Origin of the sequence: Phaeodactylibacter sp. (assembly GCF_022763345.1) — a bacterium.
Lineage (GTDB): Bacteria > Bacteroidota > Bacteroidia > Chitinophagales > Saprospiraceae > Phaeodactylibacter.
In genome coordinates, this window is record NZ_JALEGS010000068.1 from 115002 (window position 1) to 172672 (window position 57671).

General features: G+C 53.1%; 44 protein-coding genes, 1 tRNA gene and 2 pseudogenes (2 of these 47 cut by a window edge). 18 read left to right on the plus strand and 29 right to left on the minus strand.

Features of this window, described 5'->3' with window-relative positions; all coding sequences use genetic code 11:
* The 5 genes from MRY86_RS19000 to MRY86_RS19020 form a co-directional block, all read right to left on the minus strand.
* Window positions 1–40 carry the 5' end (the start) of an FAD-dependent protein gene (locus MRY86_RS19000; RefSeq protein ID WP_293568808.1) on the minus strand. Its footprint begins 1529 nt before the window's first position, so only the first 40 of its 1569 coding nucleotides appear in the window; its start codon is at window positions 38–40; the stop codon falls past the left edge of the window.
* Complete coding sequence (locus MRY86_RS19005; protein WP_293568810.1) at window positions 33–599, minus strand: hypothetical protein; 567 nt, start codon at window positions 597–599, stop codon at window positions 33–35. Before MRY86_RS19005 ends, MRY86_RS19000 begins: the two co-directional genes overlap by 8 nt.
* 128 nt (window positions 600–727) lie before the next feature.
* Window positions 728–1171 (minus strand): hypothetical protein, encoded by a 444-nt coding sequence (locus MRY86_RS19010; RefSeq protein ID WP_293568812.1) that lies wholly within the window; start codon window positions 1169–1171, stop codon window positions 728–730.
* Window positions 1172–1353: 182 nt separating this feature from the next.
* Window positions 1354–2169 (minus strand): 3-deoxy-8-phosphooctulonate synthase, encoded by an 816-nt coding sequence (gene kdsA, locus MRY86_RS19015; RefSeq protein ID WP_293568814.1) that lies wholly within the window; start codon window positions 2167–2169, stop codon window positions 1354–1356.
* 88 nt (window positions 2170–2257) lie between these two features.
* Entirely contained in the window at window positions 2258–2833 is a 576-nt protein-coding gene (locus MRY86_RS19020) for an outer membrane beta-barrel protein (protein WP_293568816.1), read from the minus strand.
* Window positions 2834–3251: 418 nt separating this feature from the next.
* On the opposite strand from MRY86_RS19020, the gene MRY86_RS19025 reads away from it, so the two are divergent.
* On the plus strand, window positions 3252–4481 hold the full coding sequence (locus tag MRY86_RS19025) for a metallophosphoesterase (RefSeq protein WP_293568818.1): 1230 nt from the start codon (window positions 3252–3254) through the stop codon (window positions 4479–4481).
* A gap of 3 nt (window positions 4482–4484) precedes the next feature.
* Here MRY86_RS19025 and MRY86_RS19030 read toward each other — a convergent pair whose 3' ends face one another.
* Window positions 4485–5309: a universal stress protein gene (locus MRY86_RS19030; protein ID WP_293568820.1), complete on the minus strand. Its 825-nt coding sequence runs from the start codon at window positions 5307–5309 to the stop codon at window positions 4485–4487.
* A 106-nt stretch (window positions 5310–5415) separates the two neighbouring features.
* On the minus strand, window positions 5416–5877 hold the full coding sequence (locus MRY86_RS19035) for a CBS domain-containing protein (protein WP_293568822.1): 462 nt from the start codon (window positions 5875–5877) through the stop codon (window positions 5416–5418).
* Between the two features lie 220 nt (window positions 5878–6097).
* Here MRY86_RS19035 and MRY86_RS19040 point away from each other — a divergent pair, with 220 nt between their 5' ends.
* Window positions 6098–7738, plus strand: coding sequence for an adenylate/guanylate cyclase domain-containing protein (locus MRY86_RS19040; RefSeq protein WP_293568824.1), 1641 nt, complete (start codon window positions 6098–6100; stop codon window positions 7736–7738).
* Between the two features lie 178 nt (window positions 7739–7916).
* Window positions 7917–9284 carry a DUF5723 family protein gene (locus tag MRY86_RS19045; RefSeq protein WP_293568826.1) on the plus strand — a complete coding sequence of 456 codons (1368 nt, stop codon included), beginning with the start codon at window positions 7917–7919 and terminating at the stop codon, window positions 9282–9284.
* Here MRY86_RS19045 and MRY86_RS19050 read toward each other — a convergent pair.
* Window positions 9271–9651: a hypothetical protein gene (locus MRY86_RS19050; RefSeq protein ID WP_293568827.1), complete on the minus strand. Its 381-nt coding sequence runs from the start codon at window positions 9649–9651 to the stop codon at window positions 9271–9273. The two genes, MRY86_RS19045 and MRY86_RS19050, sit on opposite strands and share 14 nt — an antisense overlap.
* A 110-nt stretch (window positions 9652–9761) precedes the next feature.
* Here MRY86_RS19050 and MRY86_RS19055 point away from each other — a divergent pair.
* Window positions 9762–9835: transfer RNA gene (locus tag MRY86_RS19055), tRNA-Met, on the plus strand.
* Window positions 9836–9966: 131 nt separating this feature from the next.
* Window positions 9967–10020, plus strand: a pseudogene (locus tag MRY86_RS27235) (hypothetical protein); the annotation flags it as partial.
* Between the two features lie 29 nt (window positions 10021–10049).
* Here the strand turns inward: MRY86_RS27235 and MRY86_RS19060 are convergent.
* A complete protein-coding gene (locus MRY86_RS19060; RefSeq protein ID WP_293571823.1) occupies window positions 10050–10196 on the minus strand; it encodes a hypothetical protein in 147 nt (48 codons plus the stop codon).
* 85 nt (window positions 10197–10281) lie between these two features.
* A complete protein-coding gene (locus MRY86_RS19065) occupies window positions 10282–11427 on the minus strand; it encodes a lytic transglycosylase domain-containing protein (RefSeq protein WP_293568829.1) in 1146 nt (381 codons plus the stop codon).
* Window positions 11428–11991: 564 nt separating this feature from the next.
* On the opposite strand from MRY86_RS19065, the gene MRY86_RS19070 reads away from it, so the two are divergent.
* Together MRY86_RS19070 and MRY86_RS19075 are read left to right on the plus strand one after the other, a co-directional pair.
* A complete protein-coding gene (locus MRY86_RS19070) occupies window positions 11992–12234 on the plus strand; it encodes a MoaD/ThiS family protein (RefSeq protein ID WP_293568831.1) in 243 nt (80 codons plus the stop codon).
* A gap of 205 nt (window positions 12235–12439) precedes the next feature.
* Window positions 12440–15232, plus strand: coding sequence for a tetratricopeptide repeat protein (locus MRY86_RS19075; protein WP_293568833.1), 2793 nt, complete (start codon window positions 12440–12442; stop codon window positions 15230–15232).
* Window positions 15233–15235: 3 nt separating this feature from the next.
* Here MRY86_RS19075 and MRY86_RS19080 read toward each other — a convergent pair whose 3' ends face one another.
* Together MRY86_RS19080 and MRY86_RS19085 are read right to left on the minus strand one after the other, a co-directional pair.
* A complete protein-coding gene (locus MRY86_RS19080; RefSeq protein WP_293568835.1) occupies window positions 15236–16117 on the minus strand; it encodes an SDR family NAD(P)-dependent oxidoreductase in 882 nt (293 codons plus the stop codon).
* Between the two features lie 350 nt (window positions 16118–16467).
* On the minus strand, window positions 16468–17331 hold the full coding sequence (locus MRY86_RS19085; protein WP_293568837.1) for a glucosaminidase domain-containing protein: 864 nt from the start codon (window positions 17329–17331) through the stop codon (window positions 16468–16470).
* A gap of 262 nt (window positions 17332–17593) precedes the next feature.
* Here MRY86_RS19085 and MRY86_RS19090 point away from each other — a divergent pair, with 262 nt between their 5' ends.
* From MRY86_RS19090 to MRY86_RS19100, 3 genes are read left to right on the plus strand one after another with little or no spacing between them, the layout of a single operon-like run.
* Complete coding sequence (locus MRY86_RS19090; protein WP_293568839.1) at window positions 17594–18094, plus strand: OmpH family outer membrane protein; 501 nt, start codon at window positions 17594–17596, stop codon at window positions 18092–18094.
* A gap of 10 nt (window positions 18095–18104) precedes the next feature.
* The gene (locus tag MRY86_RS19095; protein ID WP_293568841.1) at window positions 18105–18320 is read left to right on the plus strand and encodes a hypothetical protein; all 216 of its coding nucleotides are present in this window, start codon (window positions 18105–18107) and stop codon (window positions 18318–18320) included.
* 48 nt (window positions 18321–18368) lie between these two features.
* Window positions 18369–18980 (plus strand): Uma2 family endonuclease, encoded by a 612-nt coding sequence (locus MRY86_RS19100; protein ID WP_293568843.1) that lies wholly within the window; start codon window positions 18369–18371, stop codon window positions 18978–18980.
* A 246-nt stretch (window positions 18981–19226) separates the two neighbouring features.
* Here the strand turns inward: MRY86_RS19100 and MRY86_RS19105 are convergent, their stop codons facing one another.
* The gene (locus MRY86_RS19105) at window positions 19227–20603 is read right to left on the minus strand and encodes an RtcB family protein (protein ID WP_293568845.1); all 1377 of its coding nucleotides are present in this window, start codon (window positions 20601–20603) and stop codon (window positions 19227–19229) included.
* Window positions 20604–20828: 225 nt separating this feature from the next.
* On the opposite strand from MRY86_RS19105, the gene MRY86_RS19110 reads away from it, so the two are divergent.
* On the plus strand, window positions 20829–21560 hold the full coding sequence (locus tag MRY86_RS19110; protein ID WP_293568847.1) for a porin family protein: 732 nt from the start codon (window positions 20829–20831) through the stop codon (window positions 21558–21560).
* A gap of 5 nt (window positions 21561–21565) precedes the next feature.
* On the opposite strand, the gene MRY86_RS19115 is transcribed toward MRY86_RS19110, so the two are convergent.
* Complete coding sequence (locus MRY86_RS19115; RefSeq protein WP_293568849.1) at window positions 21566–22408, minus strand: hypothetical protein; 843 nt, start codon at window positions 22406–22408, stop codon at window positions 21566–21568.
* 4 nt (window positions 22409–22412) lie between these two features.
* Window positions 22413–22979, minus strand: coding sequence for a sigma-70 family RNA polymerase sigma factor (locus MRY86_RS19120; RefSeq protein WP_282775209.1), 567 nt, complete (start codon window positions 22977–22979; stop codon window positions 22413–22415).
* A gap of 198 nt (window positions 22980–23177) precedes the next feature.
* Between MRY86_RS19120 and MRY86_RS19125 the strand changes: the two genes are divergently transcribed.
* Entirely contained in the window at window positions 23178–25334 is a 2157-nt protein-coding gene (locus tag MRY86_RS19125; protein WP_293568853.1) for a caspase family protein, read from the plus strand.
* A gap of 34 nt (window positions 25335–25368) precedes the next feature.
* On the opposite strand, the gene MRY86_RS19130 is transcribed toward MRY86_RS19125, so the two are convergent.
* From MRY86_RS19130 to MRY86_RS19165, 8 genes are all read right to left on the minus strand, one after another.
* Window positions 25369–26379, minus strand: a complete 1011-nt coding sequence (locus MRY86_RS19130) for a pirin family protein (RefSeq protein ID WP_293571824.1) — start codon at window positions 26377–26379, stop codon at window positions 25369–25371.
* Between the two features lie 52 nt (window positions 26380–26431).
* The gene (locus MRY86_RS19135; RefSeq protein ID WP_293566977.1) at window positions 26432–29884 is read right to left on the minus strand and encodes a caspase family protein; all 3453 of its coding nucleotides are present in this window, start codon (window positions 29882–29884) and stop codon (window positions 26432–26434) included.
* Between the two features lie 11 nt (window positions 29885–29895).
* On the minus strand, window positions 29896–30840 hold the full coding sequence (locus MRY86_RS19140) for a hypothetical protein (protein ID WP_293566976.1): 945 nt from the start codon (window positions 30838–30840) through the stop codon (window positions 29896–29898).
* Between the two features lie 28 nt (window positions 30841–30868).
* Window positions 30869–32506, minus strand: coding sequence for a hypothetical protein (locus MRY86_RS19145; RefSeq protein ID WP_293566975.1), 1638 nt, complete (start codon window positions 32504–32506; stop codon window positions 30869–30871).
* Window positions 32503–33462, minus strand: coding sequence for a hypothetical protein (locus MRY86_RS19150; protein WP_293566974.1), 960 nt, complete (start codon window positions 33460–33462; stop codon window positions 32503–32505). Before MRY86_RS19150 ends, MRY86_RS19145 begins: the two co-directional genes overlap by 4 nt.
* 77 nt (window positions 33463–33539) lie before the next feature.
* Complete coding sequence (locus MRY86_RS19155; RefSeq protein WP_293566973.1) at window positions 33540–34784, minus strand: CHASE2 domain-containing protein; 1245 nt, start codon at window positions 34782–34784, stop codon at window positions 33540–33542.
* A gap of 4 nt (window positions 34785–34788) precedes the next feature.
* Complete coding sequence (locus MRY86_RS19160) at window positions 34789–36444, minus strand: hypothetical protein (RefSeq protein ID WP_293566972.1); 1656 nt, start codon at window positions 36442–36444, stop codon at window positions 34789–34791.
* Between the two features lie 71 nt (window positions 36445–36515).
* Window positions 36516–36977: a hypothetical protein gene (locus MRY86_RS19165; RefSeq protein WP_293566971.1), complete on the minus strand. Its 462-nt coding sequence runs from the start codon at window positions 36975–36977 to the stop codon at window positions 36516–36518.
* A 168-nt stretch (window positions 36978–37145) separates the two neighbouring features.
* Between MRY86_RS19165 and MRY86_RS19170 the strand changes: the two genes are divergently transcribed.
* Both MRY86_RS19170 and MRY86_RS19175 read left to right on the plus strand, forming a co-directional pair.
* The gene (locus MRY86_RS19170) at window positions 37146–38672 is read left to right on the plus strand and encodes a hypothetical protein (RefSeq protein WP_293566970.1); all 1527 of its coding nucleotides are present in this window, start codon (window positions 37146–37148) and stop codon (window positions 38670–38672) included.
* A gap of 44 nt (window positions 38673–38716) precedes the next feature.
* Window positions 38717–40126 carry a DASH family cryptochrome gene (locus tag MRY86_RS19175; protein WP_293566969.1) on the plus strand — a complete coding sequence of 470 codons (1410 nt, stop codon included), beginning with the start codon at window positions 38717–38719 and terminating at the stop codon, window positions 40124–40126.
* 2 nt (window positions 40127–40128) lie between these two features.
* On the opposite strand, the gene MRY86_RS19180 is transcribed toward MRY86_RS19175, so the two are convergent.
* From MRY86_RS19180 to MRY86_RS19200, 5 genes are all read right to left on the minus strand, one after another.
* Window positions 40129–41109 carry a S41 family peptidase gene (locus MRY86_RS19180; RefSeq protein WP_293566968.1) on the minus strand — a complete coding sequence of 327 codons (981 nt, stop codon included), beginning with the start codon at window positions 41107–41109 and terminating at the stop codon, window positions 40129–40131.
* Window positions 41106–41789: a hypothetical protein gene (locus MRY86_RS19185; RefSeq protein ID WP_293566967.1), complete on the minus strand. Its 684-nt coding sequence runs from the start codon at window positions 41787–41789 to the stop codon at window positions 41106–41108. The genes MRY86_RS19180 and MRY86_RS19185 overlap by 4 nt, the downstream gene beginning before the upstream one ends.
* A 128-nt stretch (window positions 41790–41917) precedes the next feature.
* A complete protein-coding gene (locus MRY86_RS19190; RefSeq protein ID WP_293566966.1) occupies window positions 41918–42700 on the minus strand; it encodes an endonuclease in 783 nt (260 codons plus the stop codon).
* 425 nt (window positions 42701–43125) lie between these two features.
* Entirely contained in the window at window positions 43126–43716 is a 591-nt protein-coding gene (locus MRY86_RS19195; RefSeq protein ID WP_293566965.1) for a DUF3109 family protein, read from the minus strand.
* 99 nt (window positions 43717–43815) lie between these two features.
* Window positions 43816–44253 (minus strand): RpiB/LacA/LacB family sugar-phosphate isomerase, encoded by a 438-nt coding sequence (locus MRY86_RS19200; protein ID WP_293566964.1) that lies wholly within the window; start codon window positions 44251–44253, stop codon window positions 43816–43818.
* 282 nt (window positions 44254–44535) lie between these two features.
* On the opposite strand from MRY86_RS19200, the gene MRY86_RS19205 reads away from it, so the two are divergent.
* Genes MRY86_RS19205 through MRY86_RS19220 form a run of 4 tightly spaced genes read left to right on the plus strand, consistent with a single transcriptional unit; the run spans window position 44536 to window position 57593 of the window.
* Entirely contained in the window at window positions 44536–47904 is a 3369-nt protein-coding gene (locus MRY86_RS19205) for a DUF6603 domain-containing protein (protein ID WP_293566963.1), read from the plus strand.
* Entirely contained in the window at window positions 47901–51380 is a 3480-nt protein-coding gene (locus tag MRY86_RS19210; protein ID WP_293566962.1) for a hypothetical protein, read from the plus strand. Before MRY86_RS19205 ends, MRY86_RS19210 begins: the two co-directional genes overlap by 4 nt.
* Window positions 51373–55803, plus strand: a complete 4431-nt coding sequence (locus MRY86_RS19215; protein WP_293566961.1) for a hypothetical protein — start codon at window positions 51373–51375, stop codon at window positions 55801–55803. The genes MRY86_RS19210 and MRY86_RS19215 overlap by 8 nt, the downstream gene beginning before the upstream one ends.
* An 11-nt stretch (window positions 55804–55814) precedes the next feature.
* Window positions 55815–57593: a hypothetical protein gene (locus MRY86_RS19220; RefSeq protein ID WP_293566960.1), complete on the plus strand. Its 1779-nt coding sequence runs from the start codon at window positions 55815–55817 to the stop codon at window positions 57591–57593.
* 3 nt (window positions 57594–57596) lie between these two features.
* On the opposite strand, the pseudogene MRY86_RS27240 reads toward MRY86_RS19220, so the two are convergent.
* Window positions 57597–57671 (minus strand): annotated as a pseudogene (locus MRY86_RS27240) (AAA family ATPase) (its annotated part continues 72 nt past the right edge of the window); the annotation flags it as partial.

The following is a 57671-nucleotide window of genomic DNA, read 5'->3' on the forward strand; positions in this document are numbered from 1 at the left end:
CTTCAGAGGGGCTCAGCTTAAGTTCCAACTCTTTAATCATTGTCGTCGTTCTGCGTACGGGGTGCAGTGCTTGTATTGGTAGAATCGGCTGGGCTGGGCAGTACCGCTTCGCGCAGCTGATTGTCCACGTCCATTTTTTCCCGATTAAGTTTTTTGCGCTGGGGCTGCTGCTCTTGTTGTGTTTCCGGCCGTTCCCAAACGGTGGTTGACTGCTGCAAAAAGTAATCGGGGATGTAAATCCGGCTATGCACCTTCTCAATCGCTTCCACGTCTTCGAGCTTAATCACACGGCGTAGTAAATCTTTGCTGCTGATGATCAGGCTGTCGCTCTGAGGGGCCGTGATGAAGTCGTAGCGCCCTTCTTCCAGGAAGAAGTCAAATACGCCACGGGAGGCCTTGGACATCTCTACCTGTGTTTCCGTCATTATCGTGTTGCCCGCCCAGGGAATAACATCGTAGGAGTCACCTTCGTAGATATTGAATACCAGCAGGTTGGCAGTTTCAGGGACTTCAAAAACCTTATGAAGGGTCTTTTTAAGCTGTGCCTGAGCCGGATTGCCCAACAGGAGCAACCCTATTATTATCCATCCGATTCTCATTGATTCTGCAAATTTGAGCGCCAAAGGTAATGGGAACATAGCTCTGGCAAAAATAAAAGGTGTGCAGCCACAGTGGCAACACACCTCTTATAACGTTCAACTCTTTTTAAAAGTTGCTCGCTCTGAGTTTACAGTGAGGAGGCCGTCTCCTCGGTTATTTCTTCACGCTGTGCCGGCGTAAAGGCAACACTGCGTGGCTTCTTAATGACAAATGAAATCCGGTCATTTAGAGGTTGGCCGCCTATTTTGATTTCCCGGCCCAAATTAGGGGCCACGATGCTATAAGTACCTTCTGCTTCATCGGCGGTCAGGTTGTACCGGCCGGCGCGCACGAGTGATTTTAACAAAGCTTCTGAGCCTCTGTCAAGCTCAATGTGCATCTGCACGCGCATGAAGGGCTGATCCCAGTCAACGACCTCTACGGGAGCTTCAACATTCAGGGAGACTGTTTGTAGCCCGCCTAAGTTAAAGGATTTGACCAACGTCTTCTCCACTTGTTGCCCGATCAGGGTGGTGGTGGCGAACAGCAGGAGGATGGTCAGTGTGGAATTGTAGATATTGCTTTTTCTCATAGTTCCTCCTTTTGGTTTGGGTTTGGTAATAAAGTACACAATTTTCTTTTCAAAAACAAGCTATAGCCGGTGTATCGTTTTGCGATTTATTGATTGAGCGCATGGCATCCAACAGCAGAATAGAATCGCTGCTTTATAATACAGACCGGGCTTATGTCAAAAACGCTGCCTGCCAGATGGTTTTAAATGATGGCTTTTCGGATATTAACGAGTCGTTCAAGAAGCGGCTCCAGTTGATCAAGCGGGAGCATATTTGCACCGTCCGACTTCGCTGTAGCCGGTTTGGGGTGCGTTTCTATGAACAGCCCGTCCACACCAGCAGCGATGCCCGCTCTGGCGATGGTACTGATCATAGCGGGCCGGCCACCGGTCACCCCGGAAGTCTGATTGGGCTGCTGCAGGGAGTGCGTACAGTCCAGGACTACAGGTGCTCCAATAGACTGCATCGTTGGGATGCCCCGAAAATCAACGATCAGGTCCTGATAGCCAAAGGTGGTACCCCGTTCAGTAAGCAGGACCTGCTCGTTCCCGGCCGCCCGGACTTTATCAGCAGCAAACTGCATAGCACCAGGGCTCAGAAACTGGCCTTTCTTAATGTTAACCACCTTGCCGGTCTCAGCCGCTGCGACCAGCAGACTGGTTTGGCGGCAAAGGAAAGCCGGGATTTGAAGCACATCCACATAATGTGCAGCCAGTGCCGCTTCTGGTTCGGTATGGATATCCGTTGTGACCGGAATTTGAAATTGCTCACCGATAGCTTTCAGTATGCCCAGCGCCTTTTCGTCGCCGATTCCTGAGAAAGAATCAATGCGGGAGCGGTTGGCTTTGCGGTAAGAGCCTTTGAAAATGTAAGGGATTTCCAGCCGTTCGCAGATGGCATTGACTCGCTCAGCGATTTCAAAAGCCATATCTTCCCCTTCGATGGCGCAAGGGCCGGCGATGAGGAAAAAGGATTGTCCGTCAGCGAATTTCAGTTTGGGAATGTGCTTCAATTCCATAGTTATTTACTTGCGGGAGTTTTGTCAGGTTGTCGTTTATCAAAACTCCGTAAGGCCCGGTATGGTTCCTTCCGGAAAGGGTCCAATACTACAGGCGGAAACTAACGCCTACGTTGAGCAGGCTGTTGCCATAGCCAACTTCGCCAAAGAGGCCCAGGTTGCTTTTAGGGTAGTAAGTCGCACCTATAAAAGCGCTGTATATCAGGGCGTTGTTGTCAGCCTCGGGGCGGATAAAAGAAGGCTCGTCGCCTTTGCTCTTAGGCTGCCCGTCAATGGATTCTTCCACAGTTGCCATGTCATAGCCGAGCATACCGCCACCGTAGATGTTAAATTTTTCGCCTACCTGGCTGTGCGCAGTTGCACGAAGGCCTGCTTGGAAAGATTCATTGGAGATATCCTGCACTGCACCAGTAGGGAGGATTCGGCCGTTGCGCTCAAAGGAGGCATAAGCGGCATACGCACCCAGGCTGAAGTTGGGAGAGAGGCGGACATCCATGCGGAGGTTGACCGGAGGAGCGATTGTGGTTGTGCCATCTTTGGCATAAGTGGAAATTACGCCAACGCCAGCCGCCAGTTCTATATCGCCGGGCTTAAAGGAAAGTTGAGCAGAAAGGGTAGTGAGGCTCGCCAACACCAAGGTGCAAATAAGGGTTAAATTTTTCATCGGATTCTCGTTTTTAGCTTTTTGCGGTTTTACTGCCGCAAATGTAGGTGCAAATGGTGTAGGAGTCAAGTCAATAGGCAGAATTTTATTTTGATTTAATCTTAATTTAAACTAGGCTAAAAAATTTAATTAAAGTAAAACTGGCTTTTATTGCTTTGAATTTTGAGCAAAATTAAATTTCGATATAAAAATAGGTGGGGAGAAAAGAATCGAAATCTAATTTTTTTGCCTTCGTTTTCGCTTATTAACGGCCCCTAAATCCAGTTTAGTATAGCGGGGTTGTTTTTTGCTAATGAAAAGCAAATTAAGGTGCCGGGCACTGACGAAAATCAAAGCGTGGCCGAAAAAATCATGACATTCATCAGTTTGCTGAAACAATATCAAAGTTGCCCTCTTTGTACATAGAAATACGGAGCTTATGCGCCTTCTTATCCTGGTCTTTTTGTTGCTTGTTTTTGACGGGTATGCCTTTATGGCTATTCGCACACTGGTGCATAACTGGCAGCCCAGCCTGAGGTACCTTTTATACGGTGTTTACTGGGCGGTCCCTGCTCTTTTGCTGACCTGGATGCTGGGAAGTGATGCAGGCTGGTTTGAGCATTGGCCGAAGTCAACCGTAACCGTGGTGCGTACCTTGTTCTTTATTATTTACATTTCCAAAATGCTGGTGGCTGCTGTAATGCTGGTTGATGATCTTCGGCGGCTCGTTGGCTGGTTGGCAAATCAGTTGGGGAGTAGTGTGGAGTTTAGCACCGGCCGCTCCCGCTTCCTGGCTCAGCTTGGGCTGATGCTTGGAGCGGTGCCCTTCTTTAGCCTTATATATGGTATGGTGCGCAATCCTTATCGCTACCGCCTTTTCAGGGAGAAGGTCCTTATTCCCGGTTTGCCGGATGCGCTGCAGGGATTCAAAATTGTCCAGATTTCAGATATCCACTCCGGCAGCTTCCTGCACAAGGAGCCGGTCCGCAACGCGGTAGACCTGATCAATGCTCAGGAGCCGGACCTCGTCTTCTTTACGGGCGACCTGGTGAACAACAAAGCAGAGGAAGCCCAGCCATTTGTGGATGTGTTTGATAAAATTAATGCTCGCCATGGAGCCTATTCAGTGCTAGGCAATCACGACTACGGGGATTATGTGAGATGGGGCTCTGAATCAGAGAAAGCCGCCAACATGGACTTGCTGAAAGATACCCACCGCCGTATTGGCTGGGACCTCCTGCTGAATGAACACCGTACCCTGGAGGTGAACGGCGCCAAGGTAGCGGTCATCGGTGTGGAAAATTATTCGACACATCCGCGCTTTCCCAAATACGGCGATCTGAAGCAGGCCACCGAAGGGCTTGGCACGGCGGATCTCAAATTGCTGTTGTCGCACGACCCCTCGCATTGGGAAGGGGAAGTCACCGATGATTATAAGGACATCGCCATTACCTTTTCCGGGCACACCCATGGTATGCAGTTTGGGGTGGAAATTCCCGGATGGATCAAGTGGAGCCCCATCAAATACGTCTACAAACAATGGGCGGGGCTGTACCAAAGTGGCCAACAGTTTTTATACGTCAACCGGGGTCTGGGGTACCTTGGGTATCCTGGCCGTGTAGGCATTCTACCGGAAGTTACGCTCATCGAATTGCAAAAAGAAGCTTAAGCCTTAATCATCGTAGTGCATGACCAACAGGGGGACCGTGGTATGGAAAACAACCTGTTGAGTCACGCTCTTGTGGAAGAGGCGCTCCAGGAAGTTCCGGTGCATTGTGCCCATGACGATAAGGTCAGCCCGGGTGTCACTTGCATATTGTACGATACCTTCCTGCACGTTGGGGCATTCAATTTCCACGGAGTTAAAGCCGATAGTTGCTGTACCGTAAAGCTGGGCCTGTTCGTGCAGGACCTGCTCTACGCGATAGGGCGATTTGGTTTCGTTATCAATATGTACAAAGTGAATATTATTGATTGCAGGACCGGTAATGGTAAGGAGCTTTTTTACCATTGCTTCGTCCGCAGCCTGGTAATTGCTGGCGTAAACCACCTCTTCGAAGTTGCCGCATTTGCAGTTTCCAGGTACGAGCAGCACCGGGCAATGGGCAAAGCGAGCCACATGGGTGGAAACACTGCCAAAGGCTTTTTCCAGGAGGTTGCCTTCGCCGGTAGTGCCCATGATAATCAGGTCGTACCCTTTTGACATCCTTACGATTTCTTCAGAAGCGAAACCAATATTCAGGATGGGCTTAGGCAGCGTTGCCACATTGCCATTATCCCGGGTATTTCCTTCGATGAACTGATCGAGCAGCTCCCGTTTGATGCTGTCAAACTCGGCAGCAGGCATATCGAGATAGGGGTTGGAGTAGTCGAAGGAAGGGTGGTAGGCGTGCATGATGTCTACCTCCGCATTTTGCCGTTCTGCAACAGCCTGTGCGAATTGGTAGGCATTAGCAGCGATGGCGGAAAAATCTGTGGGCACCAGTATCTTTCTCATAGGGCAGGGCTTTTAATCCATAAAGGAGCAGTCAAAAAACACTGCGCCCGCGTGGGTTTCAGGCGGGCGCAGGCGGGCACACGTCGGTTGCACCCTACAGTGACTGCTAATGTTGTTTTTTGCTTTCCAAAATTTCTTGCGCCGTGACTTTCGTAGCGGCAACGGCTTTGATGATATCAAAGGTGGTCAGTATCCCTTCGAGTTCACCGTTTTCATTGACTACCGGGACGGCGTGGAATCGGTTTTCCAGAAAAACTTCCAGCGCTACGTTGATGCGGTCATCTGGCGAAAGCTTAGCAATACCTTTCGTCATGATATCCTCTACGTTGTAGGCCCGCATGCGCGCTTCATTCACAAAGCGGTCTTCCTGATTGCGGTTGAAGCCGCGCAGGAAATGCATGAAGTCAGTTTTGCTGATAATGCCCACCAACTCCTTGTAGCGGACTACAGGCACGTGGTGGATGCGGTTGTTGTCGAAAATTTCCTTCACGGCGGTTAGCTTATCACCAGTACTTACGGTGATGAGTTTGGTTGTCATGATACTCTTGACAGGATCTAGGACGTTCATTGCTTTAGTTTTTTCGTATTAATGAGGCAATTGGCTTTTACACTGCTAATATGCGCAAAACACCGTTGCGGGCGGTTGACATCTGTCATAGCAGTTTTATGATTTTCATCATTATACGGTTTTCCTTCTTTTCTAGCGTGGAGTTTGTATTTTTGTTTTCTCTATTTGACCTGATATCAGCCGGGGACTTGCCGGTATCTAAACAGTTGCTTTTCTTTCTATGAGGTTATTGATCATTTTTGCTTGTTGCTTATTTGTGGGTTTTGCTTTTGGTCAGGATTCTATTGAAGACCTGAAAAAGCAGCTGGAGCAGGCGGGTAGCAGCAAAGAAAAAATGTACCTGCACTACGACCTGGCTGAGGCTTACCTGCGCAGCAATACGGAGGCTTCTATTGAGCAGGCTAAACTGGCGCACCGGTTAGCTACAGAGATCAATAACTCCAGTATGGGTGCAGAAGCGGCCTTTCTGGCCGGTCGGGGCTATGAGCGCGACCGCGATGAGCGGAACGCAGAGGTTTGGTACCGTACTGCTTTGGTCAAAGCGAAGGATGCCGGAGATTCTGACCTCATCATCAAAAGTGTGGAACGGCGGAGTCGACTGGCTGAAAAAGACCGAAACTACCGCAAGGCTTACCAGATTGTAGAGGAAGCCTTCAATTATTTTAGCCAGAACGGCACGAGTATCAGTGACCTGGAGCGCAAATATGAGCAACAGCGTAAAGCCCTTGATCAGGAGCGGCAACGCCTACAGGCTGAAATCGACCGCCTTTCGGAAGAAAAAAATCTGTTGTCTTCTGACCGGGACCAACTACAACAGCAGCAGCAGCGCCTCGTGCAGGAAAAACAGCAGGTAGAGCAGGAGGTCAATAAAAAGGAGGAGCGCCTGGCTGACGTCTCTGCTGCAAAAGCGAAAGCGGATTCTCTGGCGGAAATCAATAAAAAGAAGTTTGAAAAGCTGTCTGCTACAGAAGCTCAGCGGGAAGCGGTCCTTCAAGCTCAAAAAGCTGACTTGGCAGAAGCTAAGCTCGAAGCCGAGCGGAGCCGCCGCGAGGCAGAGCGCAATAAAGAGCAGCGCAACCAACTTCTAATCCTTGCCAGTTCGGGTGTCCTGTTGACTTTACTGCTGCTGGTCCTCTTTCTCATCAGCCGCCGCAACCGCCGTCAGCTCAAGGACAAAAACCGCATGATCGAGCAGGAGAAGGAGCGCTCCAATGAACTGCTGCTGAACATCCTGCCTGCCAATATTGCCGAGGAACTGCGAGAGTACGGCAAAGCGCAAACCCGCAAGTACGACGAGGTGACCGTGCTCTTTAGTGACTTCATTAATTTCTCCAGGATATCTGAGCAGCTTTCGCCGGAAGAGTTGGTGGAAGAACTGGACCGCTGTTTCAAGGGCTTTGACTTTATTATTGGCAACTATCCGGAAATCGAAAAAATCAAAACCATTGGTGATGCCTACATGTGCGCTTCCGGTTTGGATGACCGCAAGACCATGCCGGGCAGCATGATAAAGGCGGCGCTGGAAATGCAGGAGTACCTGGAGGAACAAAAGCAGGAGCGCATGCGCCTGGGCAAGCCTTACTTCGAAGCTCGGATTGGCATTCACACAGGTCCTGCTGTAGCGGGCGTGGTAGGCGTCAATAAATTTGCTTACGATATCTGGGGCGATACGGTCAACACGGCTTCTCGGATGGAGACCAATGGTCAGGCCGGGCGGGTGAATATTTCAGAGGCGACTTACAACCTGATCAAATACCAGTTTGACTGCGAGTACCGTGGCAAAGTGCAGGCTAAAAATAAGGGCCTGATCGATATGTACTTCGTTAAAGGGGCTCGCGCCGGGGCTGCCGTTTCTGCTTAGTGTTAACCGGCTGAAGGGCTTCGGATCGGTCTTTGTTGCTGTTGCTTTAGCGGCAGCTATTCTTCTGTTTGTCGGCAAGTGGCTGGTCATTTTGTACAATTCTCCGGCCGAAAATACCGTTCTTGCCCCTGCAACCATCCGCACACCCAATCCTGAACCTTCGAAATCAAACGCTACCATGAGAATTAAGCTACTTTTGGCCGTTTTGGCATTGGCCGTTTTGCCCTCAACTGTACTGCTTGCTCAGCAAGATATGAGTACGCACTTTTTGCGGCATACCTGGCAGGCGAACCGGACGAATCCGGCGTTTTTCCCGGAATATGAGATGGTGATTGGGCTGCCAGGCGTTTACAACAGCCTTTGGGTGGAAAACGTGACCTACAATACGCTTTTCGCTGAAGATGGGAATGGGAACCGGGTGCTTAATGTCGATCAGGCTATCCTCGGGATGGAGGACCGCAATGCCATACGCGAAAACCTGGATATTGAAACCCTCAGCCTGGGCGCACGATTCGGGCCTTTGGGGCTCAGCCTTTCCCACACCTTTCGCTTTAATGCATTTATGGATTACCCAAAGACCCTGCCGCAGCTCATTTGGCAGGGCAATGCTCAGTTTATTGGAGAAGAAATTGAGTTTGCTCCCGATATTGATGTGCTGGGCTATCAGGAATTTGCTGTGGGGGCAATGATTGAAATAAGTGACGCCGTGGTCATCGGTGGACGGGCTAAGCTCCTTTCAGGTGCAGGCAGCATCAACAGTAGCCGGAATCAACTCCGGCTTCGAACGGACAGCGAGATTTACCAATTGTCGCTAAATGCCGATTATCAGGTCAACAGTGCTTCTTCCCTGACTTATGATGGCTTTGACGATATTCAAACCAACTTCGATTTTGCGACTTTCTCCGCAGAGAGCCTGTTTACGGGCAACACCGGGTTTGCTTTTGACCTGGGGGCGCACGTGAAGCTCGGCAAGCTTGAGCTGGCGGCTAGTGTATTGGATATTGGGGGTATTGACTGGGATGAGGACGTGAACAATTACAGTCTTAAGGGCACCTATGAATATGAGGGGCTTGACTTTGCACAGCGGATTTTTGATGATAGTACCAGTTTTGGTTCCGTTCTGGATACACTTGAAGCCGTTTATGAAATAGAGGAAGGTTCAGAAGGTTTTCGGACCACCCTGCCCACCCGTTTTTACCTGAGCGCTACGTTGCGCCTACGCGAAAACTGGACTGTAGGGGGGCTGATTTTTAGTGAAAGCTACCGTGGCAACACCTACCCGGCAGCCGCCCTATCCTCTAACTTGCAGGTTTTGCCATTTCTGAATGTCGGAGGGATTTACTCCTGGCGCAACAACCGCTTTGATAACCTGGGGCTGAATGCTACTCTTAAAGCCGGTCCGGTTCAACTGGTTGCTGCCACTGATAATATTCTAACCGTTTTCCAGCCCAAAGACAGCAACGCCAGTCACGTGCGGCTTGGTCTCAATTTACTCTTTGCGCCCCGGGAAAGCGAAATGAAAGATGCGGGCCCTAAGTGGTTTTGATGAGTCCGTCCTTTAGCCGCTGTGCCATCATGGTGAAAATGCGGCGGGTGGCTTCCTGCTCTAATTCCAGAAAGTAGGTATATTCAGCTGTGGTAAACTGCCCAATTACGACACCAAGCAGCTGAAAGCGCAGCCGCTTATCTTTGCTTAGGCTGTGCTCAATCTGCGCAGCCTGATCCTGAGGGGACTGCTGCCGGAAATTGACTTTTCGTTTGTCCATCATATGCAGAAAAACGGCCTGTAGCAGCTCATTCTGTAGTTTCAACACTGGTCGGAGTGTTGTGTTTTGAAAGCGCTCCTCAGGGGTGCTTTCAATATCCTTAGTCGGGACATCAGGGCGTATACCGATTTTTTGATCGTCTGTCATTTCGCACTTTTCCCATTTGAAAAAATATTCGTCAAAAAGGTTGCATGGAATAGGGTTAAAAATTTATCTTTGCAACCGCAAAAAGCAGAATGCTGCTTTTTATTTGATATGGCGTGGTAGCTCAGCTGGTTAGAGCGCAGCATTCATAATGCTGAGGTCGAGTGTTCAAGTCACTCTCACGCTACAAAAGGCATCTCAATATGAGATGCCTTTTCAATTTTCAAAACCGCCTCTCTAATGTTTTACTTCTACGTTCTCTACAGCTTAAAAGACAACCGCCTGTAAAAAGGCTCGACCTCGAATTTGCTGCGCAGGTTGGAGCAGCACAACGCTGGTGCGACGCGTTCGACAAAGCATCGGCGCCCTTTGATCCTTTTATATTTCGAAGAATATGCCGATCAATTGACTGCGCTGTCGAGGGAGCGGTGGTCGAAGTCATTGGAAGGAGGAGCAGCCTTAAGGGAGCTGTTGACCACCAAGGGCTTGCTGAATGAATTAGGGCGGCTTAATATATCAGCGTAGCACAGCAGGTTAGAGCGCAGCATTCATAATGCGGGTGCGACCAAAAAAGGCCCTCCCGAAGGAAGAGCCTTTCAATCAATAAACCTTATTTATGCGAAGTTTTAATCCTTAGGGTTTGATGTAGCCCGAGCCATCGTTGGTGACGTACAGCGATAATTCCTGGTGTACAAATACCTCGGCTTCTCTGAGTTGGTTCCATTGCCGGATTTGAGCTTCGGTGATGTTGAATCGCTTTGCTACATCACCAATGGTTTCTCCCGGACGTACCTTGTAATTCATGTGGAAAGTATTGGGGTAGAGCAGCTGATAATCTGTAGTATACTGACCTGAACGGGCTGCGATGAGCGGCTTGAGGTTCTTTATCCCTATAGCTGGTAGCAGCAGATAGTGGCCATCTGTACGCTTGGGGATAATACTTCCCCGGTAAGCCGGATTCAGCTTGCGAATATCACTCAACGCAACGCCTGAAGCGTGTGCAATCTCTCCGAAAGTGAAGCGCTCGTAAAGCTTGATTCCGCTGATTGGCTGGTTGAAAACGCCGCGGGAATCTGGCTTCAGACCGTGGTGGCTGTAGTAGTTGGTGATGTAGGCCGCAGCAATGAACCTTGGCACATATTGGCGGGTCTCCTCTGGAAGGAAGTTGGCAACCGTGTAGAAGTCCCGGCTGCCGGCTTGCTTAATCGCTGCATTGACCCGTACTGGCCCACAGTTATAGGCAGCAAGCACGAGCGACCAGTCCTTGTAGTGGCTATGCAGGCGGGATAGCATTAGGACCGCCGCTTCCGTTGACCGGTACACATCATAACGCTCATCTACCTGATGGCTAACTTCGAGGTCATACAAGCGTGCGGTAGGCCGAATAAACTGCCACAATCCGGCAGCACCTGCATGAGAGGAAGCCGCTGTCTGCAGCCCCGTTTCAACTACAGGCAGATAACGGAGCTCACGGGGCAGCCCGTGTAAGCTCAGATAGTGCTCGAAAATGGGGAAAAAAGCCGTTGTACGGCCAAGCATGCGCTCCGTATCGCGGTAGCCATCTGTGACGTAATCCTTGATGCGGTTACGAACCTCCAGATCGTACCTGGCTTCGAAAGGAATAGTGAGGCGGTCGATCCGCTCTTTCACTTTGTCCTCTATCTCTGAAGACCAGCGAGCATTAAAGTCGCCCGATCGTTCGGAGAAGGGGTCAGATTTGGGCGTAGCAGTCAGGCTGTTCACTGCCAAAACAGCTACAATTGTCCATGGGAATTTCATGCCTTTGGGTTTTGCATGAAGCTTTACTGCATAGGGTTTAGCCTTTTATGCAGCATGAGCATCAACCGGACTGCATAAAGCAGCCCTCCGATACTCAGCACAGCCACCGGGAAAAGCAGCTGTGAGCCAACAACTAGTTTTATACTCTTCTTGTTTTCGTACATGTATCAAATTCAGGACCGCACGAATGCCGAACTTTATTTGATGGGGCAAAACTATTCTCTTTAGCGTTAAAAGTCAACGATTTGTCTTTGCCTCCCCTTTTTTATCCCCTTAGGACCTAAGGTGTTACCACATATGGAGAAAAAATATGTTTCGTGCTGGGAACTAAAATTCTGCTTGTAACCACTGTTTTTTCAGCCAAAAAGAATATTATACCTTGGTAAGGGGTGCATTCAGTAGTTCGTACCGGCTCAGAAGGGGGTGAACTACGGAAGCATTAACAAGTGTTAATGTTTTGTTAACAAAAATAATTTTGTGGGTATTGGGAGGGAAAAACTGAGTTTTCTAATGTCATTTTTACAGCTCACATGTCACCAAATGGTAAGATAAAGGAAGTCTGTCATGGAGATTCAAGTTATTGCGTTTGGTATCGCAAAAGATATACTTGGCAACAGCCAGTTTGCGGTGGAGCTGCCTGCAGAAGCAACAGTCAGCGACTTAAAAGTCAAATTAACGGAACAGTTCCCTGAATTTGCTAAGCTGGCTTCTCTTTCCGTTGCAGTCAATACCAGCTATGCAAAGGACGACCAACCGATACAGCCGGAGGATGAAGTCGTCATTATACCACCTGTGAGTGGGGGTTAACGGTTGTTCAGCTACCGAAAAAACCTTATCTTGGGTGAGTCAGCAACTGAGAAGGTGGCTGGCTTTACTACCAGCCCTGTTTTGCCCCCCTGCTGACTGAATCCCTTGAACATATCAAAAAGCAAGCATACTCAAAGTGCCATTTTTTCCGGCACCCAACATACTTTACAGGAGTTGTATTTGACGGATTGACCATGTTCATACTATGAGAAAAACTGTACTGACCTTAATAGGCATCTGTGCCTTTAGTGTGCTGCACGCACAACCGCCGGGCGTCGCTGGTCAACATCAGAACCGGGCAGCCTCCCTATTGCTTAGTCATGATTTTGAATCCGCAATTTCTGAGTTAAGACACGCTGCTGCCCACTATAAAGCTACAGCCTCGTGGCCCTATTACTTTTCCTGCCTCAATCAGATCACTCAGGCTCAGCTTGAACTCGGCCAATTGGATGCCGCTAAGCAAACCGCTAAACAGGCGCTCTGGCAAAGTATTCAAACCCTCAGCCGTAATAATGATGAAGCGGCGAAAGCCGCCCATAAGCTGGGGCAAGTGTACGAAGCCGCCGGCCGTTTTGAAGACGCAATGGAGTGCCATCGTATGGCTTATGATATTCGTGAAGATCTGTTTTCAAGGGAACATCCTCAAACAGCGGCTTCACTTCTGTTTATGGCTGTTACCGCACGCAGTCAGGGTTCTTTTGGCAGTGCAGCAGCCTTCCTGGAAGAGGCGGAAGAAATCCTGGCCGAATACTACGATGAAGGTCATCCGGAATTAAGCCGGGTCTGGGAAGAAAGGGGCATGCTCTACGAGAAGCAAGAACAGCTGCCTAAAGCCAGGGAGGCCTATGAGCGGGCTATAGCCATATTAAAGGTATTCCCCAATCAGTATCCAGAGGCTTTGGGGCGCAATTGGTGCCGGTTGGCCAGATTGTTGCCTGAAGGGGAGCGGGCTCAAGCTTATCAGCGGGCTTACCACTTGTTCGAAGCTAATGAGCGCATGCAGAACAGTTTCGCTGGAGAGGCCGCCCTTCAACTAGCCAAAGATGCACTGCAGGCGGGCCAACCGGCTTTAGCCGTTCAAATAGCAGAACGGACCATCCGTAACCCGGGAGCCCGGTCTTCCGCCTTTCCACTACTGGCAAAATCGCACCTTTTGTTGGGGCAGCTTGAGCCCGCGCTTCAGCACTTTCGGCAATGGATCAATACCGCTCCGGATGCCCTCCAGCCTGTTGATTGGGCTAACGCAGCGGAGTTGGCCCTGCTGAGTGGAGCGAGGGCTGAAGCGCTGCGATGGAGCAAGCTTTTTGCTGAGCGTAGTGAAGGGCTTCTTCCGCGGTATTTTGTAGCCCGTGCTTATGCAGCCTCTGGCAATGAAACGAGAGCCCGGCAGATCCTGAATCACATCGCCCGCTCCACGGAGCCTGCAGTCTTAAAAGCACTAGCGGAGCAAACCTTAGGTGAAATGGAGCTTCTAAGTGGGAATACCGAACAGGCGATGGTTCATTTTAAGTCGGCCCTGCGCCAGGCTGACCACTATGAGTTCGTCCAAATTCGGTTGCTTTATGCTCTTGGGCAGGCGCATACACTACTAGCTGGGCAGGACCGGCATACCGTAGATAATATAAAAGCTGGCACCGATTACTACGCTGAGCTGCAGGACCGCCTGAAGCTTCTGTTATCGAAGCCGCTTACGCCATTTGAAGCTTACTGGCTGAAGCACCATTTGGAAGGTATCGTCAGCAGTGGGATGCGACACCTTTATTTGCAGCAGCAATACGTTAGAGATGGCTTTTCAGTTGCGGATGCCTACAATTGGGTTGAATTCGGCAAAGTCGCCCTATTTAATTTTCACGATGTGGAAGCCTGCACCGCTCCTGCTTTTTGGAAATACCGGGCACATCGGCTGGACAATGCATATCCGTATGAGAATGGCAGGGCTTCAGGAGCAATTTCGGCGGTAGGCGAGGTGTGGGCAGGTTTACGCTCGCAACAGGCAACGCAGCTAAGGTATAAGGTAGAGCACAGGCCCTTGCAGGAATTTGAGGCTGTGTTGTCATCACTGAGCTTATGGAGTTACCATTACTGGGTTGCGGATCAGAATTTATACGTTTTACAATTGGGAGCAGGGGCTGGCCGGTTGTACCGAAAGCACATAGAGACCAGTCAGAATGGGCAAATAAAAAGCCTTCACGGGAAGACGCTGTTTCCAGGATTAGAATCCAAAAGGAGCGGGGAGATTTCAGGCTTGTTGGTGCTGCCCAGTCATCAGTTAGCCATGTACCCCTTTGGCAAAGCAGAGCTGGAGAAAGGGAGTATTTCCGACACTCATGTTATATACCGTCATTTCTGCGCTGCGTCCTTTCTAGCGGACCTTTCTTCCGCCGAACAATTGCCTGGTACCGAAGCAGACGCTTATTTCTTTCAAAGTGAGCCTTCTGAAAAAAATAGTGATGGCGTAGTGGCCATGCCGACAAGCCATTCGTCAATCCATAGTTGCTTCTCTGTCCTGTCCGATTGGCTGAGCGCTTCCAGGGCACTAATCAACCTACAAGTCCCTGATGAGGGCATCAATGCCCGTTTACTGTTGACGGCAGATGCGGGCAGCGCGCTGGCGCTGGCCCACTCCGCATTGCCTCATGCCAGGTACTTCGCATTGGATGAGGCGCACACCGACTATTGGGGCAACAGTACAACAGGCCTGATCAATCGAGTACGTGCTCAGCAGCGTTTTATCGGAACTTTTATCGAGCAACAAGGCCTCTGCCAGGACCCCGAGGTATATGTGAATTGGCTGGAGGCCGCCGCCACTTCACCAAACCCCATAGAACAACTGGCTGCCCTACAGGCACAGCCGGAGTGCAAGGTGCTTCAAACAGTGCGCACTTTTGGGGCACCCTACAGCCAGTCGGAAAAAAGGGGGGCTTCTGACATCCCGGTGCTCTGGATTCTTGGCGGTGTATTTGGGCTGATTCTGACTGGGCTATGGGTCAGGCGGTAGCCCCTAGGATAACAGCATTTCCTGTATCTCCCGGTAAGCAGCAATAGTAGAATTCGTGTTGGTCGCACAAGTGTCCCAAAGCTGCTGGTTGAATGCTGTATTGTAAGTGATTGGAGAAGACTTTACGATTTGACCTTTGAAAAGGTATTTTCCGCTAAGCCGCTCGTAGTCGTCGGAAAGGGACAAACGCAAGAGTGCATCAATGGACTCTTCCGAAGTACGCTCCCAAAAGCGGGTAGCCAGTTTGACCGCCCAGTGCAAAAAGCGGGGCACCTGCTGTATTGTGGCTGGGTGGCGCGCTCCGGTTGAAAAAGCATGGACATCCACCCCTGTACCAGACAAACGGCGGTTGAGCTCGTACGTCCAGGACAAGCGGGCCAGCGCAACCTGCCGCTGCGCATCGCGGATGGAGAAATTATATTTCAATCCCGGATCGTTGAAGTTGATGGCACCCAGCCGGTGCGATTCGTAAGTCAGGTTGAGGACCCGTGCGCCATCCGCTGCCATGAGTAGAGCGCTCAGCTCATTGGTGAAAAGGTAAGGCGCAAGTACATTGTAGGCGAAGTTGCGTTCCTTGCCATTTGCAGTAAGCTTCCGGATAGGGAAGTAAGCCTCCGCCAGGTTGAGGAGTAAGTGGACAGACCGGTAGCTGTGCAGGATTTCCTGTGCTTTCGTTTTGATATCTTCCAGCGAAAACCAGTCAACGAGGATGAGGTCGATATCCGGGTTTTGGCTTTCTTCGATCAGTTTGATCCTTGCTTTGCGAGCCCGTTTTTTGTTATCACAGACCATTACGACAGTTGCGCCTTCCCGGGCAAGCCCCCGGGCGGCAGCGTAACCCAGCCCGGATTCGGCACCGGTTACGAGGCAGGTAAAATCTTTCATTTGTTGTTTACAGTTTATGCTCAGGGCTTCTCGAAAAATAAGTTTTCCAATTGGGTTTTGCTTTGATTAGGCACAAAACCAACCATCGGGCGGGTTTTGGGACTTATCAAGGCAAAAGCTACAAGAGCAATTGGTCCCGATTATTATCGGGATTGCCCCACTACTAATGTTCATGGGCTGCCTCCCAACTTACGACCAGGATAGCAGCAATACGTCCTTTATGGTTGAATTAATCGCTAAAAACAATAATAAATTGTGATGGAGCGAAAATAAGCAGCTTAGAGCGCCCATGCGGTGATTTTTGTCACTCCCTTTATAGATAAACTGTCAGGAATCAGACAGGCAGGTGGCTACCGGTCGTATTGGTGCAGGTCGAGATCTTCGATTAGATTAATGATTTTTTCAGCGTACTTGGGGTCTGTGGCATAACCAGCTTTTTTTAGCCCCCGTGCCCACCCCTTGTAGTCATTGGACTTGAGTTGGAACAAAGGCTGATAGCGGCTGCTCCGTTTCAAGAGCAGGCTGTGGGCCCGGAAACTCTCCCAGGCGCTTTTGTAGATGCGGAAAAAATCTTTGTGGCTGTCATCGGTAAAGTTGCTGCAGTGCCCTTTGGAACAGCTTTTTGAGAAACACTTCATCCCGAAGTGATTGTTGTTGCGGGTAGCCAGCTTGCTTTCGCCTACATTGCTTTCCAACAAGCCCTGAGCCAGTGTGATACTCGCCGGGATGCCGTACTTGTCCATCTCCATGCGGGCTACTTTGGCAAACCTTTTTACATAGGCTTTCTGTTTTTGCCGCTTTGTCCTGCGGTCGGCAGCACTTTCCTTACGTACCTCTCCCTTATTGGCTGCGGTCAGGTTGGAATAGGTGTTGGCCAGGTTGCTGACGTTGGTCCTGGGTGCGGGTTTAGCGGCTGAGGCTGCCTTTCTGGGCGCCTGTTCTTCTACAAGCGAGGTATTCATGGCATGAGCCTGTGTGGCCGGTTCCCGGAAAGCCACTGTTTGCGCCACAGGCCGGGAGGTGACCTTAGGCTGCACAACAGCTGCGGTTGGCCGGTTCAGTTGCAGGTCAATAACCATGTCTTTCTGCAGGGCCATGTATGCCGCAGCACCAAGCAGTGCCGTCTTGAGCCAGTGTTTTTGAATGGCAAGGCTGGTCTCTTGTCCTGCTCTGTAGGCGAGCTGCCGGATGTTTGTTTCGTTGATGAGGTTCATATCTGTCAGGATTGAGTACCGGATGGCGGCCTGCTCACCGGTTGTTAAAACAAAATGATGCAACAAATTTAAAATAAAACGTTTTAAAAACAAATCAATTTAAACATATTTTGTTTTTTCATGCATCCTGCCAGGTTTTAAGAGACCCTTAACCAACACCCATCCAATTTTTCCTCCCTTTTAATTGTTGTAGTCCCGGTGTCCAACTACCTTTGCGGAAATTTCCGTGAAGATTATTCCTGAATCAGAAAAACAAAACAATATGAAGTCATACATCCTTTTTGCCGCCTTCTTGTTTTTGACACCTGCCCTTTCGATGGCGCAGAAGTACGGCCACCTCAACTTTGGAAATCTCATTTCTTCACTGGAAGAAACGAAAGCCGCCGACAGCGAGCTGGAAGCTTACCAAAAGCAGCTCGTGACCAAAGGCGAAGAAATGGCAGCAGCCTGGCAGAAAGAGGCCCAGGCCTTCGCTCAGCAGGTACAAAGTGGTACCATGGCGCCAAAAGCACAGCAGGAAACACAAGCCAAGCTTGAGAAAGAGCGCGACGAAATCCTGGCTTACGAGCAGGAAGTGTCTCAAAAGGTACAGGCCAAACGGCAGGAACTGCTGGAGCCGCTCATCACCAGAGCCGAGCAGGCTATTCAGGAAGTGGCTAAGGAAAACGGCTACGTCATGATTTTTGATACTAGTGTTTTCAATGCAATCCTGTTTGCCGAGGAGGCAGATGATGTGATGGAACTGGTGAAGGCGAAGCTGTAACTTTACGAATTTGCCCGCGTCAATAGAGCCGCTACCGGAGAATGTTCGGGTAGCGGCTTTCGTATTTCTGCACTCACGCCAACGCCAAATTATACAGCTATCCCATGTGCTCCGCCTGGAGCCCTTTGGCAAAGACCGCCTGGCCGTGCACATGAAGGGTGGGGAAAAAGCCCTGGTCTCCAGTGCCAGCCGGACACCCGAGCTGCGCAGGTGGCTGGAAGGGTAAATTTCCACTTAAATGCTTATCTTTAAATAAAAAAACATGGCTTCTGCGGTGCGAACAACAAATGAAGTGTTACAAGAGCTGGCGGAGCTGGGGCCTTTGCATTTAGAGCGCCCCTTCTCACGCGACGGCTTTGAGCAATTATCCGCACGGTATCCTGATCTCCGCATGGAACAGGAGGCAGATGGCTCTATTCAGATTATGGCTCCGGTAAAATTTGGTTCAGGGAAAAGGGAGTCCATTCCTATGGTTTATTTAGGACAATGGTGGCTGCAGCACCGAAAAGGGCAAACCTTTAGCGCATCGACGGGTATTCAGATGCCTGATGGCAGCCTCAGAAGCCCGGACTGCGGGTGGATTAGCGAGGAGCGGCTAAAGGAAGTTACGGACGAGGAAGCTTACCTGTCTGTAATCCCCGACTTTGTGGTAGAAATCCGCTCTGGCACGGATTTAATGTCAAAACTCCGGCATAAAATGGCGGATATCTGGATGCCTGCCGGCGTCCGCCTGGGTTGGTTAATCAATCCTTATCAGGAAGAAGCGTTCATTTACCGGCAAGACCAAACTGAGCCAGATTACATACAGGGCTTTTCAGACCGAAGCCTGACCGGGGAATCCCTGCTGCCTGGTTTCGAGCTCCCACTTGATGAGTTAAAAGTATAAACTCGCCATTGTACAGGAGTTATTAGTTTAGCAAACTGAAATGCTGAAACTGAAAGACTTCGGAGAAGTCACACCTTAATATCATGGCAGTAGCACTACAGATCGACTTCGTAGAAGTCGTATGTTAAACCTGGCTGAAGAGAAATGTTTGTAGACATCCTGCTTTTTAAACCTTGCTCAAAGCAAAATAGTGCATTATCCCAAAATTCTTGCTGATAGCCGGCAGTAAATGCCAGCCATCGATCACTATCCTTTCTTCCGGCGCTTCTTCCTCCACGGCGCATCCCGCTGCCAGTCCCCCGCCATAATACAACCGTAGGGGATAACCCGGTCCACCACCTCGCCCAGCCCAAACTGCTTCATCTGCCGCTGTACAGCATCCGCATTTTTGTAAGCCGAAGGAAGCTCGGAGATATCAATGTTGCCCGAGAAAAAGCGGACATCCAGACCCGCCGTTTCTTCCGCAAAGATGGCCTCCATACTGCGCCCGCCCTGATTGCGGATGTGCTGCGAACGGCTTACATTCCGCCCTGCACCATGAGGGGCAAAGCCGAGGTTGCCAGCGGTGGCTTCCCCTTTGACGATCAGTACCGGCTCACTCATATTAAGCGGGATGAGCCGCAGCCCCTCGTGGGAGTCTGGCACGAATGCGTCGGTCAGTGGAGTCGCGCCCTTGGCATGGTAGAAGCGGTTGCCTTCTTTGAAGACAAAGTTGTGCTCGTTCCAAAAGCGCAGGGTGTGGTCTACCTTCAGCCGCCGGCAGGTGGTCTCATGCAGCACCTCATGGTTGAGCTTCGTCCACTGCCGCACGAGCTGCAGGGCTTCCCAGTAGTGCTTGCCATGCTCCTCCTCGTAGGGAATCCAGGCGTTACCCGACAGCGTCTTGGGTGATAGTTCCCGACGGTAGCTTTCCGCCAGTGCCATACCTTTTTTATACAAATGCGCCCCCAGCCCCCGGCTCCCGTGATGGGTCACCATGATGGTCTCCCCGGTCTGCTCCGATTGCCCAACGAACAAAAAGTGGTTTCCATCACCCTGTGTGCCCAGATGGGATTGCGCGACCATCTGGCTTTTATCGTCCCGCAGGAAGAAGTTGCCTTGCATCTGATCAGTAAGTTCGGAAGGGAGCTCAAAGCCACCTGAGGTGCGCCCTCCGCCCCCAAAGTGGGTGATGCTGTGGGCCGTGTCCAGGACTTTCTTAGGATCAATGTGCCCAAAAGAGGTCATCATGACGGAGCAGCAAATATCCGCGCTGTGCATAGCCGGATGGATGGCATTTTCGGTCACTGCTACGCCACCGACGGGGATCCGCCCCTTTCCACCGGTCGGGCAGGCATCGGGCATAACGGCTCCGGCAACGACCGTAGGCGTTTTCATCAGCTCGTCCATGCTGCGGAATACGGCTTCCACATTACTGATCTCGTCCTCCGTTTCTGCTTCGATATTTTTATGGTAGGCAAGCGGTGCCTCACGGGGGGCAATCGGCCACTGTGCCACGCTATCGAGGTAAGCTTTGAGGTCATCGCCCTGTAGTTGGTGTTGGTTGGCATGCTGCAGGGCATCGCTAAACCAGCGGCCGGGCTTATAGCCCATGTCGATTAATGTTTGTCCGGTAATTTTCATGGTTGCTCGGTTTTGTTGATACAAAGTTGAATCGCAAGTGCGCAACCATTTTGCGTAGTCATGTTTTTTTGGCTTGTTTCGTGGCTTTTAACCGTGAAAGGCTGGGAAATCGTTCCCACTACATCATCAAACGCTTCTCCACTGGCCGATTTTTTTCGACGAAATTCTCCCAGCCCTATTGATTACGGGTTAAAATCGGTGCAACTCGCCCCAAAATTGAATCTAATGAAACCAATAATAACCTTGTCTTTAGCACTGATGCTCACCATTACCACTGCCTTTGGGCAATTGCATTGGGGCGCTCGCGCTGGTTTGTCCATCAGTAAGGTGGAAAACAACACCCTGTACCATCAGTTGCACAGCAGTTCCGCGTCTTCCACGGCTTTATTGCCGGGCCTGAATGCCGCATTGATGCTGAAAATTCCAATCTCCAACCGCCTGTCCCTGATAACAGAGGCCCAATACCTGCAAAAGGGCGGGCGGATACAGGAGCGCTTCCTGCTGCCGAATACCGGTACGCAGCCCGTTTTTGAGGACTTTGAAACAGACTATAAGGTAGCTACTATTGAGTTGCCCGTTCTGCTGCACTACGCGCTCATTGATGGACCTTGGAAACCTGGCTTTTTCGCCGGGCTCAGTTACGGGCGCATCCTCTCCCATCGCCTGGAGGGTGACCAAATGTACCTCCCTGATCAGGACCAGATCTTCCTGTTGGCTGCAGATGGGATACCCTTTGAAGAGCAAGCTTCGATGCTGCTCAGGGGCGAATTTGAGCCGCAGGATTGGAGCCTGGTGGCCGGACTGTCGCTTTCCCGATCCATCGGTCAGCACGAATGGGGCTTCGATGCCCGTTACCTCCACGATTTTACCGACTGGCGGACGGAAAAGGTAAATGGCAGTGAGGAAGCACAGCTGCGTAGCCGGGCGTTGGTGGTTTCAGTGGGGTTTTGGTGGTAAATGCTCTATTGCTCGACCTTCCCCACCCAAAGCGCTTCCGCCTCACCATCTACACGGATGACGTAGTAGTACAAGCCAGCCGGCAAGTCCAGCGCTGCCTCGTAGGCCAGGAAGTAGGCTTTCTTGGCAGCGAAAGCGATGGGCGCGTCCTCGTCGATTTCCATTACCTGGAGTTCTCCTGTATGCAGGAGGGCATCCGGGTAGTTATCGGGCCGATTGTCGAAGAGGGTAAGGGTCATGGACTGCCCCTCTTCGTATTGGGCGCTCAGCATTTCGCCTTCCAGCGTGAAATTTTGATTGGAGAAGCGGGCTTCAACGGCGAGTTCGTAGGTAGCGCTCAGTGGGGAGGCGGCTACGAGTGCTTCCAGTGCCGGATTGGGCTGATCGGGGGGAATATTGGCTATTGGCGTATCCTCCGGTGCTGTAGGAGTAGTGGTTTCTTTAACAGCTTCCTCTTCGGGCACTTCCTCCGGTGCGGTAGGCGAAGGAGCCGGCTGTTCGATCGCAGGTGGCTCAACAGGCTCAGCATCCGGGGCTGGCATAAAGAAGTAATAGAGAAGGCTCGCTACGATGATGAGGATAAGAATGCCCAGGAGCAGGCGCAGGGCGCTGCGGTTCCCCGGCTTTCCATTTTCGGCAGGTGCTTCATAGGCTTCGCTAATGGCTTCCAGGTTTTGGCGAAAGGCCCATTCATCAGCATTGCCCAGGGTGCGGTGCACGCGGCGGTGGAGCTCGACTTCTGCCGCCAGGGTTTTATCCCGCTCCAGCTCGGCCTCAAAGGCTTTGCGCTCCGGCTCCGGCAGGGTGCCGTCGAGGTAGGCTTCTATTCGTTCGTATTGTTCCTGCATGGCTTCATTTATTCATGAGTTCAGAATACCGGGCATCGGCTTTTACCCGTTGGATGAGCTGCTCTTTGCATTGGAACTTGCGTTTTTTGGCGTAGCCGACACTGCTGTATTCCATGCGCTCTGCAATTTCTGCCATTTTCACTTTGGCAAAAAACCATTGCAGCAACTGCTGGCAGTCCTGGCCCAGCTGCCGGAATGCATCCCAGAAGAGTTGTTCTTCTTCCTGCTGCTCCAGCAATTGGCTCAGGCCTGCTTCTCCAGTGTATTTGTAATCTTCCGGGATGGATACCTCGTTTCCCGACTTTTTTTGAAGGCGGTTGCCCCATAGGTTACGGCAAATCCCATACAGCAGGGTGTAGAACCCGCTCGTCAGCTGGAAATCGGCCTCCTGTACTTTTTTGAAGATTACGATGAGGGCATCCTGAAAAACATCCTTGGCATCCGCATCCCTCCCCCCGTTTTTGCGGATGAAAGCGGAGATACGAGGCAGAAACTCCTGGTAGAGCTGCTGCAGCCCCTTCCGGTCGTTGTTGCGGATGGCATTGATATAGTGCTCGTCGGCTGGGCGCATAGTTTTGGTCTTATACCTACGAAACTACAGTTTTTTTTAGCAACTAGGGTAACCCTTTGGGCTTTGCTTAAATCAAGGGAGTAAAGGAATGGAGACCTTAAATTGCTGTTTCCGGCAAGTGACCTGTCGCTTTCCAGCGTCATTTTTCATTTTAAGGCTTACTTGACGTATCTTTTGTGACCGAAGCAACCTGAAACCATGACCACAAAGTTTTACCTGCTCGCTTTTCTGATGACGCTCCTGATGCACACCAATGGTAAGGCACAGATCAAGCCCATCCGGCCTTTCAACAGTATCAAGGCCCTGGTGGTCGGGGTGTCTGACTACCGGGACAACCGCATACCGCAGCTACAGTACGCTGACCGGGATGCGGAGGCTTTCGCCGAATTTCTTACTCATGAAAGCCCCTGGAAGGTGAAGGAGGAAAACCTGGTCCTGCTGACCAACGAACAGGCTACCTACGGCAATTTTATCAGTGAATTTACCAGGCTGAGCGGTCAATGCGAGCGCAACGACCGTTTTATCCTCTATTTCTCCGGGCATGGGGACGTGGAGGTGACCTCGGACAAACGCATGGGCTATCTCCTTTTCCACGATGCGCCCCCTACCACTTATGCTTCCGGCGGCGCGTGCATGATCAACACCCTTGATGCCTTTTTCCAGCAGTTGATTCAGGAGCAGAATGTTCAGGTCATCCTCATCAGCGATGCGTGCCGGTCGGGTACTTTGGCGGGCAGTTCTTACGGGGGCCCGCAAGCGACGACAGCAGCCCTGGCGGAGTTGTTTTCCAATACAGTAAAGCTCCTGTCCTGCGAAGCGCACCAAACCTCGCTCGAAGACAAAAAGTGGGGCGGCGGGCGCGGTGTTTTCTCCTACTATCTGGTCAAAGGGTTGCGCGGTCAGGCCGATGCGGATGAGAACCGCTTCGTTGACCTCTTCGAACTGGAGCGCTATGTGCAAGACGAAGTGCTCATGGCTTCCAATCAGCAACAGCTGCCGATCCGGCGCGGCGGAACGGGCAATATGAAGATCAGCCGGGTACGCCCGGAGCCGGAGTCCAGAGAGCCGTCGCCAGCCCTCGCCCAGGACACCAGCTATCTGCCCGACCTGGCCCGCTTTGAGCAGGCCCTTGCGAATGACCATTTACTGTACCCGGAGGAGGGCTCTGCCTACCAGGTCTACCAAAAAATAAGGCAGATGCCCGGTACCGAAGCCGTACAGCGCCTGATGACAGTCAGCTTGTCCAGCGCTTTGCAGGATGATGCGCAGGCCGCCATCAATGCCTATATCACTACACCTATGGAGGTCGTCGCGGAGCGCTGGGAAAATGAGGAGGTCTACAGTGTCTACCCCGATTATCTGGCCAAAGCTGCCGAGCTGGTAGGCGAAAGCAGTTTCTTCTTCCGGGAAATCAAAGCCCGGGAGCACTACTTTCGGGGCGTGAACCTCAGGCTGGAGGCAGAGGCTAACGGTTTGCCAAAGCCAAAACTTGAAGAGGCGCTTGTTTTACAGCAAAAAGCCCTGGCACTGACTCCGGTAGCCCCTCATATTTACAATGAACTGGGCTTGCTCTTCCGCCGTCTCGACCGCCCCGCCGAGGAACTCAACGCCTTTCAGCGGGCCAATGCCCTGTCACCGACCTGGGGGCTGGCGCTTACCAATCTGGCCTACACCTACAAGCGCCAAAAGCAGTTTGGTGCGGCTGAGGAGCTGTACAAACAGGCCATCGCCCAAGACAGCAGCCTGGCGCTTGCCTATTACAATCTGGGTGTGCTGTATGAATCCACGGAACGCCGGGCGGAGGCGATCCAAATGTATACTGCTGCCATGGAGCGGGATGAAAGCTATGCCGCACCGGTTTTCTCCCTTGCCAATCTGTATGCCGATGAGGAGAATCGGCATGAGGAAGCCTTACGCCTGTTGCGCCGCTATCAGCAGTTGGAGCCGGAGGCTTTCAAGGGGTACGATATGATGGCTTACCTTTATCTATACAGTGATCAGTTGGAGGCTGCTTTGCCTAGTGCGGTGCGCATGTACGAGCTGGACGGCGGCTCCAATTACAGCAATGACTACCTGGCTTATATTTACTTCGAGCTGGGGCGTTATGAGGAAGCCCTGCCCTTTTTGGAACAGCGCCTGCAACATGCACCGGAGAAAGCGGCTCACTACCTGGAGCTGGCAGCCTGTCAGGCCCAACTGGGACAAAATGCAAACGGGCTGGCAACACTGGAAGCGCTGCTCGCCCGTTTGGAAGTCTATTTGGAGGAATTAGAGGGGCTCGATCAGCTGGCGCCGTTGCGGAGTGCTGCGGGATACCGGGCGCTACTGGACCAGTATTTTCCCGACCGGGATTAATCTGGTTCCATGCAGGTATCCCCCAAAAACCACACTATGCCTTCTCTTCCACCCGGCCGTCCACATGCTTAGCGAAGCGACCACGCGACCGCTCATGCACCTGATCAGGGCGGGGCCAGGGCCAGCCACCGAATTCTGTAGCCTGGTATTCCTGCATGATTTGGATGATGCCTTCCCGGTCATTGGCTACAAAGGGGCCGTGCTGTACGACCGGCTCGTTGATCGGCTTGCCCTGCAGAAACAGCAAGTAGGCATCCTCTGCTCCGGCTTTCAAAGTTGTAGGCTGGTCACTGTGCAGGTCGATAATCTTCTGTGCAGGTATGTCCTGCCCGTCTGCGCTTACCGTAGTACCCTGATAAAAGTATAGCGAACGGTTGAGCCCGGCACTAGCCGCCGGGAGGGTAAAGGTCTTGCCTGCTGACAGTTTAATGGTCCAGATGGCTACCTCATTGGCAGGGTCAGCTGCCCAGGAATCCGGGGCGGGAGCCGGTGCCTTGTGCCCTTCGAGTTCGCCGGCGATGATGTCGACTTTCACGCCATCTGCTTCATAAACTGGTACGGTGTCTGCCCAAAGCATTTTGAAGTGCGGCTCCACCCGCTTGCTTTTTTGGGGCAGGTTGAGCCAGATTTGGAACAGCTCCAGTGGGTTTTCCGCATCGTCACGCAGGAGGGGGAACATCTCGGAATGCTGTACGCCTTTTCCGGCGGTCATCCACTGCACATCCCCATTGCCGAAGCGCCCGGCAGCACCCAGAGAATCAGCATGGTCAATCAGTCCTTTCTTACCGATGGTCACCGTTTCAAAGCCGCTGTGGGGATGGTGCGGAAAGCCGGGTACGGTCTTCCCGTGGTACATTCGCCAGTCGTTGGACGGGTCAAAGTCCTGCCCGATGGCACGGCCGCCCAGGGAGGCATCAGGGCCCAACTGGGCATTGCCTTTCGGATAGCGGTCATTGTGGTAAGCACAGAAAATGAAGGGGTCCTGTGTGGCCCACGGAAAACCCAGCGCCCGAACCATTTTGATAGAGGTATTTTGCGTACTCATAACTGCTGTTTTTGATGTTCTAACATTAAAATGAGTCAAGCCTTGTTTTTGTTTACCGGGACTGCCGTTTGATGATCCTTTTTACGGCCCGCTCTATTTCCCTCACTATGCGGCCCGGATCACTGTTAGGAGCGATATCCAAAGGGAAAGAGGTGAACTGCCCCCTGAAGAGTAGGATTTTGGAGAAGCGGATATCTCCATCAACCTGAGTGTACAGCCCCCGCAGCGCATACGCCCCCGGATAATCACTGGCATCAATAAACAGGTAATCGGCACTGGCGGCCTTTTCATTTTCCCGCCGGAATATATTTTCCAGCTGCTTCATCAGTTGCAGGTCATCCGTCAGGGTGGCTTCATTGAGGAAGGTGGTGCGGATCAGTACCGGTTTTTTTTGTCCGACGGGTAGTGGCTGCTCGTATTTGACAATCCCGATATCAAAGCTGCTGGCATCGGCAGGGAAGCCCAGTGTTGGCGTCTGTACGCCCATGATGGAGGCGGCAAGGCGGGGCACTTCGTCCCGGGCATGCTGAAAGAGCGTCATCACATCCACGTATTCCCCATCGGCAGTTCGGGTGGTGGCCAGGCCCTGTATGCCCTGCAGCAGTGCATAGGTGAGCAGCCCCTGTCCGTACTCGCTGGCTTCAAAACTAACCTTATCGGCAGCGCTGCCGGAGAGGATGAACATGCCGGTGCGGTCTTTCATGCGGTCCAATGCCCGGATTTGACTGGCGTTGAGGTTGCGGGTGCCGCTGCTGAGGTCTTCCACGGCTTGTCCGGAGTTGCAGGCATCAATGACGAGCACCTGCTTGAGGGCGGGGATGTCGTTGATCCATTCGGTGAGCTCGCTGCTCGGGATGGTGTACTGATCGCGGACCTCTGCATCCATGATCATATCGGTATTCGCCACATCGTGGGTGAGGTAGTAGAATTGCTCCCGGTCGCCATTGCCGAAAGCCAGCCCGTGGCCGGAGAGGTAAACGAGGAGCACGTCTTCGGCTTTGGCTTTTTGCTGTATGCTTTGCAAGGTCTTTTGGATATTCGCTTTGCTGGCGTATTGCCAGGAGATGTTGGTGCCTTCGAGCCCGGTTTGGTCGGCCGGGGCGGTGGTCAGGCAGTGCACTTCTATACTGTCGCCATTGGCAAAAAGGTTAGCGCCGACGAGTGCGAGGGAGCGGGCCATAGCTATCGCATCCTGCGTGGCGTACTTCAGGTCCAGGGCTTCCCCATTGTAGTCGGAGGTGCCTACTGTCACGACGTACATTTTGGGGTCGAGTTCTCCGGTCCAGGAGCTGCTGCTGTTGCCGGTATTTCCTCTGGTCCGGCTGACCGGTTCGTAATTGAGGTGAAGCGGTCTGCTCTTCAGCCATCCTTCGGTATTATACGCCTGAATGCTGATACGGTTGGTACTGTCCGGATGTCGCAGCAGGTAGGGATGCACCGGGCGCAGGTCAAAGGAAAAGCGGGGTTTGCGATCAGGGTTAGCATCATAAGCCACTTCCTTTCCATTGACCTGAATGGACACTCTGCCGATTCCACCGGACCGGGCTTCGAGTGCCACCTTTAACTGATCGCCCTGAATGCCGGCCTGAAGCGCCGGGTACAAGGCTACACGAGCCAATCCTTCCACAGAACGGACGGGCTCAGTCAGGTAACCCAGCGATTTTTGCAACAAGCCAGGCTCGTAGTAGCGGGCTTTAAGCTGTTCCAGTTCTATGATTTCGGTGCGCTGGCCGGTTTCAACCAGATAGTAAAGCAGGCGCATGGCATTTGGGGACGCATCGAACAGCCCTTGCGGGCTAAGTACAATCCAGTCGTCTTTGTCAATAAGTATGAGAGTGGCGATTTCCTTACGCTCATGGATGCTCCAGATTTTGACTTGTCCGTCTTCCGCACCACTGGCAAAATAGTTGCCATCCGGTGCAAAGGCGAGGGCTTGTACCTTTCCCCGGTGCCCCCTGAAGGTATGCAAAAGCTGCCCGGTGGCAAGATCATAAAGGTGGACGGCACGGTTCCAGGTACCTAGTAACAGTTGGTCCCCTTCGGAGGAAAATGCACCGGAAAGGGCGTAATTATCTTCCGGATCCGGGAAGCGGTGCAGAATTTTACCCGAAGGCACATCCCAAACGTAGCAGGTGGTGCCTTCCTTCAGTTCATTGGCGGGGATGAGGAGCAGCCGCTTGCCATCATTGGAGAAGATGGCCCTTCTTACCGAATAAGACCCCAAATTGGCCGGTGCTAATGAGCGGATGGGCTCCATGTTTTGCAGATTCACCAGTACGGGGGTGTAACCTCTGTCGCCACGCTCGAAGCGCACTCCGGTTTGTCCGTCTGCCGTAGTCGCTTTAATGCCTTGTTGGGTGAGGGTTTGTTCCCGGAAGGCTCCTTCTGACAGGGAGATGCTGTTGTAGATATTGGTGGGCGCCCCAGGAGCTTCCTTGCGGCAAGCCTCCAGGTCCCAGGTATGTACCAAGCCTGATGCTGAAGTAAAGCTGAGCTTTTCGCCATTCTCACTATAAGCCAAATCAGCGGGGATGAGATGGTGAGCACGCAGGGTTCGAATCCTTTGCCCGGTGTTGGCATCGAGTAGATAAAGGGTGCCATCGAGTCCGCTGCACGCCAGCATCTGCCCATCAGGGGAAAGCCGGCCAGCGGGTGGTTCTAGCATCATCGATTCATTGGTAGTTGGGGAGCCGGTAGTGTAAGTAAGCATGAATACCTGCTGTACAGGGTCGTACTTCCGGAACAGCCCCTGCTCATCCACCAGAATTACAAAACGGCCGTCCGGAGCAATATCCCGGAGTTGATAGCCTTCGGGTACTTCCAGGCGGTAGAGGAACGTGCCAGTTTCGGTCGACCAAAAGTTGTACTGAATGGAGTATTCTACCTCGACACCCAGTATTTTGCCATACGCCCAAAACTTGGCGTATGGCGAGAGCCCGTTTAGGTTTTGGAGCTGCATCTGGTCCTGAGTAACCGCATCCCAAAATTGAATCTGCCCTTCCCTGATTTTGTAAAAATAGCGCCCATCCGGCGTAAAGCCATCGGGCTCAAAATCAGGAGCGGGTACGCTATCGGCAGGGTTGTCAAGCCGGGCTAAGCCGCCGGACTGCTTCATGCCCCATTGTCCATCGGCAGAGAAGCTTTGGAAAGGGTCATCCCGGAGGTTCATCCCCCGGTTTTCCGGGTTCCGAAAGCTAAAGAACAGCGGCCGGTAATCCTGCCAGCCTTTATTATACTGAACGTACTGCAGATTTGGGGAAGCGATGGCCCCACGCATTACAGCGCCCCCGGCTTTCACAGAGGACTTCAGCAGTTTTCCGGTTGCCACGTCCCAAAGCATCAGCCCCCCATCTTCTCCAGCGGAGAAAAGGGTATTGCCATCCTGTGCAAAGTGGAGGTTGTAAACAGGCCCGGTATGCCCGGCTGGCAGGCCCAGCTCTACGGGCTGGGCGATACCGGACAGGGGGAGGAGTAGAAATAAAAGGGGTTGAAGGTAATTTGTCATCCGTGTAGTTTTTACAGCCCCTGCCGCCACAGGAATGCCTTATACAAAGCTCTTGCCAGGTCGTGGTCGGGGTCTTGCTCCATCGCTTCCCGGAAGCGGAGTCCGGCCCGCTCCTGAAAGCCTGCATCTTCAAGTGCAACAGCTTCCAGCAGTAGTTGAGCGGCAGGCTCGGCTGTACGGTAGGCTGAATTCGCCTTGAGCTTAATAAGTAGTGGAGTAAGGGCAGCTTCTTCAGCGTACTCAAAGGTAATCAATGGCGTGCCCACAGATGCATCGTTGGAGGCTGTGGCCTTCCATCGGTAAAATTCACCGGTTTGGAGCCCGGCATCTGCCGCATTTACGGTGAGGCTGCCTTCGGTTGTCGTTTTCTCCAGCAAAACCTGTCCTTGATCGTTGGTAAGCCGGAAAGTATACTGTTCAGGCGCTTTCACATCGGCTCCTGGTGCCCAGGAAACGAAGAAGCTTTCACCAGCCACCTTGCCACCATTGGTTGTGATGGGGAGCAGGGCCGCATCGGCATCGCCATGGCCATCACCCTCTTTGCTTTCGTACTTGGGTTTGGTGGGCTTGGTACTAGAGGCCAGCCCCGGCTCATCATCGAGGTAAAAGAAGAAAGGGTCACTGGCTTCTTCCACCCTGTCCCGCAACAGCTTGGCGTAGGGGCTTTCCTGAAACTGGTCATAATCTGCGAGCAGGGTAGCGATGTCGTGTTTGCCTTTGGTGTTGATCGTGGCAAATTGCTCATCGTACAGCAGGCTGACAGAAGTGCCTGCGCGGAGCTTCAGGCGGCCCTCCTTACTAAGCGGCATGCCCGTTTTAATTGGGGAAAAGTTGAACCAGCCTTTGCTTGCCGGGGAGTACCGAACGGGGCCATCAACGGAATAAACAACCGGGCTGTCCTGCGCATTCAGGGCTAAGAAAGTGCAAGCGATAAACAATAGGGTTAGCCATTTCATGGTGGAAAGGTTTTAGGTGTATGAAGATTTATTCTGTTAGTCCTGACCGAAAGACGATCCAGCTGCGAAGCTGTCCGGCCTCATCGGTGAGAAGTAGAAGTTGCCGTTGATCGTACGCCAGGCATTGCCCGTTGTGCAGGGATAGGATCCGGTCGGGCGCACCATAAGCTGAATGGATTTCGGCTGCGGTGGCACCGGCTGAAAGCCCTGCAAGGGTTGCTCCCTCGTAGTCGGGGCCGGTCCGGTGGAACCAGGCAAAGCGGTTGCTGCCGTTGTCCACATAATGTTGAAAAATATTGGAAGTGGGCAGATGCTTATAGCCACAGTATATTTTGCCGGGCAGATTTACGGTGGCGGTAAAGGAAGGGGCAACGAGGAAGTCTTCCGGGAAAACGCCATCAATTTCTTCCACGCCTCTCACGTTATAATTTTGCGGGGCAAAGAGTTCTGCGCCTCCCTGTAAGACGGACAAATTGATTTTTACAAGGTTCATCACTGCTGGTTGCGCCGATTGGAAGTAGGTCAAAGCGGCAGTGGTGTCTTGCTGAAGGATAGCCGCTACGCCCAAAGTGACTTGCGCTTTAGCCGCAGCGGGGGCATTGCTTGCCTTTTCTGCAAGCGCCAACGCCTTCCGGGCCCGGTATTCAGCATCCAGCCATTCTCCCCTTAGCACATGGAGATTAGCCAGGTTAAGGTGGGCAGAGGGCTCAGCTTCGTTGAGCAGCAAAGCGTTTTTGAATAGTTGCTGCCCCTTCTCCAGTAATTGTGCCCGCCGCGCAGCAGCGTCTTTGGGCAATCGGGTGGTAATCTGCCCAAGCCGGCTTTCCAGGTCCAGCTCAATCGGCAAAACGTAGGGCATTTCATTTTTCGGGGTGAGGTCGAGTGCCGCCAGCAGTGCGGTAGCTCCGGCGTTGTTGTATAGCTCAAAGCCCTGATACTCGCCAAGGATGTACTGATAATATTCCAGTGCATCGGTATATCCTTCTATCAGGCTCAGGTAGTTGGCGGTCTGATAGACCTGAAAGAGTTTTTCCAGCCGGCGCGCGGTGTTTTCGCTGAGTTTCAGGCGTTCGCTCAGGCTGGGGTAGCCTTGTATTTCCTCAGGCAGTCCGTAGGTAGCGTAGGCTTTTTTAAGCAGGGGGGTAAGGGTGCCGTAGGTGTTGTAGCCGGCAGAAATCGCTAATACGCCGCCAAAGTAATCGGCCTGCGTCTCGTACTTAAGCCCGTCAGAGAGTTTTTCCAGCTTTTCAGCCGCTTCCAGGCCGTCATTCTGATTGATGAAGTTGCGTTTCCAGTCGTGGTTTTCGTAGTAGTGGATGATTTCATGCGAAAGCATCGCCGCCAGCGCATTCAGGGAGTCTTTGCCCAGGCTGACGCAAATGTCATAAGCTTGCTCCTCCAGCCCAATCTGTCGCTTCCCGGGGTGCATCCAAGCCATGTAGCGGCGCCCGGTATTCATGACAAGCTCGGGAACGGGCATTCTGAAGCTGCCCCGGGCCTTCACCAGGTCATCAAAAATACGCTGCGCCACCTCCAGCTTGTAACCGTCTACCGGCACAGGGGCGAACCGGCGCGAGAAGGGGTTGTCGACAAAGGCGAACAGGCTGTCCTGCGCTCCCAATGCAACAGGCAGTACCAGCCATATTATCAGGAGGAGCCTGCTCATTTCATTAGGGTTTGGGCTTCTTCCAACGCATTCATGCGCAGGAGAAAACTGATGAAAAGTTGCCGGTCCACTGCGGAGGGGGCATCCGATTGGAGTTGTGCAGCGTAGGTGCAATAAGCGGCCTGGAAAAGCCCGGCTTCCTCCAGCTCATAAAGCCGGTAAATAGGCTGCACGGGTTCAGACAGGCTTTGGAAATCGCCGTCGGCTTCCAGCTGAGTATCGAAGTTTTGCAAGGCTGCCTCATCATAAAGAATAGGAAAAGGAGCCGACTGCAGCCAACTGCTGTCAGTCTGTAGGGCGCTTACTTGCCAATAGGCAGGCGCATTGCCCTCAAAGCGGAGTTGCCGTAGGTCTGTGGTAAATTGTTCATCGGACAGCGTGGCAGCAAGAATAGGCTCTGCAGCGCCCTCCTTCCGCAGCTCAAAACGATAACCGCTCGGGTGGGCAACGGAGTCCCAGCGGAATGTCACCTCAGGATGGGTAAGTAAACCGGTCAGGTAAAGCGGTGCTTCAATACTGTAGGACGGACTGCCGAACCCACTGACCCCCGCCCGGGCATTGGTCAGGTAGCGGCGATGGGACTGTTCCACCTGCTGTGGCGTATCGGTATCTTTAATGGCATTACTGATAAAAGACCAGAACCGGCTCAGGAAAGTAGAACTATTTTGGCTGCGGATATCAGCGCCCAGCTGTTCAAGGTCATACATGGCCGGGCCTTTTAGCGTTGTCCGGGTGTCTTCAAAAACGATAACGGCACTCACGCCCTGTAGCAGCCGTAGCCGGCCCGGAGCTTTGACCGTTGTGCCGGCAAATACCCGCCGTTCATTGCCGCCTTCCTGACTGTAGGTCAGGCCATTGCTCGAACTGACGTCCAAAACAACAAAAAGATCCTGCTGGGCAGTGAGTCTTGTCATGCAGCAAGTCAGTAAAATCAGGAATAGCCATTTGTTTCTCATAGTATGCTCAGGCTTTATTAGTCAATTTGATCAGCCTTCAAAGGGTTACCTTCCAATATACAGAAATCGTGCAAGGATTACTCTTCTTCCTCAGTAGCAGCAGGTGTAGGCCGTAGTGGAACCGCCTCCGGAATCCGGTCGAGCCAGGGCAGCCGCCTCCGGATGAGGCTTTCGTAGATCATAATGAGGTCGTAGGCCAGCAAAAGGGCCAGAATGCCCACCCCAAAATCGAGTTTTATTCGGAAAAAATGAAAAAGCAGGGCAATTAGAAAAAACAGAAGAATAAACTCAACAAGCTGCAGGGCTCGCGTGATGCCATGGAATACTTCATTGAAATCATCATACACCCAGTGAATTAACAGCACATTCAGGTAGCCGAAAATGGCGAGCAAAATGATATTAAGCCAGTTGGGGAGCTCGCGGACGAACTGTTCCTCAAGCACCATATTTAGCACATTCGCGTGTATAGCCAGGCCGTACATGTCGGGGATAGCCCGGTTGGTGTAGGATGGGTTGAGTGGGGTATAGTGCCGGTCCTTTAGCGGATCGCCTTGACCTGAAGCAGGCAGGTAGCCGAGGAGCACCATTTTGCCATGGACAACAGAGCGGACTTCCTCAAGGCTCATACTGTCCAAAAGCCGGTCCTGTTCCTGCCTCGGGAAGGCGTACTGAGTTCCGGTATAGTGGATGCGCTCCACTGGTTTGTTCCGTTCGAGCAATTTTGCGGCTTTGGCCGGTGCATAGATTTGCAGGAGCGCAGTCGTGAATGCGGGCAGCGTATCTTGCCCCACCAACTCCTTCGGGCTAAAATGACGGATAACCCGCGTCTGATTAGCCGGGAAGTTGACGTAGCCGAGGGTGCTGTAGTTGGCAAAAGCGGTGTCCACGCCTTTCCACTGCTCAAACTGCGTCGCCTTTGCGTTGACCTGATCGACTTCGCAAGCGAGGACGAGGTTGGGCGTTCGCTGAATGACCGCCTGCAAAAAGGAGTCTGCAGGAGAGACTGTCGATGATTCAAAAAGCACATCCACCCCGATGGCAGCCGCACCGGCCTCCCTTAACCGGTCAATCAGCAGTGCCATACGCCCGCGGTCGGGGGTGCCAATATCTACGAGCAGCAGGTCCTGAGTACGGAGCGGCTGTTGCCGGGAGGAATCACTCAGGTAGGCATAGACGATGTCCGTGATTTCGTAGTTTTTGAGCCCGTTGTTGAAAGGGTCGATGTAGTGCATGTTCAGCCGTATCAGGTTGAGGAACCAGATGAATAGGAAAATCAGCACCGTAATGATGATGCTGTGTGGCTGAATAATGCGGTTGAGCATAGGTTTATTTGAATCGGTAATTAGCCCAGCGGCTGAGCTGTCCTTTTTGGTCGAGTAAAAGTAGCACTTCCTTGTAAACCATGATTTCTCCGGTGGGTAGTTCAATTGAGGTTTTAGGTTCTCCGTAAAGATCCGTTAGCTCGGAGCGGGGGGTGCCGGCTTTGAAACCATCATAGAGTTCCCCGGGATGCCCGGCATCGGTCAGTTGCAGGAACAGGCTGGGATTATTTGGCGACTTGACCATGTAAACGGTGGAAGCGGTCAGGCCGTCGACCTGTTCGGGTGTCCATATTCTAAAGTCCAGGGCTTCAAACAGTTCAATTTCCTGACGGTCCCGCCGGTACTGCCGGTCGAAGTTGGTCAGGGCAAAGGGTTCCACACTGTCGATATCATACGCATCCGGCCCATCGGGTTTGCGGCCTGCCGGAATTGGGGTTTGCTTCATCTGGCTCAGGTTGTAAAGGGCCACAGCCGAGGGCGCTTCCAGTTGTTCCAGTTGCTGAATGGCGGTTTCCAGGTCACCCTCGCGGGCGGTCAGCATAGCCATCAATACCTGAGCATCCGTTTTGGTTTTGGGGAATTGCCCCGGATTGCGCTTTGCTTCCACATCAGCGTAAAAAGCTGCCCGGTCATTGTCTCCCAGCATGTAGTAGGCACAGGCCTTATTCAGGTAAGCCGGGGCATAGTCCGGGTCCATGCTGATGGCATTATTGAAGTAGGAAATGGCTTCGCGCAGCAGCTTGGCCCGTCGTTCTTCCTTGTCTCCAAAACCGTCTTTGCTGCCTGCTCCAAAGGTCATATCCAGTTCCAGTGGCAAGCGGTATTTGCGTTCGGATTCCGGGAAGTATTCCAGCGCCTCCAGTACGGTAATTACTCCAAGGTTGTTATAGATCTCCCTGCCCTGGTAATCGATCAGAATGTGTTTGAAAAACACCCGCGCATCATCGTATTGGCCGATTGCGGCGAGCAAATTCCCCACTTCGAAGACCCGAACGAGGTCTTTGAGCTTTTCTTCTGACTTTTGGGCCAGCGCTTTGCGGTCGTTCAGGCTGGGGTAGGCGCCCGTGCTATCGATCTCCGGGAAAGGGTAGGTCTTGTATATCTTATCCAGGATGGCGGACCGGTTATCGAAAACCGGATAGCCGGCGGAGTAGGCCAGGAATCCGCCGAGGTAGTCGGCCTGCGTTTCGTTGTTGATTTTATCATGGTCTACCATGCCTTGCAGTGTTCTTCCGATTTCGAGCTCCTGATAGGCTTTCGCAAAACTTGACCGCCACTGGTGCTTTTCGTAAAAATGGACCAGTTCGTGGCCGAGCAGTCCGGCAATAGCTGCCTTACCTTCCTGTTCGCCCATTGACATGCAAATGTCGTAGGCTTTTTCTTCCAGACCGATTTGGGTGCCACCGTATACCAAAAACGCGGCATTATTTGCGGCTTTGGTCATCGTGAAAGCCGGAACCGGAAAGCGCCGGTCGCCTTTGGCCTCCACAAGCTTATTGTAGATGGCTAAGGCTTTCTCGTACTTTGGGCCGACCAGCGCCTCCATTTCCTGCTCCAGCTCAGCCGGTTTACTGATGTAGCTGAAAGCATTTCGGGGCTGGCTCCTAAGATTCAGTGCGCAGAAAAGGCATATAGTAAGGATCAGGCTGGGGGTTTTCATGGTGGGTTGGGTTTAGGTAGTTTTTATGGCTTGCCAATATGGGTCGCCCTCACAAAATAAGGAATCTTGAATTAATATGACGGAGAAAAACTCAGTTGCCCTCCATCGGTGTAGGTGATCAGATTGCCTTCATTGCCAGCAATTTCACTTTGAGCCGTATTCAACACTGCAATTAGTCCGTGGATGTAGATTTTCCCAATCAGCAAAATTCCAGCGTCGTAGGTGTCCTGGCCGTCAATTTGCAGGAGCCCATTCGTCAAAACATGCAGTTCTGCACCTCCAGCCACTTCAAGATGGGCGATAGAGGGTACACTTTCCTTAATTTCAGGATAGAAAGGCTGGTTAAGCTGGGGTATCCGCACACTGCTACCTTCATCCGGTACCCGGTTGAGGTTCCAGTTGCGAGGCTCCATCCAGTCTGATAGTCTGCCGGGGGTGCCGCCTACCCAAACCCACTGCGCATTCAGATAGCCGCAGGAAAATAAAGCAAAAATGATGATGATCGTTCTCATGATTCTGTATGTCGTGTTCATTGGCTTGATTTGAATACCTGCCCTTTGGTTACCCATCAGTAGAAAGTTTTTTGGGCAGGGTAACCTCTCTCCATTTCGCCAAATCACTATATTTAGGAATTGTATTCCTGCCGCGGGGCCCAAAGAGAGGCCTACAGCCCTTTTTCTCCACCTTTAATCTACCTACCAATGAACGCACCTAAGTATTGTATGGCTTTGCTGATGCTGCTGAACACAGTCTGGCTTTCAGCCCAAGACCTGCATGTTTTTTATGATGTATTTGAGGACACTATTTACTATCAGATGAACGGAAAAGCTGTACCGCAGCCTGCCGTCAAAAAAGGGCAGCAGGTCATACTGCACGTGCTCAATTACAATGATTATCTCTATGACCTGGAGCTGGAAACCGAAGCTGAGGACTTCAATGTGCCTGCCTCAGGCAGCCCTTTCTTTGGCGGCGGCAGCAGCAGTTCTGCATTAGCTCAGTTTAGAAGCCTCACCGGAGGGATGGGTGGCACGGGCTTCGGGTTAGACAGTACCCGTATCGCTGATCAGGGAAGCGGCATGGTGGACCAGGCGAATGTATCTACCGCTACTAAAGCTATGGCCAGGCGGTTTGCCAGCCATCTGAAGGCGATGGAGGATATCGAAGAAGAGATTCAGGAGCTTAGTGGCTATCTGAATGAAGAGTTGCAGAGCCAGGCTTTTCAACAGATAGCGCTGGACGAAGTACGGCAGCTTCGGCAGCACCCCGGACTATCGCCTAAAAAGATCAAAGCCCTGTCCATGGACTACCTCAAGCCCGTGCTGGGTGTCCGTCGGGATGAGCCTTTGAACATAGGGGAAGTGGTTCGGCGCACCGATCAGTCCAGTGCCATCCAAAAAACGGTTGAAAACTACGAGCAGGAAGTGGGGCAGCTTCAGATGGAACTGCAAAAACTGGAGGCTTCCCGGAGTGTCTTATTCGAAGCCCCTGACCTGCCCGATACCGACCGGACTGCCCTGGCCGTAGCCTACGAGGCTGCTGCCCTCCGTGTGGAAGCGTATGAGGAAAAAGCTCAGTCGGTTCGGCAGCAACTCGTCGGGCTGGAAGGCCTTCAGCTCAGGGAACTGACAGAGCTAAGTTATCTATACGAAGAAATGCAGGAGCACCGGTTCGAACAAAAGTTCGTTTTCAGCCCGGATGCTGACCTGACCACCTTCCGCATCCGGCTCAATCCGGTAGACTCCGCCCTGCTGCAGGGCGTAAGGCCTAAGCAACTTAACCCCATCAAGCTGAATACCTACGGCGGGCTAAAGGTCAATGCGAGTGTTGGCGTGAGCTTCGTCCGCTTCTTTGACCGCCCGCAGTCGTATAGCGTTCGGGACTCTTTCATCGTTGCGGATGACCAGGATGCCTTTTTGCCGATTATTTCCAGTTTTTTCCATTTCTACCCGCAGAGCCGGCGGCAGGTTTCCGTTGGGGGGACCTTTGGCCTTGGTATTGGGGTCGGAGGAGATAACGCGGGGCTGCAAACTTACTTTTTCGGCCCCAGCCTGATCCTGGGGCAGGGGCAGCGGGTGGTCTTCACCACAGGTCTTACCGGTGGGAAAGTGGAACGCCTGGCCCAAGGCTACGAACCCGGGGATGTATACGATGCAACGATACTGCCCACTAAGTCGATTTACGAGTTGGGCTTTTTCCTGGGCATCTCCTTCAACATCATGGGCAATTAAACCTTGGGGGAGCCAGCCTGTTGGGCAAGAAAACACTTCATTCTATGTCTAAGCCCGGCCTGCTGTGGTTCCGAAAAGACTTACGCCTGCATGATAACCCCGTCCTGCACCGGGCTTTAGCGGAAAGCGATACGCTGCTGCCGGTCTTCTGCCTGGACCCGCGCTGGTTCCGGGAGCTGCCGTTGGGCTTCCGGAAAACGGGTGCCCACCGGCTGGCTTTTTTGCTCCAAAGTCTGACGGATCTGAAGAAGCGCCTGAAGGGGATTGGTGGCGATTTGCATATCGTCATTGGGCAGCCGGGGGAGGTTCTTCCCAAGCTGGTCCGGGCACACGGCATTCAAACCGTGTATGCACAGCGGGACATCGCCTGGGAGGAGCAGCAGGATGAGCAAGCGGTACAACATGCCCTGGCGCCATTGGGCTGTGATTTTACCAGGGAGTGGAGCCATTTGTTATACCATCCCGATGATGTGTCCTTTGCGCCGGAGGACACTGCAGCTACATTCAAAACCTTCCGAAAACACCTAAGGCAGGGCAGTAAGGTTCGGCCGTTGCTGCCAGCGCCGGTTGCTATTCCTTTATTGGAACACACTTACGCACCGGTGCCGTCCATGGAGGATGTAGGTTTTAAGGCCGATGCCGGGCAGCCTGCCTATCCCGGTGGAGAAACGGCGGCACTGGAGCGCCTGCAGTATTACTTTTTCGACAGCCAACTGCTGACCCGGTATAAATGGACCCGCAATCAGTCGCTGGGCAGCGATTACAGCTCCAAGTTCTCGCCCTACCTTGCCCACGGCTGTCTGTCGCCCCGCCGGGTGTATTGGGAAAATAAAAAGTACGAGCGGGAGATCAAAAAGAATGTATCCACCTACTGGCTGATCTTCGAATTGAAGTGGCGGGAGTTCTTCCAGTACCTGGGCCTGAAGCACGGCAACCGTATGTTTTTCCCGGGAGGGATTAAGGAAAGAGAGCGCAGTTGGAAGCAGGACAGAGAGTTGTTTCGCCGATGGCAGGAAGGGTGTACCGGCATCCCTTTCCTCGATGCCCACATGCGGCAGCTGAACCAAACCGGCTTTATGAGCAACCGCGGCCGGGTCAATCATGCCAGCTTTTTGGCACAGGAGTATGGCATTGACTGGACCTGGGGCGCGGCCTGGTTTGAGGCGCAACTTATCGACTACGATGTGTGCAGCAATTGGCTCAACTGGAATACCCAGGCTACTGAACAGCGCTTTACCAACGCCATCTGGCAAAGCCGCAAATACGATAAAAAAGGCGAATTTGTGCGGCACTGGCTGCCTGAACTGGAAAAGGTGCCGCCTCCCTACTGCTATGCCCCGTTTTTGATGGACAAAGTCCGGCAAAATGAATATGGAGTACGCATCGGAAAAGACTATCCGGCACCGGAGCCACTTTCCGGTAAGTTGGAGTGGGCGGTGAAGCGGGTCAGTTGATTTTAATTCAGCAGCTCTATGCTTCGTTCCAGTATCCGGTCAGTATTGTCTTCTGCTGAGGAGGGCTGGTAATGGTCCGGTGGCAGTCCGATGCCTTCAAAAAAGCGCCCGTCCGCCGTTTGCATCTGCCAGTGAGACAACCGGTATATCCAGCCGTTGGGCAGTTCCCGGAAAATGGGATTGCCTGAGCCACCGCCTGTAGTGTCTCCTACTGTTTGTACATGGTCAAAGCGTTTCATTGCTAAAATAAAGTCTTCCGTGCTGCTAAAACAGCTCCGGTTAGTGAGTAACAGCACCGGTTTGGTATAAGTATTTCCAAGCGGTGCAATATTGTCTTCAATCCAGGGCGTAAAGTCATCGTGATTGGGGCCATTGCGGTAGCGAAATCGCCGGTAGAGGGTTTCTTTCGTAGCGAAGTGACCGGCAACGAGCTCGCTGTTGCGGTCGGAGCCGCCTCCATTGCCGCGAAGGTCTATAATCAGGCCCCGGGAGCCGGAAAAGTAATCCAGAGCCTCCCCGATTGCAGCATATTCACCAATTTCACTGCTGAAGTTTTTAATCCAGATATAGCCGAGCTCCGGCTGCTGCTGCAGATAGCCACCGTAGAGCACCGTACTAAAGTCAACCGCCGCTGTCAGGGAGATGCGCTCCAGGTCAGGCGGATCTGAGGGGCCACGCTCCCAAAAGGGGTAGCCGCAGATGCCTGCCGGAGTGTAGAGATTGACATGGCCGTCCTCCAGGTCCTGAATGATGGTGCAAAGCAGGTCACGCAGGGCTTCTTCATCTGCTTGCGCGGCTTGTGGGGCGTATTGGGTGTGAATGGCATCCCAGTCGGTTCCTTTATAGTCAAAGTAGGCATAGTGCCGGTCCATTTCGGTCCAAAAGGACTGAAAAACCCCTATGCTGCTGCTTTCAATATCCGGCTTGAGGCAGCCTGCCCAAACGCTGATTAGAAGGAGTATCAGGAAAATTTTTTTGCTCATAATTCCGCCCATTTTAGGTGAACGCCCAATAGCAAACGGTGCTGCAAAGACCGTTGTGGTTGGACAATGTGTACAGAGGTGAGCTGAGCCTGATAATCAAGGGAGAGGCTGGTTTTTTTGCTAACTGTCCAGGAGGTGCCAGCTTCAGCATGCAGGAGGGCAAAGCGGGCTGGGCCGTACAGGTTCCGGTGGTCCCAAATCCAATCTCTGGAAAAGTACCTTGGGCTGTGCCGCTTGGTAATGGCATAGTGCCATAAGGGCGCCCCCAGCACTATCCGGTAGCTTAAGTCTACCTGCGGCTGCCAGTGTGCTCCCAGCGCGGGCCCAAACCCCAGAGCACCCTCAAACTGATCCTCTGTGATGCCGCCGATGTAGTGATGCTGCCGGTAGCTGACTGTCAGGTGCCCCATCATGCCGGCTAGTGCTTTTAGAGAACCGGACGGGCCTATTGCCCAAAGTTCAACGTGGTTCATCTGCCCGTAGTTGTGGCGGGCCGTATTGGAAGACGCTGTGAATGTACTGCTATTGCTACTGCTCAGCGCTGAGGCGGTGTAGAGCAACTGAAACCGCTGGTAATGGTTGGGGGTGTACCGGGCGTAGCTGAGCCCGCCGGCTATGCTGTATCCGGATAGCACCATAGGGCTGAGCTGAGGGTCCTTCCATTGCGTATGAGCAGCCATCAGGTGTGCACCCCATATCTGCGCTGACAGGCATAATGGCCATAAAAAACCGCCGAAAAAGCATAAAGCCCGCATTTTTAGCCCTTAAATTAAGAGCAGTAGTTCTGGCAGTCAATGACAAATCTAACCTACTCCGTACGATAAAGCCGCTCCGCCAGTGTGGGGTCAATAACAAAAGGATTAGGCTTCCCGTCCTGATGTCGGGCGATGGCCTGAGTGCGGGCGATTTCCTGCTCATCAGCCGGGTCGAGCTGATGCCAGAGCAGTAGCGTTTCGCGTTGTATCTGGAAGAATAGCGGGTCCGCTTCCAGTGCCTCTTGCCGATAGATGGTGTAGAAATAAAACACAGCCCTGGCAATGTCACCTTTGCGGTTCTCACGAGGCTCGAATTGCTCGCCGGTTGATTCGCTGTAGTGGTCAATCTGTTGGTCAGGGGCATTGCTTTGCTCTGTATCCATATAGTACCAGTGCTCCGTAAGTTCATCCGGTATTTCGGCAAAGGGGGCATTGCCTCGGGCAGCATTTACCGCCAGCCGGGTGGGGAAAAGATGGTGCATATCTGACTTCGCATTTCCATATTTAGCGCCCTTGCTGCGTGGGTACACGTGTTCGCAGTTGATGCCATCTGCGCTGCCGTCCTGATAAAGCGCCTGAGAGGGGTCTTCTCCCGGTGGCAGGTAAAGGCAGTGGCCGGAATAGATGCAGCAGACGGTATCGCGGTAGTTGTCAATTTTGCCATACATCAGGTCGCGGGCAGGGCCGTAGCCCAGTACCTGAGCTGGGGTATACCGTTTCTGCACGGCCTGTAGCAGGTCATTGCCCTCCAGATTGGAAAACAGAGGTGCCGTGGGCTGAGCGCCTAGCCTTTGGGTGCATAAAATGATGATAAGGAGTGGAAATAAATAGCGCATGCAGCTGGTTTTTGTGCGAAGATAAAAAAAGCGCAGCCCCGAATAAAGCTCCGGGGCTGCCCAAAAAACCAACTTCAAAAGGGGGGTTAAACGTGAATCTTATGGAATGGTAACACAGGCCTGAACCCTTAACCCCGGCGGTCTTCGGTCCTGTGAGTGTCTGTTTGGGAATATGACGGATTACTCCGGATGCGGACTATCAATAATCAGGGATAACAATACTGACTTACCCAAAAATCTATACGATTCATCTGAGTGATAACTTTGGCTAGGAAATACCAAAGGTATCGTCAGTTAATAGGGGGGTATGTAGTAGTGCTGCTATAAGTTGTTGTGGAGATACAGCTAAAATTTCGCTGTTTCCTATTTTAAGGTGCTATTTCAGTAGGTAAAGGTAGGTATTTTTGAGGGAATAGTCAAACGATTCATTTTTTTAGCTGCGGTAATTCTTTGGCGGCGGCATCAAGTTGATGGTAGAAGTCCTCGCCGTATTTTCGGATTAGCGCTTCTTTGAGGAACTGATAGACAGGCATTTGGTGCTTTTTGCCCAGTGTACAGGCGGCGGAACAGATGTCCCAGCGGTCGTAATTCAGGGCTTCCATGCCTGTGGCTTCGTGACGCACCACCCGTATGGGGTAGAGATGGCAGGAAATGGGCTTTTTGAAGTCAGTTGCTCCGGCTTTATAAGCGCGCTCAATGCCGCACTGTGCCACACCCTGCTCATCGTAGGTCATGTAGGCACAAGGGCCATTGTCAATCAGAGGCGTACCAAATTCCTGGGCATCGCCCTCATAATAGGTGTGTGGCCCTTCGGATTCAATGACCGCTCGACCGGCAGGGCTGAGAAAAGGGCGAATGTCATCGTAAATGCGCTCCAGAGTCCGGAGCTCTTCCTGCTCAAGAGGCGCACCATAGTCACCTTCCCAGCAGCAGGCGCCCTTGCAGGCATTCAGGTTGCAGATGAACTGCTCATTGACCACATCATCACTTATCAATATTTCCCCGATCATCAACATGTGCTGTACCTGTTTAGGCTTACTTTTTATTAAAAAGCAAAAATAGGCAACATCAGGAACTTACCTGTCATCAGACCGTAGATTCTACGCTACAAAACTTTAGGCATCCCTTTCCTTCAGGTAGTGGATGCAGGCCTGGTCTTCCTTCTCCGTGCTGGGGGTATTGCCAAACCAGGCGTTTAGTATCTCCTTCAGCAATGCCTCAGAGGTGTAGCACAGGCTAATAGCCAGGATGTTGGCATCATTCCACTGCCGTGCGCCGGCAGCGGTGGGCGCATCCCAACACAGTGCAGCCCGGGCACCTTTGACTTTATTGGCCGCCATGCTGACACCGGTGCCCGTCCAGCAAAATACAATGCCCTGATCTGCCTGCCCTCCCACTACGGCTTCCGCCACTTCCATCCCAACTTTAGGCCAGGGGGCTTCGGCGGTGAGCAGCGCACCGAAAGGCAGCACTTCGTGCCCGCGTTTTTGCAGTTCTTCAATGGCTATCTTAACGAGGGAGGCGTCCATGTCACTTCCTATGGCAATGGTCATATTCCTTTTTTCCGGAAATATAAGGAAAAGGTCTGTGCTGTGAGGAATGCGCCGGATTTAGAAAATAATATTGGGCTATTGATATTCAGTCAAATAAAAGGTAAATTGTAGGCATAAAAACCCAAATGTGCATTCGTGCACCATTTGAACAACACCTAAAAACCCACCCATGCCCAAAAACCATGGCCCAAAATGGGCTCGCCTATGCCTGAGAGTATAGCACTCAGAAGTACAGTCGAATGACGTAACCATTCCTCTTCACAACTTCTGACCTTCTCCGCTATGCCAAATGATACCAATACCCCGCCTTCTACTTTGCAGCAGCTTGCTCAGGAGTTGGGCAAGGTTTATGACCCTGTCAAATATCAGGGCGTATTGCAACGCATGTTCCCCGGAGGCCCGATTGCGGAAATCCAAAACCAACTGCCTGTTTTACCCGCCAATTTTACGGAGCAGGAATTGCCTGCCCAACTTCAGGCACTCCGGCAGTGGGTGGAGAATGCCCGCAGCATCGACCCCGGCAGCCTGATTGATGATGTGGCGGTCTTCGCGCGCCGGTTCAATGATTATTTGCTGGCCGATTACCTGCGGGATCACTGGTCCGGGTTTTATCAGCTAGGCAGCCTGCTGGGCTGGATCCGGTTTGAGCTGGATGAAGCGAATCGTTTCTTCGAAGATGCACCGGTGTATGGCGAAGTGCCTATCGACTGGGAGAGCCTGCCTCGGTTCTTTTCTGATCCTGCTGCTGTCTTTTCTGAAGCAGGTCATGGCTGGGGCACTGCGGGCTTCGAAGAACAGTACCCATTTCTTTTCTATCATTTGGGCGAGTGGCTAAATGCGCAGCGCCCTAAAGGTTTCCCTCCGGCTGATGCTGAACTGAGGGATGATGGCGAAAAGCTGTACATTCCGTTTTGGGCAGCTGGCACGGGAGGGGTTGCTACTAATTTTGGCTTTGAACTTTCTCTTTTGGGGCAACAGGGCATCAAAGCTACGCCACAGGGAGAAGCCACCGCAGAACAGACCGTCACGCTTACGCAAACCGCCTCCCTTTTGCTGGAGCTCCTCCTTCAGGCTACAGTTGGGCTAGAGGGCGGCTTTCACATAGAAGTAACGCCCGATGGAGCCGCACTAAAAGAAAACGGTACCAACCTATCCGGTGAAGTCCTGGCAGGCATCCAAGCTTCCCGGCCCTCGGGGCGGTTGACGCTGCTGGGTACCGCTGAAGGGAACCGGCTGGACCTACAGGCATTTTCTGCCAAAGCCGGGCTGCGCATCGCTACCGGAGATGCGCTGGAGTTCCTCACAGAGCTGAGCCTGGATGACGGCCGCATCCTGATCCTCAATGCGGGCAGTGATGGTTTTCTCAATAACCTCCTTCCTAAAGATGGCATAGCCGCTTTATTCGACCTGACCATCGGCTGGTCCAGCAAACAGGGGATCTACTTCCGGGGCAGTGCCGGGCTCGAAGTAAAAATTCCCGCCCATATCGAATTGGGGGCTTTAGAAATACAAGGTATCAGCCTGGGGCTAAAGCCTAAGCTGGAAGCGGGCAGCCCGCCGGCCTTTGAAATCCCGCTGGGCACGGATGTGCAATTGCTCCTCGGCCCGTTTACGGCAGTAGTGCAGGAGATGGGCATCAAAGCCCTGATCAACTACCAGCCCTCAGGGGGTAACCTCGGCGTACTGGATTTTGGGGTGGATTTCAAACCACCCAAAGGTATTGGTTTGTCTCTGGAGACACCTACTATACAAGGGGGCGGCTACCTCTTCCTCGATTTTGAGAAGGGAGAATATGCCGGTGTGGCTGAACTGACCATCAAGCAAATGGTGGCGGTCAAAGCCATTGGCATTATCCAAACCCAAAAACCGGACGGCAGCCCGGGCTTTTCCTTCCTGCTGCTGATTACTGCCGAATTCAAGCCGATCCAATTAGGCTTCGGCTTTACGCTGAATGGCGTTGGGGGCCTCATTGCCATCAACCGGGGCATGAACCTGGATGCCCTGGCCGCCGGTGTGCGCACCAACGCGATTGACGCGGTCATGTTTCCGGATGACCCTATTGCAGAAGCCCCAAGAATTATCGCCGACCTGAACCAGTTTTTTCCGGTAGCGGAAGGGCTCTATACCTTCGGGCTGATGGGCATCATCGGCTGGGGTACGCCTACGCTTATTGCGGTGGAGCTGGGGCTGATCATACAAGTACCTGACCCCGTGCAGCTGGCGATTATTGGTGTGGTACGGGTACAGTTGCCCGACAAGCGTGCGCCGATTATTAACCTGCAGGCTAATTTCATCGGGGGCGTGGATTTTGAAAAAGGGGAGATGTTTTTCTTCGCGGCCCTCTTTGAATCTAACCTGGCACAATACCGTATTTCCGGGGAAATGTACTTCGCCCTCAACTGGGGCAGCGCGCCCAACTTCCTGTTTACGGTAGGTGGTTTCCACCCGGCATTCAAGCCACCCCCACTGCGGGCTATTAGTGGCAACCTCAAGCGGATTACCATCAACCTGTTGCCTACCGATAACCCCCGGCTGACCATTCAGGCTTACTTTGCGGTGACTTCCAATACGGTGCAGTTTGGGGCAAGTGTGGACTTTTATTTCAAGGTGAGTAAGTTCAAGGTGGTCGGCTACCTGTACCTGGATGCGCTATTCCGCTTCAGCCCTTTCTACTTTATTGTGGAAGTTGGGGCAGGCCTTTCGGTGATGCTGGGCAGCCGGGAGCTGTTGGGCATTCACCTGCGAGGTTCATTGTCGGGCCCTACGCCCTGGCATATCAAAGGCACCGCCAGTTTCAAAATCCTGTTTATCAAGGTCAAAGTTCGCGTGAATAAGCGCTTTGGAAAGCAGCAAAAGGAAGTCCTGCCGCCCCGCCCGGCATTACCACTGCTTTTGGAAGCCTTGCGCGACACCCGTAATTGGGAAGCCACCCTGCCAAAAGCCAAATCCCTGCAAGTGACCCTGCGCGAGCTGCCCGAAGAGGAGCTCATCGTGCACCCCGCCGGTCAGCTGGCCATACGTCAGGACCGCCTGCCACTGGGCATGCGCTTTGATAAAATCGGCAACGAACAACCTAATGACTATACCGCTTTTCAGTTCGCTATAGAACAATACGGCGCCGCATCGTCTATTAAGGACTTCTTTGCGCCGGCGGAGTTCATTAAGCTTTCCGATAGCCAGCGGTTGAGCCGCAATGCTTTCGAGCGTATGCAGTCCGGCAGGAAAGTAGAGGGGAACATGGACCTCTTTACCGCTGAGCAGCCTGATGCCGCAGTACAACGCAGTTACCGTTTTGAGCAGATGATCATCGATGGGCCCGACTTTTTCGTCCGTCCGGCGGACCGGGACAGAGCAGGCATGGAGCAGGCTGACTATGACACTTTTGTGAAAGGAAATGCGGTGGGTCGTTCTGTGCAGGGGCGGCAACAAGAGCTGAAGCGCAGGGAAAACCAGCAGGCTGTGCATGCCCGTGCCGTGGCCTTCAGCCTCGTGGACCAAAGCAACCTACGGCCTTTCAAGTTAAATGGCAAAGCCCTGAAGTACGAATCTGAGGCGGAGGCGCTACAGGCTCTCCGGACCCTCCAATTCCGTAAACCCCAGCTGGGCCACCGCCTGCGCGTTGCCCCGGCCACTGAAACCGAAACACTATGAGCATAGCACAATACACTTTTTTACCCTGGGCCCGGCAAGGCATCAGCAAGGATATCAATGAAGAGGATACGCTCGGCGGGACCACCGGGCGAACCGGGCGGGCGACCATCGATGTGAGCCTGGCTTTGCAGGGTATACCCTTAGGCGGGTGGTCCATGCAGCCCATCACGGATGCAACGGAAGACCCTGCACGGCCCGGCAAGCCTGTGTATAAAAAAGTGCAGCTGGTAGGCCCCGGTGATGTCACTGGCATCAAAGCCGACGCGGTGGTCCGTACAGAGCCCCGGGCTAATGTGGGCAATTTCGAGCCTAACTACTTCCCGTATATTGAATTTTACGAAGAGGACTTTCCTTGGCGCTATACTCCGGCCCGTAGTGTAGATGGCAAGCTGCGCCCATGGTTGGTGCTTGTTGTACTGGAAGAATCCGAATTTGAACGCCGGTTCCTGCCCGGGGCGGCCCTCTCTGCCATTACCAACGGGCAGTTGCCGATTGCTTTTCCACCAGCCTCCGAAACCTGGGCCTGGGCACATGTGCAGGCCAATGAACCCTTTCCTGCCGGTAATGAGACGGTAGCTCTTCAGCAATTGGTGGAAAAAGACCCTAACCTGGCCTCCTCCCGTCTTATCTGCCCGCGTAGGCTCAAGCCCAACACCCGCTACACTGCTTTTCTCCTTCCCGCTTTTGAACAGGGCCGGTTGTCAGGCCTGGGCGCTCTGCCTGATCGCATCCTAAGCGAAGATATACAGCAACCCTCTTGGGGGGCGCATCGAAATGATGAATACCAACAACTCTGGCCGGTTTATTTCGAATGGGAATTTCAAACCAGTGATCAGGCTGATTTTGAATACCTGGTGCGCCGTATTGAAGCCCGGGTGATGGAAGACCCCGTGGGCCGCCGCCCGATGGATATGCAGGATGCCGGGTACAACCTGAGCTATACTGGAGTTGATGATGGGGTGTTGCTGGTAGAGGGCGCCCTGCAAATTATTGATGCAGATGAAAGCCGCCTTGATTTTCTTGAGCAGGACGAAGCGCAGGGCTTTGTAGGAAAGCTCCGGCAAATTCTCAACCTGAACGACCCTTCTGGCAGTGACCCTCCGGTGGATACCTCACTTGATATCGATGGGGAATCGGACGATCCTTTCGTTCTTCCGCCCCTCTACGGGCAGTGGCATGCCGGAAAGACGCGTGTGGAAGAAGGTGGCGATAAACCCTGGTTTGATTCGCTTAACCTTGACCCCCGCAACCGGGTGGCAGCAGGCTTTGGCACTCTGGTCGTCCGCAAAAACCAGGATGCTTACATGGACCGTGCCTGGGAGCAGGCTGCGGAAATCCTGGAAGCTCAGCGCCGCATCCGGCTGGCCCGCTTTTCGGCGGAAACGGCCCGGCAGTTGCAGCGCTCTTATTTCACTGGTATGGATGAGGCCGTGTACTCCGCTTTTTCGTCAGCTATGCACGCCCGGTCGTTATTCCCGGAAAGTGGAGCCGGAGGGCAGGCTGTGGCACAAGTTGTCCGTAAGCGGGTACTCCAAACCGGGGAGTTGTCTGCACGCCTTACAACAGAACGAAATGCGCGGGAACAAAAAATAAACGAAAAGGAGAACGCAGAAACAGAACTGCAGGGCATCCTGCAGGCCATTACAGCGAAAGAAGCGGACATCACTGCCAAAGAAGCACAAATCGACAGCCTCAATGAAGAAATCGATGCTTTAGAAGAGGATATTACCTCCCTTACTGGCCAAATCGCTGCACTGAATGGCCAAATCAGCGAGAAGACTACGTCCATTGACACGTTAAATAGCGAAATCGCTACCCTGAATGGTGAAATCGCTGCACTTGAGCAGGCCCTGGCCGATGCCAGTAACAGCAGTGAGGCAGCAGCGATTACGACTCAGTTAAATACAGTTACAACACAGCGCAATCAACGGGTGACACAGCGCGATGGGCTCATAGCTGAACGCGATGCCTTGGTAACCCAACGGGATGGGCTGGAAGCGGAAAAGGATCAAAAAGAAACAACCCGCAATGACAAAGTAAACGCCCGAACCGCCGCCCAGAATGAGTTAAACGTTCTGAATAATCAGTTGGTGGGGCTGCGGAATGATGAGGAAGATAAACGGGACGAGATTCAAACGCTTAAAAGCGAAATCGCCAGCCTTGAGCAGGAAATTCTGCGGCTGTCCCGCCTGCAGTTGCCCACCTCCACTTTGCGGCAGGATTACCGTAAAATGGCGCGGGTGAACGGGCCTTTGCTCCGGCGCGCCGATATAGGAGAGGTGGCCCAGGATCCGATGGTGGAAATTTCCCTTCAGGTTGACGAGGCTTCCACAGGTGCAGCAGTAGCTAATGCAACAGTTAGCAAAGATTGGGAAGACCTGCAATGGGGGGCTGATACTTTCCGCAAAATGGAGCTAGTTACAGTGGAAGGGTTCGCAGTGACGACGCCCGGGCTGGTCCGCACACAAATTCAAAAATTCATGGAGGCTTATCAGGGGCTGAATCAGCGCTTGCGCCAAATAGTTCAGGTACCTTCTGAAACTGTGGTGCCCGGAGCCGATACCCGGACGCGCCCGTTGCTCGCCTATCCGGAATTCAGGGAGGCCACCTATGACGCCCTGGCAAAAATCTCCTCTGAGCTTATGCTGCCCAATGTGCAGCGCATTCCCATGGACACCTTCTCCCTGCTTGAGGTCAATCAACGCTTCATCGAAGCTTACCTGGTAGGGCTGAACCACGAGATGGCGCGGGAATTAATGTGGCGGGAGTTTCCCACCGATCAGCGCGGTAGTTATTTCCGAAGCTTTTGGGATGATACCGATAACCTGGACACTACTTTTCCGCCTCCCGATATCGAACTGTTGACCAAAATGGATCAACCGCTCGGGCAAAACCTCCCGGCTGACCGCCCCATTCCGCCACCTGATCCGGACAATCCCAATGTGGTATTCGTCATCCGCAGCGAATTGCTGAAGAAGTTCCCTAATGCCCTCGTGTATATGCAGAAAGCTAAAAATGTGAAGGCGCCAAGAGGGTTGACTACTGGCACAACGGCTGATCAACGCAAAATGCCCGTTTTTCAGGCCAAAATCGATCCGGAAATCTCCTTCTTTGGCTTTCCCATTTCTGCTGAGGAAGCATTGGGCAGCGAGACCGATCCCGGCTGGTTTTTTGTGGTGCAGGAACGCCCCGGCGAGCCCCGCTTCGGGCTTGATATCACGGCTGAGGATGCAGGCAGTAGCTTCGATTCAATCGATGAGTGGAATGACCTGGCCTGGCCTCATGTTGAGGTATTGCCCCATGATTTTCTGCGCATAAATGGCCTCAGCAGGGAGCCGTTGCCACCGGAATCAGGAGCGCCTCATACCTATACCTGGGGCAAAAACAGCGCCCATATGGCGGGCATATTGCTACAACTTCCATTTCGGGCAGCCGTGCACGCTACCGATATGATCAAACTCCCAACCGATGCCTGAAATTAATGCAGACCAACTGAACAACGCCCTATCGGCTCTGAATGGCGCTATACCTGTCGCCTTGTTCCCGGTAAAGGTGCAAACCCGGTTTGCCACACAATCTATGGTGGATGCCTTGGGCAATGGCTCCGTCCCCGCACCTGATCCTGCTGCTGCTCCGGCAGAACTCTGGGTTCGGATTTACCCTGATGATATCTTTGTCCACACCCATGAAGACCAACTTACGGAAGATGAGTTGGTGGCAGCCGGGGACTATTGGGCATTCCTTTGGGCGGCAGCAGGTCAGGCCGGGCGGGAGGATCAAAAAGCCGGAGCCTGGCGCGCTCTATCTGAAGACTTTGGACCGGTGCGTGCCCGCTATATTTTGCGCGAAACCCACCCCATTGGGGGATTAGATGCAGAGGGATTTCCACAATCTGCTCCCCAACTACCGGACCTGGCAACCACTGAGGAGAGCTGGTCCAATGCACCACGGACTTACCTCCTGCCCGACCGATTTGTAGTAAGTATAGAAAAAGCCGGCGCTCACCGTCACTACGAAGGGGCGCTGATTGATAAAACCGAAGATGGAGCATTACGGCTGGGGCTCGATCCTGGTAGCCCCGATGAGTTTGAAGACACCCCGGAAGGCCGGCAGGTGCCCGAAGATTTGAAGTGGATGACAGACTTTCCCAAGGCAGTGGAAGTGGGCATGGCGCTGCGTATTCCACTCGGAAGTTGGGGGGCTGAAGACCAAATTGACCGTCTGACGGTGCTGGGTTGGAAGGGCGGAGCAGCACCCGCATCAGGTACAGCTGTACTCGGCCGCCTGTTGGAAAACCACCGGTATAAAGTTGGAGGCATGGACCTGGCAGGTGTAGGAACCCCTACGAACAATACCAGGGAATCGGATTCCACCCTCGCACCCGAAGACCGGGACTCTGATGTGCCCGTACGAGATGGTAGTACCGGTAGCGATGCGGAGCAGTTAGCCCTGGCATTAGGCTTGCCTGTAGATACCTTCGCAGGCCTTGACAACAGTGGCCTGAGCAGTATTGCGGATGCCCGTAAAGTACATGAGTTACTCTTTGATGTAACCCTTGGGCAGGCTCTGGAATTCTGGCAGCCGAGCCTGAGCACTGCCACCCGCAGTCAGCTTAAACAACATTTTGTAAGTTGGGTAAGCGGGCGCGGGCATCTGCCTGCCTTACAAATTGATGATCAGCCCTATGGCATTCTACCTGCACTCTCATGGTCTGCCCTGAATAGCAATCATGCCCATCCGGAAGGCAGTTTGTTGCGGCAGCTTTGGGACCATATCCTTTGGCCGCTGCACAGTTGGTACAGCACTCAATTGGATGAAGTGGCACACATCGAAAGAGGGATCAGCCCCCGGCAGGCGCAATTGCAATTGTTATCGGTGCTTCAGCTCCATCCTACAAGTGTGGCCTACCGACAACGGTTTGCACTGCGCCCGGAGGTGGCTGGCGATGAAGCACTGCGCAACCTGTTTCTTATCCCGGAAGGTGAAGCCAGAGCCGACCGTGAGGGAGATAGCATCTCAGCCCAGCTCAGTGCCAATGGGCTGCCCGGTGTGGACAATGCTGAAAAGTTGCTTTTCGAAACCCAGGCCCGGCCATTGCTATGGGAAGCCGGCGATGATGACAGATTGATTGAAGCTACCGATGAAGACCCGCTCCTGGGCATGGAAGGCGGCGTGATCCCACCATTGCCCGATTCAGACCAAAATTACCTGCAATGGCTGGCGGAGCACGGTCCGGATGCGGCTCCTCCCGGCTCAGCGCCTCCGAGGGCTATTTTGTACCATTTACTAAAGCGGCGGTTGCAGTTGCCATCTTCTTCCCAACCGGGAGCTGCTTCTCCCCAGGCGTTGCTCAATGAGATTAAAGACTGGCCTGCGCCCTACCTGAGACGCATGGTACAAGAACACCTTGACTGCTGTACGTATCGCCTCGATGCCTGGCTGAGCAGTTATGCCGCATTCAGGCTCCAGGAAATACGGCAGGAAAACGCCGAAGGTATTTACATCGGGGCCTGGGGCTACCTGGAGCACCTGAAGCCGGGACAACGGCCCGTGCAACCGGAGTACATTCCTGCGCCTTCTCTGCGCCATGCGACTACAGCAGCTGTCTTGCGCAGTGGCTATCAGAACAACCGATCGAGTGGTACCGGGGAGAACCTCTTTGCCGTGGGGCTGAGCTCCGGGCGGGTAAAAAATGCCCTTTTCCTGCTGGAAGGTGTCCGCAACGGGCAGGACTTATCCGCTTTGCTAGGCTACCGGCTGGAGCGCGCCATGCAGGAATTCCGGAACGGTGGAGTACCTACACTTGCGCCATTCATACAGGACCTGCGCGAAAAGTACCGCTTTGAAGTGATCCCGGTCGTTGGAGAAAATCAGGGCAGTGCCCCGGATACAGAGGAAGACTTTTCCCAGCGGGTAATTGATGCTGTGGCTCTTGTAGAAGATGAAACAGAAGGTTGGCGATCTGAAGTCAGTGCAGCCGTAGAGGAAGATCTTGAAGATATTATAGCCGGCCTGGCAGAACAACTCGATAGCGTGAAAGACCTGCTCGCTGCTGAAGGCGTTTATCAGCTCGTGGACGGGCAGGTAGACCGGGCCAAAGCCGCCCTTGATGCCATGACGGACGGAGAGCAGCTCACCCGTCCGGAAATCGTGGACCAGCCCAGGAGCAGTCTGCCCCTGACTTTCCGTATGGGGGTGCTGCTTCAGGACCGCCCCTTGCCGGTAACAGGTGGCGCGCCCCTTTCGCCCCGGGCGGTAGTCAGTCCCAAACTCAACCGCTGGCTCTTGGATCAGTTGCCGGACCTCAGCTTTATCAAGGTACGGGTACGGTGGCAAAGTGGGGTGGATGGCAGCGGGAACCCGGTGTTTGAAGCGCTTACTATGCCGCTGCGGCATTTGCAAATCGAACCCATAGACCTGGTGTACATGATGCACCTGCAGCGTGAAAACCCTGACACCAGTGAGCTTCGGTACCGTATTGAGCGAGTAGTGCGGCAACAGCGTGACTTGCCCCTGACCACCCGCATCCAAATCCTGGAACAAGACCGGACTGGGTTCGATCCGTCAGATTATACCCTGTTTGCAGTAGAGCCGCTGGCAGCCGGCCTGGGCAAGCTGTTGATGGAGACCCGCAGCCTGCGCCCTGAGGATTTTCTGAGGGCCAACGACGAGTCTGTGGAAGCCGCTGGACAATTGTGGGAACCGGAGTTTCTGCGCCGGCAATTGCGGAATGTGGCACTGGAGTGGGAAGACATGGATGCTACCTTGGCCAATGCACTGGATACGGCACAGGAGCTGGCGAACGGTCTTTCCGGCAACGGCACGCATCCACAATTGGAGCAACGCCTGCGCTCTATCCGGGAGGACACTTTTTTCTACGCAGGGCTGGGCTGGGTGAAAGCAGTTCCGCCAGCGATTGACCGCCTGGACAAGCTTACGCTGGAACAGGAAATCCGGCGTTGCCGCAATATACTTGAAGATGCCCAAAGCCGAATGGTACAGGCAAGAGAGGTCTGGCAGGAGGGAAGTCCTCAGCCGCTTTCCACACTACTCCAACAGCCGCCGGCCGGGCAGGATGCCGCAGGTGAAGTGGCTTTGCTGGAAACGATCATTGAGTTGCTCTTTGGCCGCTTCTACCGCGTGTGTCCTGATTTTAGGTTGCCCGCAAGTACCCAGTTGCAACAGTCAATGGCTGATCCGCAGCTTAAAAATTCGGCGGATGATTTTGCTATTGAGCGCTGGCTTCAGACCCAAGCACCACTCCGCCCCAAGATGGATCTTTACTACCGTTGCAATATGCTGACCGAACTGTTTGGAGGGACCAAAGAAGGGGATGGGATGTCGCTGTTGCAATTACCGCTTCGCGAAGGCAAGCCCGGGCCCTGGGTAGGTCAGGAATATGGGAGTTTTATTCCCCACGGCGATACGATGGCGATGACACTTGAGCTTCAGGAAGACTTTTCCTTCAGCAACGGTACTTTCTCCGGGCTGCTGATTGATGACTGGCAGGAGCTGATACCCGATCCGGAGGTGAACGCAGGCATCGCCCTGCAATACGATCAGCCCGATACCGAGCCGCCCAATGCTGTACTGCTGGCGATGACGCCCCGGCGCGGCGCCGCATGGGATTGGCCCGTTTTGCAAAATACGGTTCTCGATAATCTGCACCTGGCTAAGCTCCGCGGGGTGGACCCGGACATCCTCAAGAACAGCTTTCTTGATCAGTTTTTACCGCTGGTTTTAGGAGAAGTGACCATGACGGAAGAAGGTGGCGAACGGTCGTACGGTGGCTTGCTGTTTGGTGCGCCTCCGGGGGAACAACGTATCGTGGAGGCACCACCAACAGAAGTTACGGATGAGGATTTAGCAGGACTGGACTTGGGCAACACCATTGAATAACAGAACAAATTATGGCAGACTCAATACTTTGGAACCGGTTGGAAATCCGTGCGCGCAGCGAGCGGTTTGACGAGAATCTGGGCAATCAGCTTTATGACCCCTATTGGATGCTTTGCCGGCAGTGGCAGACCGGCGAATTCGAAGGAACGGACAATGGTTCCCCGGCAGAGGTCCGCGTGAAATGGCAGCAGTACCCTTTCCGACAGTTATCGGCCGATGGCAACCATCCTGTGGATTATAGCAATCATCAGCCGATGGAAGCGGAAGTGGAACGTGTAGCAGTAGAGCCGGGTATCCCCCTTCGCATTGAGATGGGGCGGCAACTGGAGCGAATGCTACACCGTGCATTGGGTGATGCCGCAGGTGGAGTGGTGCAAACTTTGAAAGCGAGTCCGGAGCTGCAATTTCAGATCCCTGCTGCAGCGACTACGGAAGACCGCATGCAAAATGCACATGAGCTTAGCAACAGGAGCCTGCAAACCTGGGTACACGCCGCGGTGCAGACCGGTGCCCTCGATGGAGGGGCGTTGTACAAAAAACTGCGCGGGGGGCAATCCCTTACGGACTTCTTGCCTGGCCCTAATCCTCAAGCGGATACAGTAGGCGGGCAATGGGTCGACTGGTTTGATCGTCAATACAATCAGCCGGTCGATGAAACAAAAGATGCCTGGCGGCCCGAACGTATGGAGTATCGTTTTCAGGCCCACCTCAAGGGCAAAAACGGTGCCCCTATGCAATTAGGAGCCGAGGAGTACTACGAAGGGCGCCTCGACTGGTACAGCTTTGAGGTTGCTGAATCCGGACGGGGCAGCCGGGACGATGTGCAAGCGCCTCAGGTCCGGCATTTAATCCCCACAGAAGTGGACTACCCCGGTATGCCTGCTGCCCGATGGTGGGAGATGGAAGATGGCAAGGTCAACCTCCTGGCTATGGAAGCCGGTGCCACACAGTCCGGGCGGCTGGCGCTTATGGAGTTTGGGCTCATGTACAGCAATGATTGGTTTTTGCTGCCGCTGCGCGTTCCCGGTGGAGGGCTGCTTGAGGTGGAAGGGGTGGGAATCCGTGATGTCTTTGGGCAGTGGTCCGAGGCAAACCACTACAGGGATAGTTCCGGCAGCAACCATTGGAACTTCTTTGGGCTTACTGGCATTCCTGACCCGCAGAGTGCTTACGATAAATACCTGTTGCTGCCGCCCGGCGTAATTGACCTTAAGGAAAGCCCGGCACAGGAAGAAGTCTATCTGGCCCGCGATGAGATGGCAAATATGGTTTGGGGTATTGAGTATTATCTTTCCGATGGCATTGATGGCCGGCGGGAAGGCAATGCTGCCGCCCTCAATACCGCCACATATTTACGCGCTCTGTCGGAGGAAGTCACCGGAGGAGCCCCGCCCGCTCCACCCCTTGAAAATGAAGCCTTGGTCCGTTACCGGTTGGCTACGGATGTCCCGGAGCATTGGATTCCCTTTAAAGCCGCTCTTGTGCCAAACGGTGGCGGTGCGATCCGGCTGCAGCGGGCGGCAATGCCGCGGATATATCCTGGATTACCGATTGAGCGTATCCGCCCCCGCACGAGCCTGCTGCGGTATGGCCTGGATAAACCAGCTTATCAGCCCTTCTTCATTCCGGAAGAAGAGGTGCCTAAGTCAGGTGTTAGGGTTTCCCGAACCTGGCAGCGCGCCCGTTGGCACAACGGACGGACCGCGCTTTGGAGTGGTTTCCGCAAGCAGAATGGCCGGGGGCAAGGCAATAGTGGTTTACGGTTTGATGGGTTATTTGAGCGGGATTAGTGGTTCCAGACTGACGTACCGGTATTCCGGGAATAGATGTTTGAGCAGTGTGGTTTTCCCGGATTGCCGGGGTCCAGT

Bases quoted from the DNA above. Each gene is read 5' to 3' on its own strand.
- MRY86_RS19005 (WP_293568810.1), bottom strand. From the start codon at position 599: ATGAGAATCGGATGGATAATAATAGGGTTGCTCCTGTTGGGCAATCCG.
- MRY86_RS19010 (WP_293568812.1), bottom strand. From the start codon at position 1,171: ATGAGAAAAAGCAATATCTACAATTCCACACTGACCATCCTCCTGCTG.
- kdsA (WP_293568814.1), bottom strand. From the start codon at position 2,169: ATGGAATTGAAGCACATTCCCAAACTGAAATTCGCTGACGGACAATCC.
- MRY86_RS19020 (WP_293568816.1), bottom strand. From the start codon at position 2,833: ATGAAAAATTTAACCCTTATTTGCACCTTGGTGTTGGCGAGCCTCACT.
- MRY86_RS19025 (WP_293568818.1), top strand. From the start codon at position 3,252: ATGCGCCTTCTTATCCTGGTCTTTTTGTTGCTTGTTTTTGACGGGTAT.
- MRY86_RS19030 (WP_293568820.1), bottom strand. From the start codon at position 5,309: ATGAGAAAGATACTGGTGCCCACAGATTTTTCCGCCATCGCTGCTAAT.
- MRY86_RS19035 (WP_293568822.1), bottom strand. From the start codon at position 5,877: ATGAACGTCCTAGATCCTGTCAAGAGTATCATGACAACCAAACTCATC.
- MRY86_RS19040 (WP_293568824.1), top strand. From the start codon at position 6,098: ATGAGGTTATTGATCATTTTTGCTTGTTGCTTATTTGTGGGTTTTGCT.
- MRY86_RS19045 (WP_293568826.1), top strand. From the start codon at position 7,917: ATGAGAATTAAGCTACTTTTGGCCGTTTTGGCATTGGCCGTTTTGCCC.
- MRY86_RS19050 (WP_293568827.1), bottom strand. From the start codon at position 9,651: ATGACAGACGATCAAAAAATCGGTATACGCCCTGATGTCCCGACTAAG.
- MRY86_RS19060 (WP_293571823.1), bottom strand. From the start codon at position 10,196: ATGCTGCGCTCTAACCTGCTGTGCTACGCTGATATATTAAGCCGCCCT.
- MRY86_RS19065 (WP_293568829.1), bottom strand. From the start codon at position 11,427: ATGAAATTCCCATGGACAATTGTAGCTGTTTTGGCAGTGAACAGCCTG.
- MRY86_RS19070 (WP_293568831.1), top strand. From the start codon at position 11,992: ATGGAGATTCAAGTTATTGCGTTTGGTATCGCAAAAGATATACTTGGC.
- MRY86_RS19075 (WP_293568833.1), top strand. From the start codon at position 12,440: ATGAGAAAAACTGTACTGACCTTAATAGGCATCTGTGCCTTTAGTGTG.
- MRY86_RS19080 (WP_293568835.1), bottom strand. From the start codon at position 16,117: ATGAAAGATTTTACCTGCCTCGTAACCGGTGCCGAATCCGGGCTGGGT.
- MRY86_RS19085 (WP_293568837.1), bottom strand. From the start codon at position 17,331: ATGAACCTCATCAACGAAACAAACATCCGGCAGCTCGCCTACAGAGCA.
- MRY86_RS19090 (WP_293568839.1), top strand. From the start codon at position 17,594: ATGAAGTCATACATCCTTTTTGCCGCCTTCTTGTTTTTGACACCTGCC.
- MRY86_RS19105 (WP_293568845.1), bottom strand. From the start codon at position 20,603: ATGAAAATTACCGGACAAACATTAATCGACATGGGCTATAAGCCCGGC.
- MRY86_RS19110 (WP_293568847.1), top strand. From the start codon at position 20,829: ATGAAACCAATAATAACCTTGTCTTTAGCACTGATGCTCACCATTACC.
- MRY86_RS19115 (WP_293568849.1), bottom strand. From the start codon at position 22,408: ATGCAGGAACAATACGAACGAATAGAAGCCTACCTCGACGGCACCCTG.
- MRY86_RS19120 (WP_282775209.1), bottom strand. From the start codon at position 22,979: ATGCGCCCAGCCGACGAGCACTATATCAATGCCATCCGCAACAACGAC.
- MRY86_RS19125 (WP_293568853.1), top strand. From the start codon at position 23,178: ATGACCACAAAGTTTTACCTGCTCGCTTTTCTGATGACGCTCCTGATG.
- MRY86_RS19130 (WP_293571824.1), bottom strand. From the start codon at position 26,379: ATGAGTACGCAAAATACCTCTATCAAAATGGTTCGGGCGCTGGGTTTT.
- MRY86_RS19135 (WP_293566977.1), bottom strand. From the start codon at position 29,884: ATGACAAATTACCTTCAACCCCTTTTATTTCTACTCCTCCCCCTGTCC.
- MRY86_RS19140 (WP_293566976.1), bottom strand. From the start codon at position 30,840: ATGAAATGGCTAACCCTATTGTTTATCGCTTGCACTTTCTTAGCCCTG.
- MRY86_RS19145 (WP_293566975.1), bottom strand. From the start codon at position 32,506: ATGAGCAGGCTCCTCCTGATAATATGGCTGGTACTGCCTGTTGCATTG.
- MRY86_RS19150 (WP_293566974.1), bottom strand. From the start codon at position 33,462: ATGAGAAACAAATGGCTATTCCTGATTTTACTGACTTGCTGCATGACA.
- MRY86_RS19155 (WP_293566973.1), bottom strand. From the start codon at position 34,784: ATGCTCAACCGCATTATTCAGCCACACAGCATCATCATTACGGTGCTG.
- MRY86_RS19160 (WP_293566972.1), bottom strand. From the start codon at position 36,444: ATGAAAACCCCCAGCCTGATCCTTACTATATGCCTTTTCTGCGCACTG.
- MRY86_RS19165 (WP_293566971.1), bottom strand. From the start codon at position 36,977: ATGAACACGACATACAGAATCATGAGAACGATCATCATCATTTTTGCT.
- MRY86_RS19170 (WP_293566970.1), top strand. From the start codon at position 37,146: ATGAACGCACCTAAGTATTGTATGGCTTTGCTGATGCTGCTGAACACA.
- MRY86_RS19175 (WP_293566969.1), top strand. From the start codon at position 38,717: ATGTCTAAGCCCGGCCTGCTGTGGTTCCGAAAAGACTTACGCCTGCAT.
- MRY86_RS19180 (WP_293566968.1), bottom strand. From the start codon at position 41,109: ATGAGCAAAAAAATTTTCCTGATACTCCTTCTAATCAGCGTTTGGGCA.
- MRY86_RS19185 (WP_293566967.1), bottom strand. From the start codon at position 41,789: ATGGCTGCTCATACGCAATGGAAGGACCCTCAGCTCAGCCCTATGGTG.
- MRY86_RS19190 (WP_293566966.1), bottom strand. From the start codon at position 42,700: ATGCGCTATTTATTTCCACTCCTTATCATCATTTTATGCACCCAAAGG.
- MRY86_RS19195 (WP_293566965.1), bottom strand. From the start codon at position 43,716: ATGTTGATGATCGGGGAAATATTGATAAGTGATGATGTGGTCAATGAG.
- MRY86_RS19200 (WP_293566964.1), bottom strand. From the start codon at position 44,253: ATGACCATTGCCATAGGAAGTGACATGGACGCCTCCCTCGTTAAGATA.
- MRY86_RS19205 (WP_293566963.1), top strand. From the start codon at position 44,536: ATGCCAAATGATACCAATACCCCGCCTTCTACTTTGCAGCAGCTTGCT.
- MRY86_RS19210 (WP_293566962.1), top strand. From the start codon at position 47,901: ATGAGCATAGCACAATACACTTTTTTACCCTGGGCCCGGCAAGGCATC.
- MRY86_RS19215 (WP_293566961.1), top strand. From the start codon at position 51,373: ATGCCTGAAATTAATGCAGACCAACTGAACAACGCCCTATCGGCTCTG.
- MRY86_RS19220 (WP_293566960.1), top strand. From the start codon at position 55,815: ATGGCAGACTCAATACTTTGGAACCGGTTGGAAATCCGTGCGCGCAGC.